The organism is Stenotrophomonas sp. S41, from assembly GCF_016624625.1.
Classification (GTDB): domain Bacteria; phylum Pseudomonadota; class Gammaproteobacteria; order Xanthomonadales; family Xanthomonadaceae; genus Stenotrophomonas.
This window is the reverse complement of record NZ_JACVTV010000001.1, coordinates 1-57,671: the sequence shown is the minus strand read 5'-3', so window position 1 is coordinate 57,671 and position 57,671 is coordinate 1. Positions and strand designations below refer to the sequence as shown.

Here is a 57,671-nt window from a genome sequence, read left to right as displayed (position 1 = left end):
GCATCGTTCCCGCATGGGTGTTTGCGGTGCGCACCCAGCCGTTCGCAGCGCATTGCTGGTTGCAGCACGGCGACCTAGTTCTGACCGACATTCCCTTCAACCTGCGCCGGATGACGCCAATCCTGGTGCTGTAGCCGGCCTGATCCATGTACCGATATATCGCTGTGCTCTGGAACGATCATTCCGAATCTGCCCATGCGCAGGCCCTGCAGACTATGGAAAGAATTGAAGCGGGGCGCCCCGGGATTTCCTGCGTAATGAAGGGCAGCGGCGGTGCCATCTATGCCCAGACTGACAACCCTGGCTACTTCGAGTACAGCCGGTCTGGCCCGCTGGTGGTACTCGGCAAGCTGTTCCACAAGGTTTTCGGCGCCGATACCGTTCCAGCACAGACAGTTCCCGATGCTGCCGCGGCGCTGACCGCTTGCAGTACGCAGGGCAGGAGCCTGGTGGAGCAGTGCTGGGGGCGCTACGTTGCCTTGGGGTACCAGCCGGATACCGCGAGCTGGTTCGTGCTGCGCGACCCGACGGCGGAGATTCCGTGCTACATGACCACAGTCGATCAGCTGACGGTGGTCTTTTCGAACATGGAAGACTGCCTGCTGCTGGGATTGCGTGACTTCAACGTTGACTGGTCGTTCTTGTCCTATTCGCTGCTGTTCCCGTTCCGTGACGGCCTTCAGACAGGATTTGAGGAGATCGTCGCCCTGGAGGCGGGCGAGGCGGTGACGATCCGCGATGGCCAGCCGGTCGGCCGGCACTATCAATGGGACGTGGTGCGGCAGGCCAGCGAAGCGCCCATCGAAGATCTGGAGGAAGCCGTGCAGCTCGCACGTGCAACGTTGCTGGGCTGCATCGGCGCGCTGGCGAGCCAGCATCGCTGCATCCAGCTTCAGCTGTCCGGCGGGTTGGACTCCTCCATTGTCCTCGCAGGCCTGCTGCATGCGCCGTCTACACCGGAGGTGAAGTGCGTCCATCACTACGATGCCGGTATTGGCGCCGATGAGCGCATGTTCGCGCGCATGGCAGTTGCCGGTGCCCGTGAATCCTCAGGAAGAAGCTGCGAGTTCGTCGAGTATCAGCGGCAGCCGCACTGCTCGTTGGAAGAGATCATGGACTTCCCACGAACCGCCCGTCCTGCACATTGTTCGGGCTATCTGCTGCATCGGCGCGACGTGAATTTCGACGCAGATACGGTGCAGTTCACGGGCGGGGGCGGCGATGCGGTCTTCCTGCGCTTCAAGGGCAATGCCGCCGCCATCGATTATGCGTGGCGCCGTGGGATCGACCGTGACTTCTTCCGTGTTGCGTTCGAAACTGCGCAGTCGGGCGATTCGCTGTACGGGGTGTTCAAGGAGGCCTTCGTCCATGGCGTGCTGAAGAGGCCAAGCAGCATCAATGGCCGCTGGGGCAACCCGTGCGAATGGGTGAAGGTGGATGCTTCTGAACAGGATGGCATGCCGCCTGCCTGGTTGCGGCATGCACGTGCGCACGGGCACAGGCTCTCCCCGCACAAGCTGGCTCACATCGGACGCATGATCTTCCCGACCAGCGTGCTTGATCCCTTCGAGGGCGCAGGGCGCTGGCACGGGGTGTCACCGCTCAGCGCGCAGCCTGTAGTAGAACTCTTTGCCCGTCTGCCGCTGCACTTGCTGATGGCCGGCGCAGAGGATAGGACGATCGCGCGTCGTGCACTGCACGGCCTGCTACCGCAGGCCCTCCTCTCGCGCAAGGTGAAGTGCTACCTGGACGATCACTCGGTGGCCGTCACCCAGCGGCATCAGCAGTTCATCAGGGACCTGCTGGTGGACGGCCTGCTGGCGCGGCGCGGTTACATCGACAGCGCATCGGCCGAGGCGGGCATCCGCAGGGTCAGCCCGGATCACTCATCCCAGGTGCTGGGCATCTTCGGTCCCCAGGTCAACATCGAAGCCTGGCTAAGGCGTTGGATGGGCCGAACCGGCGTGCCTTTGGTCGGCATGGCCTAGCTGCTCCGGCTCATTTCCTCAAGGTAGAGGCTCTCAAGATCATTGGCGGTGATCGTGCTGGCATCCAGCGTCCTGCGCAGCCTGCCTGCCTGCATCAGTCCGATGGTCGTCGCCACTTCGCGGGCACGGAACAGATCATGGGTGGCCATCAGGATCGCGATGCCGCGGTCGCGCTGGCGCACGATCAACTCGTGGAACTCGGCGGACGCAGTCGGGTCCAGGCCGGACGTCGGCTCATCAAGGAGCAACGCCCCGGCCTCCTTGACGATGGCCAGCGCGATGCCCACCTTCTGACGCATACCCTTGGAGTAAAGGCCGACGCGTCGCCCGAATGCTTCGGGTGCCAATCCCGCGGACCTCAGCGCGTCCTTCAGTCGTGCGGGCGAGCGCTGTTTCACCGCAGCCAAACGCGCGAAGTAGTCTAGGTTTTCATAGCCGGTCAGTTCGTCATACAGGGCGACGTTCTCCGGGATGTACAACAGACGCCGCCGCACCTCCTGTGGCCGCTGCCACGGACTGAGTCCGTCAACCTCGGCGGATCCAGCGGTAGGCTCGAGGAAGCCCAGAAACAGCTTGATCGTGGTCGACTTGCCAGCCCCGTTGGCACCCAGCAGACAGAAGATCTCGCCGGGGCGCACTGTGAAGCTCACATCATCCAGCGCCCTATGGGTACCGTGTTCCTTTACAAGATGAGTTGCAGTCAGCATGTGTGATGTACCTCAGGGAGTGGCCAGCCGACGCCGCATCGACCAAGCCGCGATCAGCAGAAGCAGGGTGGCGGCGGCCAACGCGGCCAGATCGATCAGCACGCCGCGTTGCGGGAGCCCGTCCGTATCCTGGAATTCAAAACGGGGCAGGGCGTTGTACTCGGCCAGAGTCTGCGGCTCGTCACGGTCCAGATAGTCCTTCTGCAGCTGCCGACGCGCCTGCCAGTACTCGAGGACCTGCTGCTGGAACGCCAGGGCTCGGTCGGCGTCGGATCCGGCGAGGCGGTCCAGTGCATCCTGCACCGCCACCGACGGCAGCAGCAGGCGCGCTCGGTCGAGCACCTGGCGCCGTGCGTCTTCAGCCTCCGCGTACGCCGCGAGCAAGGGTGTGATGGCCTGATCGGCCTGAACAAGATCGGCATAAGCCACCCGTACGGCATCCGCAATGCGCGGTGCTGGCGAACGCATAGCGGGGGGTTCTGCCGCGTGGCGCAGCTTCTGCTGGCGGGCAGTGTCGGCTAGCTGTGCCTTCAGTGCGGTTGCCAGCTCCATCTGTGAGGGCGATGGAACCATCAGATCTACCGCTGCCAGGACCAGCGACGGGGCCATGACAACGATCAGGAGCCACAGTGCGCCTGCGGCGATGGCGGCCTCGGTGGTGCGCCGGGCGAAGCAACCGATAAGCACCGCCACCGCTATCCAGAAGCTGCCGTAGGCGAATACGATAAGGGCAAGCACGGCCAGACCGGTAGGGCTCGTTGCTCCCGAGCACGCTGCAACGCCGATGATGATGGCCAGTGCGGGCAGAAGCACGATCGCGGCGCGAGCCGATGCCTTAACCGCGATCAGCCGTCCTGCCTCGATTGGCTGTGACAGCAGCAATGCTGTGATGCCGCGCTCGCGTTCACGCGACCAGAGGTCGAAGGTCGCCGCCAGAATTACCAAGGGCAGCAGGAACACAATGACGAAGGCCAGATCAAATCGGCCGGCGGCCTGCACGGCGGGATTCCCGACGTCGGACCACACTCGCCTGAGCAGCTGGCTACGGTCCCCGAGTGCGACCACGTCGGCGGTGTAGGGGTAGGCTTCCGCCTGTCCTACCGACAGCGCCGCCATCGGGCCGGGAGGGAGCACCGGCTGGACGCGGGGCAGTACCGAGGGCGCCTTGCCAACGAACCCTCGGCTGCGGTCCTTGGTATCCTGTTCTTCCGCTTTAAGCAGGCCGATGGCCGCCTCGCGCTGTCCGACCCACGCGCTGCCATTCCATGCAGCGTAGGCTGCCAGCGCCACCATAAGGCCAAGCAGCACCAGTAACGCCCGATCACGCAGCAGGCGACGGATCTCATGCCCTGCGATTGACCGGCTGCTCATGGAGCACTCCCGAGATGCCGCGCCGAGGTGAACACCAGCCCTAGGGCCAGCAGCATCCAGACCAGAAGAATGGCGAAATTCACTGACTGGGCCGCGACGATGTGGCCTAGCGGCGGCTGCTGTGGGCTGTACGCTACGGAGCGGGTAAGGGTGGCGATATCAGCCAAATGCTTGCTGCCGCTCGCGGTCTTGTGCTGTTTCACTTCTAGGTTGAGTGTTTGAATCAGCCGGTACCGATAGTCTTCAACTCCGCGCAGAAAGGCCAGATGTGCCGGGAAATCGGTACGCGCCAAGGCCCTTGACGCGGCTTGCAGCGCGAGAGTTGGAGACAGCGCCGCGAAGGCGCGTTGCGTAACCGCCTGCCGCTGGTAAGTGGTATAGATGCGTTCGAAATGGCGGTTGTAGGTATCGGTGGAATTCGCCTCGCCGAACTCCAGCGCGACACCGCGGAAACTGACCGGAAGATCGTCCACGTCCTTTACGTGGTAGCGTGACAGCATCTCCGCTCTCAATGCATCCAGCCGCTTGTCCGCCGGGTCGTGTCCATTGGCACCGTTCTTTGCGTCCTCGATGACCGCCGTCCGGAACGCGGGTGCAGTAGGCGTGGGATCCAACGATTCGGCCAGCGCGGGGGCGACCCGGGGCGCAAGCAGGGTCGCCATCGCCCAGAAGCCGAGCAGCACCACCAGCGACGTACGGGCCGTGCTAAAGCGCGCCGAGACGCCGATGGTGATGGCGCAGAACACTAGCAGGTAGAGCGCATACACCGCGACAATCGCAACAAGCGCCATGATGTCGGCCGTGCCGAGGTCGTGTTCGGTCATGGCTGGAAGGCTGACCGCCAGCAGGGCGATGAGCAGTAGCAGCGACGCCGTGACCAGTGCGATCAGCCGGCCGCCAATCAGCACGTGGGCCGATGCACCACTGCCGAGCTCCTGGCGGAGCGTCTCGCGGGCGACATCGCCGGAAAGGCTGGCAAATCCTGCAAGGATAATGAGAAGGGGGGCCACAACCTGCAGCGCCCATGCTGCGGAGAAGCTGTTGAAACGGCTGAGCGCGGTGCCGGCATCGATGGGGCGATGCCGCGCCGGGTTCTGCGCATGGCCTTCAATGAACACCGACGTGCCGACGAAATCCGTGATGCCTGGATCGAGCGCCGCCAGCGGCCGCACCGGCGCGGGGACGGCGCGGCCGACGTGCGCGGCGGCATGCGGATCGATGGTGCCCTGACTGTCCCATAGCCGCGCCTCCTGCTCCGCCACGATCTGGCGCTCCTGGGTCTGCTGGGCCAGCCGTGCTGCGCCCGTGGTAACCGACGCTCCGGCAAGCAGTAGCAGGGTCAGCGCGAGCCACAACAGGCGCCGCTCGCGCCACATCAGCTTTAGCTGCGTCGCTGCAACCGTCAACGTCTGGTTCAGGGCCGATGCGGATTTGGCGAGGTTGGGGTGTGCATCACTCATGGCGGGGCCCTACCAGCGATGGGTCAACGTCATGGACAGGAAGCGGCCAAGCGCCATTGCATTGGTCGGATCGAAACCGGTGTTGATGCTGTTGACGATGAAGGGCGGGTTCCTGTCGAGCAGGTTCTGCACGTTTAAGGCCAACGAGGTGCCCTGTCCGGTGCCGGCAGAGTCGCTGAAGTCATACTTGAGATTGAGGTCGACCGTTGTCCACGAGCTGACGTGGGGATCGGCCCGGTTGGCGGGATCGCGATAGCTGTCCACGTAGTTCACGAACAGCCCGCCGGCGACCTGCCGGTGGCTCATGGCGAGGCCACCGCGCACCTTCAGGTCGACCGGGAAGTACACCGTATTCACCGCGTCGACCTCGGGCGAGGTGGCGGTCACGCGGCGCTTGGAATCGATGATGTACTGGCCGGCAAGGTTCAACGCAAAGCGCGTCTGGCCGGCGTCGAAGTCGTAGGAGGCATTGAAATCTACGCCGCGTTGGGAAGTGAACGCGTTGTTGCGGAAGCGATTGTCGAGGATGACCTCGCTGCTGGTTTCATCGGTACCTGGTGCTAGGGCATAGGGGCCTACCCGCGATACGAACAGGCCCAAGCCGGAGGCGCCGAGCTGGCGCGCCTGCTGAATCTGCCGCGGCGTCGGGTTGACGGTCAGCAGGTCCGCATACGGCGCAGTGGACTGCAGGAATAGCGACGGGAAGCTGCCACCGAAGCCGCTGCCGATCCGGTCGGCATACTCGATGTGATAGTAGTTCGCGTCAACCTTGAAGCCTGGCAGCGACGGGGGCGCGAATGAGAAGCCTCCGGTCCAGGTCTTGGCACGTTCAGGCCCCAGATCCGGGTTGCCGTTGGAGAGCATCATCAGTACCGTGCTTCCGCTGGCCGCGCTCGGGTTGGGCACCTTGGCCACCACCACGGTGTTGTTCGGCTGCATGTCCTGGTAGACCGGCGCACGATAGGAGCGGCCGTAGCTGGTGCGGAATGAAAGTCCTTCCGTCGCTTCCCACAGCAGGCCCAGCTTGGGATTGAGGGTGGAGCCGAAATCGCTGTAGTCGTCGTAGCGTGCGGCCGCAGTCAGTGACAGGCGACGAACGCCAGGCGTGTCTGCGAGCAGCGGAACATTGAGCTCAGCAAAGGCGGAGCGGATCGTGCGCTGCAGATCCAGCGGCTTCTCAAGGCCGCGGTGGTCGAGCAGCTCGTACCCATCGCGGTGGTAGGCCGCCCCGAGCGCCGCGCGTACGCCGCCGGCCGGAAGATTGAAGAGCTCGCCATCGGCGATCACTTCCAGATAGCGTGATTCGGAATTCGTATCAGTCGACGGCGCGGTGCTGACCGAGCTGCCAGAAATGGTGGTTCTCTGATAAGAGACGTCGCTCCTGCCGAATCCGGAATTGAGGCGGGCCTGCCATTGTCGCGGAAGCTCGAGGGTAAGGCCGGCGAACACATCGAACTGGCGCGTATGTGGGAACAGGCGGGTCTCGTCCCCGGTCCCGGAAATCGTGGTGTCCATTTCGCGCTTGGCAAAGGAGCCCGTCAAGTTGAGTGTCAGCACATCGCTGAGTTCCTGCACTCCGTCCAGATACAAGCTGTGCCGCTTCGAACCGGGATAGATGTCGTATGGTTTGACTGTAACGTTCCGGGAAAAGTCCTTGTCGACAGCAGCGAGGTTGGCCTGCTTTAGAAACTCGTAACTGGCCATCAGGTGGCCGCCCTGCCAGGACCACCCGGCCGACTGTGACGCTTGGTATTCATCCATGTTGCCGCGGGTGACGCTTCCATAGCGCAGCGAGGTCTCGTAGCCGGCGAAATCTCGGCGCAGGACGATATTGACCACTCCGCCGACGGCGTCGGTGCCGTAGATAGCAGAGGCGCCATCAGTGAGGATTTCCACGCGCTCGATGGCACTCAGGGGAATTAGCGAGATGTCGACGTACTGATACCGGTTCGATGAGGTCACGCGGTGGCCGTTGATCAGCGTAAGCGTGGTTCCCGTTCCAAGGCCCCGCAGATTGATGGCAGTGCCCTGGCCAAAGTTGTTGCCGGTATCGCGGTCGACGCCGAGGTTGCCGACATTGGCGCCGTTGGCACCGCCACCGAAGTTCTGTGGAAGTTTCTCGAAGAGCTGCTGCAACGAGGCAACCCCGGTTTGATCGATGGCCTCCCGGTCAATCACGATGACCGGGGAGGCGCCGCCGCCGAAGGTATCTCGGATGTTGCTGCCAATGACCATCACCTTGTCCAGCGTGGCGGTATCGGATCGCCGATCGCCCTGAGCGGGGCTGCTGGAAGCATTGGCATCCTGCGCCATTGCAGGAACGTTGAGCTGCAGTGCGGCAGCCAGGCTGGCGACAATCAGTGCTGCCGGCCTAGCGGTGGATGCGTTGTTCAAGCCCTGCTCCATGGATTTCATCGGATGTTGGTCAGCGGCACGAACCATCGCGCCTTCAATTGGCGTGTTATATCATAACATTCAGGTTGCGCGACGACCTCTTGCTGTGCCGGAGGTAAGGGTCGCCGCACCCTCTCGTAGAAGCCGCAGCACCGATGCCGGACCAAAACTTATGAGAACGTTCGCACTACCTGCGCCGCTCGCCGAGATCCTCGCCGCTTACTGGAAGGCGGATCGTAGGCTGCTGCTGTTGATCGCCGCCATCGTCTTGCTTTCCAGCCTGGGCACAGTGGCGGCGCCGTATTTGTTCTCGCGCCTGATTGACCGCATCAGCGCGGAGGGCCTCCTTGAACTGGTGGCATGGTTCTTGCTCTACGCGGTGATACTCGGTGTCTCCAGCATCTTGCAGAACACCGTTCAGTACCTGTCGTTCCTGAGCGGTGAGAACCTAGGTTTCATCACCAGCACCCGCTACTTCACGCGCTTGCTGAAGAAGACCCATGGCTTCTTCCTGGATTACAACGCAGCCGAACTGCAGCTGGCTGGTGAGAAGGGGCGCAACGCACTGAAGATAGTCGTGCAGCTCGGACTAGTGGTGTTCATTCCCAGCGCACTGCAGATCCTGCTGACCCTGCTGACGCTGGGCGCACTGATCAACTTGCAAATAGTGGCCATCGTCTTGGGCTACGGTTCTATCGCCATCACGCTATCGGCCATCGCCACCCGCCGTGCGCGAACCCATCGTGATGCGGCGGTCGAGGCGGGCCAGCAGAATGCGCGATTCGTCGGCAACGCGATGAATGCGATGGAGACGTTGCGGCAGTTCGGCGGCAGCGCGTGGATGATTCAGCGCTTTGAACTTAAGGCCCAAGAGGTGCGCGACAGTTGGCGTGCCTACGTGCTGCAGCGGATCGGCTTCATCGCGCTGCTAGGCGTTGGCTTGGCGGTCGAGTTCCTCGTCACCTTCGCACTGTTGCTCCCGCGCTACCAGAGTGGTGACCTAAGTGTTGGCGATATCGTCCTCTTTAACCTGCTCCTATTGCAGCTCAACATGCCGTTTGAAATGATCGCGCGCTCGATCGATGACGTCGCCCGATCGTGGGCCCTGCTGACGCCGCTGTCGGCGCTTTGGGCGGCTCCCGAAGAGCAGCAAGTACCCAATGCCAGCCGATTCCACGGAGAATGCGGCCGGATTGAGTTCCAGCATGTCAGCCATCGCTACTCCAATGGCCGCGGGGTCAGCAATGCGTCTTTCCACGCCGAGCGCGGCGGCGTCAACTTCCTGATGGGGGAGACCGGGGCAGGGAAGTCGACGCTGTTCAAGCTAGCACTGAAGTCGATCGAACCACAGCATGGTTGCATTTTAATAGATGGCACCGACCTGGCCCAGATCGACCGTGCCGCATGGCACTCCGCCGTGGCCGTCGTTCCCCAGGATGTCATCCTGCTCAATGAGAGCCTTGCCGACAACATCTTGCTCGGGCGCCAACGCGACGAAACCCGACTGAGCGACGCTACTCGAAAAGCTTCCCTGACTGCATTCATCGACTCTCTACCCCAGGGATTGGATACCACGGTAGGTGAGCGCGGCTTGAAACTCTCCGGTGGTGAAAGGCAGCGAATCGCAATTGCACGGGCCCTCTATGGACAACCCTCGATTCTCTTCTTAGATGAAGCAAGTTCGGCGCTGGATGAGGCTACAGAACGCGAGATCATTGCGCATATCCGCGAACTAGCAAGGGAGGTCACGGTGCTTGCCATCACACATAGGCGGGGAGTAGTAACAGCGGGCGATCAGGTTATAGATCTAACGGACGATCGACATCACTCTTCCGCTAACGGGAAGCACTGTGCCAACCAGCGTTGAGACCAGGATCAACGCGATGCAACTGAGTCCAGGAACGCCGGTGCCACCACATGACCGGGTTCAGGCCGTACAGAGGTTAGCGGAAAACGTATGCCCTAACCTTCGATAAGTCCTGTCGATGGGAAGCATTCGACCCACCATCGGGAGAGGGCCGGGCAGCGAGCAAAGACGAACAAGTGCAGGCAGGATCGCGTGAACAACTTGAGTGAGGCCGCTCTGCACATTTTCAACGCGGCCCACATCGACTTTCAGCGACTGTACCCCTCGGAGTGCGCTGCGCTGTTGAAGGAGAATGGTCGGCGATGGAGCAGCTGATCCGTAAACGCTAGATTTTCTACGTGGCGAGCAAATACCCAGCTCGTAGGAACTTCCGCGAATATGCCTCGTCCTACTTACGTGGATCGGTGCGCTGAACATTCTGCATCGTAGGAAGCCGAAGGCCGTGCACATATCGATGAACGCTTACTTCCCGTGAGGAGCGGCGGGGATCGCAGTCATTGATACCGATGCTTTGCGGTAGCAGAAGATGGACTTCGGTGTCGCGTAGGACCTCTAAGTCGACGAACCCCCAGCACCACACCTGACACAGACACGCACAACCCAAGTAGGGAGAGTATCCATATAGCGGCGTACCAAGGAGCTGTGTTGATCAGAGAAGGAAAAAAGTCGAGGCTGTGGAGGCCATGGAAGAGCCAACGCCGAAGGCGGCTCTTAGACGTGCTGATATCAAGCACCTGTCCAGAAACCGCGTCCACGTGAAGCCAGGTGCGTGCTGAGTCGGACAGCTTGATCCGCCATACAGGAAGAACAGGTGGGACATGGCGACCGTACCAATAGCGATCCGGGGCTGACAGCAGGCCAAGCCCGTCCAGAGCCACGCCGGGAGAGCTGTCATGTGCAGCGCGCTGCACCGACTCAGTCGTTATCCTGATAGGCATTGCGCTCACCGCATCGAAGGTTTGGCGCCTCCCTCGTGCGTCGACTATCGTATACGTGGGACGACGGTCGAACCAGGCCGCTTCGACGGCCTTGATACTGCCGTCCTCTGGTAGCGGCAAACGGTGCAGGCTATCAACGCTGTGGGTGAAGATCGGACCTGCCCCTGCAAAGTGCTCCTTGAGGCGCTCAGTGCCGGGTCGTGATAGCCACTGGTTGGGCGACATCGAAAACCAGCCGCTGAAAACCCAAGTCAGAATGAAGATACCTCCCAACAGACCTGCAAGATGATGCCAGGCCATCCAGCCGCGATATGGGGTGATGCTCGTTCCCCTATAACGCCTGCGTAGTCGTACCCGGAGGGTACCGATGATGATGCCGGTCGCGGCCGAGAACATCGCCAACCCGGAAGTCCACAGAACCAACTGACGCCAAAATCCGGCGTGCTGGCGAATGGGTGCATAGGTGTAATAGTGCAGCAATGTGCCGAACGTCGTCCAAAGCCTTTCATGAGCTGTCGTATCACGCATGACTTCCCCCGTCTTCGCGGACACGTACAGTTCGGTTCCAGCTGCATCATCCAAGGCCAATCGATGCAACGGACGTGCTTGCTCGAATGCACTTGCATTAGGCATGGTCCACTGATCTCGTTCGCGCGTTTCCACGAATCGGGCTTCGGTCCCACCAAACGCGGCGGCAATGGCCGTGGCTTGGACGGGGGACACAGCGCTCTGCGCCGGCTTAGCACCGGAAGCAGATACTGCGTGGTGATCACCTTGCTGATCGACGATGCGCCAGACCATCCCGTCCGCCCCTTGGCGCTCCAGCACTACAGTGCGCGGATGGGACAGTCCGAGCAGTCGAAGTGCATCCGCGGGGGCGACCGTGATTTCCTCAAGGCTGAGGGTCTTTAGGCCCTGCAGCCTCTCCTGGGGCGTGAGCGAGGGGAATCGCACATGCAGCATTACCAGCCCCGAGATGAACCACATCACAAACAGGACGCACCCCGCTATCCCTAACCAGCGATGCAGCAGATAGAGCGCACGCCGCACAGGAGGCCAGAAACTCTGCCAGATGTTCTTCGTTGAGACCGGGCTCAGAACCATATGAGCGCCGATACTTCGATCGAACGGGGACGCCCGAGGATCCACTGGTTGTTGGAGTTGTAAAGAGTCTGGGCGTAGACCCGGTCAGTCAGGTTGTAGGCATGAAGCGACAAAGTCGTTCCCGCTCGTACGGCCCAGCGCAAGCTCGCGTCTGCCACGGTGAACGATCCAACGCGGCTGGCATTCGCATTGTCGACCTGACGTGGTCCGACATAACGGACACCCAAACCCGCTTCCCACCGCGGCCAGAATGACCATGTGACCCAAGCATTGGCCATCCTTTCCGGAACACCAGGGGGTGTCAACCCTGCCCGAGACACTACCTGACCTGCCGCCACTTCCCTGAACTCATCAAAGTGGGCGTCAAGCACTGCGCCATTGATGTCCACGCGCAAAGCGGATGTCGGTGTATAGCTGAATGATGCCTCGATGCCGCGCGAAGACTGTGCTCCGACCTGCTGATACAAGTCGGGATTGAGCGCGTCGCGGGAGAGTAGCTTCTTCTTGCGAATCCAATAGGCGGCCAAGGTGAACTCGCCTTTTCCCTGGTCGAAAAGTTGCTTCCAGCCCATCTCGGCCTGTTGCCCCGTCGATAGGTCGAGTTGGCTCTGTTGCGCCGTGGTATTGACGATCCCGGCGAGTGGATCAACAGCGGTTGAATACTGGGCGTACAGGGACGCTGCAGGTGACAATGCATACACGGCACCCAAACGGCCAGATGTATGGGTGAAAACCTTCTCTACGTCGGCAGCCACGCCCTTTGAGTCCTGCTTGATATAGGACATCCGATCCCATCTGAGACCACCAATGAGCGAAAGTTTTGGCGATATCTTGAATTGATCCTCAGCAAAGATCGATTGTGTATCGGTTCGAGTAGTGAACAATTCGCCGACGGTCACGGTCGTCGGAAAATTTCCAGGAAGAAAGTCATAGGGATTCAGTGCCTGGGCAGTGGCACTGTCGCCCCGCGTCTTGTCATATTTGAGCCGGTTGACATCGAAGCCTGCAGTAAGCGTGTTGTCGAACACGCCGATTGGTTGTCTCAACGTCGCGTCGAAGCGGTTGCCGACATGGTCGAGGGTGTAGTCGATACCGATGAAGCTGGATCGCGTGACCATTCCAGTCGCTGGCACAAAAGCGTAGCCCTCGGCATTCTGCCAATGGCGATCCGAGGCGATGCATCTGACTTGCCGATGACCGAGACCCCGGGGTAGCCGAGGCTGCCTACCACCACCAAGTCTTTGCTCGGTGCGACTGCTGCCTTCGCAGCTGCTGCCAGTTGTGTCCTAGTTGATGAGCTGTCCATCAACCAGAAGGACGTAGGCTCATACCACCAGCCGGTGCCTCGATGGATGGTAAGCGCATCAATTAGCGCCTTGTACCGAGTGGCGTAATCGCGTCCATAAACTACCTCGTCAGCGAGGCGGAACGTAATCCACAAGGTCGCCATGTCACTCCAGCTCCATATGGGTGAGTGATGACTATCTTCCATTCGCTTCCATCGGGAAAGCGCCACGACGCGGAATTTCACCCGACGGGATTGATTGGCGGCGAACTGCTTGCAGCAGTGTCGGGGCGCCAAACCTTAGAGCGTCCTAGGTGCGGAGTTCATTAGCGAAATTAGCTGTAATGTAGTGCGATTAGCTGTAATTCACATTTGGCCCGTTCAATCTCATCGATCACACAGTGGAGCTGTGCGCGGATATCGATCGACGCCGCAACCTGCCGATCAGCTGCCAGATCGTCTGCCGCACGGTCCATCGCCTTGCGATCAAAGCCACGTATCACGACGCCATCGGCTTCTTGCATGTACTCAACCTGCTTGAGGGCGCGCTCCGCGTCCCGTAGCAGTGAGTTGAACCTGGCGGTGCGGGTAACGACGAGACCAGAGTAGTACCCCGACAGCACGCCGGTAATCAGTCCCGTCAACAGGCCGACGACTATGTTCTCCAGCATTCACTCCCCCAATGAACTTCTTGATGAAAGGCTGAAAACTACCGTCTGAGGACACTAGCAAACATGGATAATTGTCGCCAACCAAGGAGTTGGCATGACAATTGAAGCTGTTGCGAATAGCCCTGACCTGCAAATCAAACTCTTTACGGCAGTCGGGCAGATCTTGGTCGCTGCGGCCGTAGGCGTCATTGCCCTGCGACAATGGCTTACCGCTCGAAACAAGCTGAAGGCGGACCTCTTCGACAGACGATTCGCTCTTGTGAAGGAGCTGAGACGCAGGGTAAATACAGTCAGGGCAGGTCAGGTCAAAGCAGAGGACTTCTTGACGCTCCCCGATCTGGCCAGGGAAGCGGGCTTTCTATTCAACAAGAATGTTAGGCGGACTTCAGAGCTGCTGGTGGAGAACCTCACTGACTATCATCGCCAACAGGTCCTGCTGAATGAAGCACACGCCACGCTGGTTCAGGAGCGTCAGTCTTTGCTCAATCTCATGAATAATTCGCAGGAGGAGCGCATCGCTGCCCACGAGCAGATGGAAAAGCGCATTGCGAACACGATCGCGCTGATCGGAGAGCTAGGGATTGCGACGAAAGACCGACGCAGTAGGGTTTCCGGACTTCTCAACGATCTGGAGAGCATGACTTCGAACTTCTTGACTCTCAAGCACTAGCGTGTGTTTAGTCTGCGCGGAGAAGGCTCGGAGGCCGAACTCTGGACTATGTGCTGACCCGTTGGACTGCACCAAGCCTGCAAGACCCCGCCCATAGCTGGTTCTTCTCGCGACCTAAGGCTCCCGGGATGCACCAGGGGCACAAATCAGCTTTCAACGCATGCCGCGGCTTAGTCGTGCGATCGGTATAACGGGGAACCTGGCTTACGCCCCACAGGGCTGCTCAGCGACAGCGTGCAGCCCGGGTGAGGCGGCAGAGGATCTAAGAGCAATCTCCCGGGGCTCGATGCTCAAGGCTGTTCATGCTGCTTCCTTCCGTACGGAGGGCATCCCAGGATCTGTCGTACGGCGTGTCTTCCTGTCGCGAGCCGTCGTTGTGACGCGACTGATCACGCCAGAAGCGATGGAGAACGCAATGACAGTGTATCCGAGCAGCTCAGTAGTCTCCTCAATCGCATTCTTAACCGATCTAACGTATCCATCCTGCAGAAGATCAATCCAGATGTCCTGCATTCCCATAAGACGGGAGTAGATCAGTAGGACGGCAAGCCCGGGCAGCACAAGTGCACCGCCATCTGTCCGCAGGAAGCGAAGGCCGCCGAACGCAGTGCTTCGCGGGTCACTGGCAGCGTAGGCTAAGGCTGAGATGGAGAGCACAGCGACGATGTACTGCCACAGATGCGGAACCAGCTCATTGAGAAAGAAATCGCATTCGCGTACGAACATGCAAGCAAAGAATGCCGCCGCTAGCAGAGCAAATTTCTTGTCCTGCTGGTTCACCTTCGCAAGCACAGTTAGGGACGCAATGCTGATGCCAAGAAGGAGGAGCTGAGCGTTCTCCACTGCTCCCCCTTCGCCTACACCATTCGCAAAGATCTGTACGTCCAATCTCAACATCAGGATAGGGAGTGTCATGCAGACACCCAACAAGAACAGAAGTACAACCTTGCGAAGCACTGCTCCCCACGGAGATTCAGACTCACTGAACGTATTCATCTTGCCCAACACTTGCTCACCTATTTCACTTCTTGGATCAGACAGATCCGGGTTTATCTTGCTGAGATTACTGGTGCGTCATGGAGCGGGAGAGTGGTCCGGCGGGCCTTCTTCACTGCTTGGGTGCGTGCGGCTTTGACACCCGGCGAGCTCGGCAGCCTCCAAGTCGCTCCACGTGACGCCGGCGACCTCCCCTCGATAGACCTCGTACTCGAACTCAGACTCAACGGGCTTTCTACTGAGACCACGGCATCGAAAGCACATGAAAGGCACCTCCCTTATTGGTCTTATGGATACGTATGAATTTCACGCATATGGATCTGGAACCCGACATAGCGAGTACAGCTGAAATCGAAGACTCTGCTTGAGGCAATCAAGAACATGAGCTCCGGTCTGTCCCCGGATACCTCACGTAGGAAGGTCTCAATTCCCTCAACCATCTTGAGGTCGATCAACGACCGGCGATTCGCCGGGCACTCCGTCTTGAGCTGCTCGCTGCGGCGCCAAAGATCGCCGCCATACTCAAGGAACGGCCTCCGGCTAGACGTAAGCAAGTCACCGACGAGCTTGGACATGAAATGAGGCGAGTACGCTTCGACGGGGCTGGCCACGTACCAGTCAAATCTCTGCTCATCCTTCGCCACCCCGAGAAGCAAGTGCCCGCTTGATAGAATGATTTTTCGCTCAAAGGGCGCCAAGCCTGCACCCAGTTCGTGTTCGGTTACTACTCTGACGTAGCGCACATCATCATAGAATTGCCAGTAGCGGCGCTCGGGAGCGAAGAAGCTTGGTCGGATGGAGAGTTGATCTCCTTCCTTGAAGCTCAGCTCCAGCGCACGATCTTCGTAGGATTCAGAGCGCTTCAACACATTCAGTTTCATGGCGATCACGGATACAAAAGATGGTCCCACTGGCCTTCCCGAACCGAGTGGGCAGCTAGAAAGAACGCGGTGGTCGAATCGATGTGCTTCTTTAGTTCTGAGTCGATCCATGGGGCCAACTCCTTCTTTCCTGGCCGTCTGCTCAGTCCTCCGCGGACCAGGCACATGAACTGGGACGCCGCCAGCTCCGGACAATCCACACGCATGTACCCCCTCTTCTTTGCGTCTGCAATGGCTACTACAACAGCCGCCCGGTAGGGATCAAAGATCTCGCGCCATATAGGGAATGGATCAACCTCAGCTTGCTGCATTGGCAGCGCCAACAGTCTGTTGATCGCCTGGAAATCACGACCAAGCTCAAGACGGGCTAACCGCCAGGCGATAGCACAGAACCGGATATCAACTCGCCATGAAGAGCCGGCAATGACGCTTGCTGGAGAAGGAAGCTTGGCGGCCAAGGTACCGACCACGCTGTGGAACAATCCGAGCTTGTCCCCGAAGATTGCATACAGCGTCGCCTTGGTACATCCCGCGTGTGCAGCGATCTGGCGAACGGGGCTGCCGTCGTAGCCTTGCCTTTCAAACAACTGGCGCGCGCTCTTCAGAACTGCCCTTCCTTTTGGAGAAAGGCTTTTCACATCGAGCTTGCTCAGCAAGCCAACGCCATCTCCACCAATGCCGCAATATGGCCCGCGCTGTGTATTCATCTGGCGAACTCCACGGTGCGACGTTAGGACTAATGTGAGAGGAACAGGGGAAGCGGAACGGTCTCAAGGAATGAACGCGTCGTACCCCCGAAGAGGATCTCCGACATCCTCGAGCGGCTGTATGCCCCAAGAACAATCAGATCGAAGTTGCCAGTCACCGCGCGATTCATGATTACGTCGACAACGGCCGAGCGACCAGCACTAACGCGATTCACCTCGACGATCGCTCCGTGTCTAGCCAGATAGGTGGCGACGTCGGAGCCAGGCTCTTCTTCCAAAGCGAAGTTCGCCGAATCCGGATCAACAATGAGCAGCTCCACCTGGTCGGCATGGGCAAGGATCGGCATAGCATCAGCAATAGATCGCCGAGCCGCTCGACTACCATTCCACGCAACAAGTACGCGACTTCCAATACTGCTGTTCTCTGCCTGATTAGGAAGAAGGAGCAGTGGGGTCGAGTTGAGTGAGACGACACGATCCGAGTTCCAGGTCATCGGCGCGCCAAATGCCTTGGGGTGACCAACCACAACGAGGTCCGTGTACAGCGTATGCAGCGTCGTCTCCTCTCGAGACTCGCTGTATGGAATGAACCTAAGTTCCGACGTCACGGTGTGCGCCTCAGACTCCTTAGCTATCGCCCTTCCAGCGTGTGCGGCGTGGGTTGCTTCAAAGGCTCTGCGAGCAAGGATCACGTCGGCCATCGCTGCACCTTTGCTGTAGCCGTCAGCAGCGTGGGCTTGGCTTTTCGGTGCACTGGTCACACCGATAAGGTGTGCATCGTGCTTACCTGCCAGTTTGGCGGCCTGTGCCAGCACGCTCAGCCCCTTCTCGCTAAGGTCGAAGAAGACCGCGAGATCCCTGAAAGTCGGTACGATCATTGCATCACCTCTTGGTTAGTTCGGTACGGCCTTCCGTTGGCGACATCGGGTTGTCCCGGCCGCCGCCCAGTACGCGGTACAAGTCAACCGCATTGAGTCGCTGCTGCAGGCTGATCGTGATTAGGGCGCTCTCCGCGGCAAATAGAGTTCGCTGCGCGTCGAGGAGCTCAATCTGAGTGGCTACTCCCGACGTATACAGATCACCCATCGCATCAAGGGATGCATTTGCCGCCTTCACTTGGCGCTTGCGAGAGGCGACACGGTCACCGAGGACACTTCGGTCAACCAGCACATCCGATACCTCTCGGAACGCTGTCTGCACCGTGCCCTCGTAGTGAGCCAAAGCTATGTCGCGGCTCGCCGTGGTCGCTCGAAGTGACGCCCTCAGCCGGCCCCCGGAGAAGATAGGCAGCGTCACCTGAGGTATGAAGCTCCAGGACTTGCTGCCAGACTCAAATAGCGAGCTCAGTTCCCCACTCTGACTCCCATAGGCCCCGGTCAGACTGATGGAGGGGAAGAATGCCGCGCGTGCTGCACCAATGTCGGCATTGGAAGCCAAGAGCTCATGTTCGCTGGCTTTCACGTCGGGCCGAGAGGCAAGCACTGCTGAACTCAAGTGACCGATCGGCAGATCGTCCGCAAGAATCTGATCGATTGGCTCCGCGGTAAGATTGGCATCCAGATTCGTCCCCACCAGAAGTTGCAGCCCATTCCTGGTCTGCTGTGCTGCGGCTTTCCACCGAAGGAGGTTGTCGCCGATCTCCTCCAGCTCCGCAGCAGCCCGATTGATCTCCAAGGACGAGCTTATGCCTGCTGCTGCGAGCTCTTTCTGAAGTTCATACGCGGCGACGCGGCTTGTATAGGTCTGGTCCGCTAGTGCAAGTTGCTGCTGATCTGACGCGAGCTGCAGATAGCTACTGGCGATCTGCGAGATCAGTGCCAGTTCAACAGAGCGACGGGTCGCGTCGCTCGCGAGGTAGCGTTCGAGTGCAGCGTCCTTCAGACTCCGAATGCGGCCAAATAGGTCGAGCTCCCATGAGGCTATCGAGACACCCGCGCCATAGGTCCGGGTCAAGCTGTTTGCTTCTGTCCCAAAGCTCGGTGCACGCGCAGAGCTGCCTTGAGCGAAGAGGTCCAGTTGCGGGTACAGCTCAGCACCTTGGATCCTGTACATCTCGCGTACTTTGACCATGTTGAGGCTGGCAGCACGCAGGTCGCGATTGTTTACCACCCCTGCACGAATCAGGCGACGCAGCTGATCACTGCGAACCAGGGTGTCAATCGAAAGTGCACCCTCGCGGCTCTCACCGTTACCTGCAAAGTTGATGAGCGCCGACGCCTCCGGTACCTCAATGCCAGGGACCGGCGGTGCCAAGCTGGTGCATGAGGCAGTAAGGGCTGCCAGGATGGCTAGAGCAAGATGCTTGGGCAATGTGTTCAACGTCTCTGACTCTGTTGTAGTCGTGGTTTCCCACGTAGCCCTGTTGCGATGCAGTAGCAGGGCACTGTTCAAATTGGAAATGGCTGGGGATGGTTCCGGTCATCCCCAGCACCGGTCCTACTGATGCGGGACCTGTCGCCTATTGCAGACGACTGTCGCGCGGTAGGGGCCGCCGCGACGTTTGCCGGCCGGGCTCGGGGGCCGGCACCGAAACAGAACTAGTGGATAGCCTCTACGTCCTCGCCTTCTGATTGAGCCGCCGCCTGGCGTTGCTTCTTCTTGGTAAAGAAACTAGTAACGCTGACGTAGAACAGCGGAATGAAGAAGATGGCCACCAACGTCGATGTCACCATGCCGCCGATCACACCGGTACCAATTGCATGCTTGCTTCCCGAGCTTGCACCCGAGGAGATGGCCAGCGGGATTACACCCATAGTGAAGGCCAGCGACGTCATGATGATTGGACGCAAACGAAGCCTGGACGCTTCAACTGCAGCTTGGATCAACGTCTTCCCGCTGCGCTCGTGCAGATCCTTCGCAAACTCAACGATAAGGATCGCGTTCTTCGCGCAAAGGCCGACTGTCGTAAGCAGGCCAATCTGGAAGAATGCGTCGTTGTCCAAGCCCCGCATCAGTGTGGCGATTACCGTACCAATAACGCCGATGGGAATTACCAGGATCACCGAGAACGGGACCGTCCAGCTTTCATACAGCGCTGCCAGGCACAGGAAGACGGCGAGGATGGATAGCGCATAGAGAGCGGGGGCTTGGGAGCCAGAAGCGCGCTCCTCGTAGGAGAGCGCCGTCCACGAGATCCCATATCCCTGCGGAAGCTTGCTGGCAATTTCCTCCACGGCTTTCATTGCATCGCCGGAGCTGTAACCAGGCGCCGGCTCACCGAGAATTTCCACCGCTGGAACGCCGTTGTATCGCTCAAGCTTGGGGGAACCCATGATCCAACGACCAGTGGCGAACGTGGCGAAGGACACCATTTCACCGTCGCGATTGCGGACAAACCACTTCGCAAAGTCATCCGGCGTAATTCGCGAGTTGGCCATGCCTTGGATGTAGACGCGTTTGACGCGGCCTCTGTCGATGAAGTCATTGATGTAGGACGAACCCCATGCTGCCGTCATCGTGGCGTTGATGTCAGAAAGTGAAACACCCATAACGCGTGCTTTCTCATCATCAATGTCGACTTGGTACTGGGGCTCGTCCACCTTGCCGTTTGCCCGGACCATGGTCAGCGCTGGCGACTCGGACGCAGCTTTCAGCAACTGATCACGTGCGTCCATCAGGCCAGCATGGCCGGCACCGCTGATGTCCTGGAGGAAGAAGTCAAAGCCCGTAGCGTTGCCAAGCTCAACGATTGCGGGTGGTGCAAATGCAATGACCTGAGCACCAGTGATCGTGGCAAACCGCTCGTTTGCACGCTGCTGAAGCTCAAATACCGTTCCCTTTCGCTCCTTCCACGGGCGTAGCTTCACAAACAGAAGGCCGGAGTTCTGGCCACGTCCGCTGTAGCTAAAGCCGCTCGCACCAAAGACGGAGTCGACCACCTCTTTCTCGTCCACCAGGAGGTAATCGGTAACCTCCTTGAGCACAGCTTCTGTGCGCTCCGAGGAGCTGTTTGCCGGGAGCTCCAGCTGGACGGTCAGTGATCCCTGATCTTCGTCCGGCAAGAACGAGCTGGGCATCAGCGGGAAGAGCGCCACCAGCCCAAGTACGATCGCCAAGAACACAACACCGTAACGGCGGCGGCGCGTTGTCACATGCATCACGCCGCGCTCGTACCTACCGGCATTACGCTCAAAGGTCCGATTGAACCAGCCAAAGAAGCCCTTCTTTTCATGGTGGCCATGAATCGGCTTGAGCAGTGTCGCGCAAAGGGCGGGAGTAAAGATCAGCGCCACAATCACTGACAGCACCATGGCCGTAACGATCGTCAAGGAGAACTGTCGGTAGATGACACCGATGGAGCCGCCGAAGAAGGCCATCGGAACGAATACAGCGGAGAGCACCATGCCGATGCCAACCAGCGCGCCAGAAATCTGATCCATAGATTTCTTGGTGGCTTCTACTGGGTCCAAGCCCTCATCAACCATGATGCGCTCGACGTTCTCCACAACGACGATGGCGTCGTCCACGAGTAGGCCGATTGCCAAGACAAGGCCGAACAGCGTAAGCGTGTTGATGGTGAAACCCAGCGCCGACATCACGCCAAAGGTACCCAGCAACACAACCGGCACTGCAAGGGTGGGGATCAGCGTTGCGCGGAAGTTCTGCAGGAACAGGTACATGATCAGGAAGACTAGGACGATCGCCTCCAGCAGCGTATGCACCACGCCGCCGATGGACTCCGTGACCACAGGGGCCGCGTCGTACGGATAGACGATCTCAACACCTGCCGGAAGGGTAGGCTTAAGGTCATCCAGCGTCTTTCGCACAGCCCGAACTGCGTCGATGGTGTTGCCGCCGCTGACAAGGCGCAGGGCGATACCCGCGCTGGGCTTGCCATTGTGCTGGCCGCTGATTGCGTAGCTTTCAGAGCCAAGCTCGACTTGGCCAACATCGCGCACTCGCACCTGCGAGCCGTCATCGTTAACCTTCAGCAGGATGTTCTCGAACTGGCTGGGGTCTTGGAAGAGCGACTTTCCCAGGACAGTTGCATTCAGGTCCACGCCATTGCCTGTAGGCCGGCCGCCCAGCTGGCCTGATGACACCTGAACGTTCTGTTCGCGAACCGCTTGCATGACGTCGCTGGGCATCAGCTTGAAGTTGTTAAGCTTCGCCGGGTCCAGCCAAATGCGCATCGAATTCTGCGCAGCCATGACAAAGAAGTCGCCCACGCCAGGCGTACGGCTGAGCGGATCCTGCAGCTGAGAGACGACGATGTCGCCCAGCGCGTTCGTGTCCAGACTCCCGTCCTCGGAAACAAGCGCAGCAACGGCCATGAAGTTGACCTGGTACTTGACCACGCGCAGTCCCAATTGCTGGACGACCTGGGGAAGCATCGGAGTTGCCAGAGACAGCTTGTTCTGCACCTGCACCTGGGCAATGTCGGGATTGATGCCCTGATCGAAGGTCACCAGGATGGTGACCGTGCCGTCAGTATTGCTTTCAGATTTCAGGTATCGCAGGCCGTCCAGGCCAGACATCTGCTGCTCGATGACCTGCGTCACCGTGTCCTGAACGGTCTGTGCTGACGCGCCTGGGTAAGCGGCAATGATGCCGATGGTAGGTGGCGCGATAGATGGATACTGGTTTACCGGCAGGCTGACGACGGACAGCGCTCCCACCACCATGACAACAATTGCCAACACCCACGCGAAGATGGGGCGGTCGATAAAGTACCTGGACATGTGTTCTCTTAGTGGGTTGCCGCGGGAGAGCCGGACGATTCAGCGGCCTTCTTATCGCCCTTTGCGACGACCTGTTGACCGATGGCGACCTTCTGAATCCCTTCTTCGATCAGACGATCACCGGGCTGGATGCCGGTGCTGATCAGCCAGCGATTGCCGACTGCGCGATCCACTACGACAGAGTGCTGTCGAACGACCTGTTTATCGTCCACGGCCAGTACGTATGGACGCCCTTGGTTATCGCGGCTCACCGTCCGTTGTGGCACCAGCATTGCGCGTTCGTTGGTGCCTGCAGGCACCTTCGCCCGAACAAACATGCCCGGGAGCAAGGTCCCGTCTTTGTTGGGAAACACTGCGCGCAAGGTGACGGAGCCGGTACCTTGATCAACGCTTACTTCAGAGAACTTGAGGGTGCCCTTGTACGGGTACTCTGCGCCATTTTCCAGAGTGAGGGACACTTCCGCACCGTTTCCCTCTTTGACCTGGAGCACGCCGGCAGCCGCATCGGCTTTCAGCTTCAGCACGGCAGTGGACGACTGGACGATGTCTACGTAGATCGGGTCCAACTGCTGGATCGTGGCCAGCTCAGTCGTCTGATTGGCCGATACCAGCGCACCTTGGGTAACCGAGGACCGACCAATGCGACCCGAGATCGGAGCAAGTATCCGGGTATAGCCCATGTCAATTCGGGCGCTAAGCGCCGCAGCCTTTGCCTCCTGGAATTGCGAGGTGGCGTCGTCGCGTGACTGACGGCTAATGGCTTGGTTCTCCACAAGCATGTCGTACCGCTCCGAGCGCAGGCGAGCCGCGGACAGGGTCGCCTCAGCGCGGCTCAGGACAGCTTGATAGGGTGCGGCATCCACCTGATAGAGCGGCTGACCCTGTTCAACGTAGGAGCCTTCTTCGAAGAACCGCTTCTGAAGGATGCCGCCAATCTGAGGCCTGACTTCTGCCACCAAGTAGGGGGCGGTTCGGCCCGGAAGCTCGTCGGAGAGGGCGAGCGATTCAGTTCGAACGGTGTACAAACCTACTTCGGGTGCCTGGCTTGCCTGCTCGCCAGCGTCATTGGAACTGCAGCCGACTAACGCGCAGGAAAGGACAGTCATCGCGGCGGCGGCAGTGGCCACGCGTGCTCTTGAAAGGGTCATTTTGCTGTCTGAACGGAGGGGGGGAGATGGCGTAGCGAATTAGGTAGGTTGACCGACCTAACTTTGACCGGGAGAGTCTATCTCACGGAAAGATAAACAACAGCTGAACGGAAGGATGGGCGCGCCGCGGCGCTCGGTCATACTTTCGGGCTGCCCTGAGACAGACACCTAATAAGGTGACGTAATGTCAGAGAACTCAGAAACTCCCACCGCCAAGCGTCGCAAAGCCCAGGTGGTCAGCGCTGCTGCCGAGTGCTTCCGCCGAGATGGCTTCCATCGCTCGAGCATGTCTCGCATCTCCGCTGCGGCAGGGATGAGCTCTGGGCATATCTATCACTACTTCGCTCGCAAAGAAGACATCGTCGAGGCGTTGGTTGCTCAAGAAGAAAGCGAGCTTGCCCTGCTGGTCCACGACGTGGAGCGGGCCGCGGAGCACTCTGACGTAGTCAGCGCAATCTCGGACTTAGCCGAGCGCACTGCGGAGCGATATATGGATCGCGAGCATGCCGGATTGGCGATGGAGATTCTTGCCGAGTCGGTTCGCAACCCCGAAATATCGAAGCTCATCGCTGAAAGCGACACAGACGTGCGCCGTTCCTTTGAAACCCTGCTCGGCGAGCGCACGCCAGAATCGGTGTCCCGCTGCGCTTTGGTTGCATCATTACTGGATGGGCTGTCTGTACGATCGATACGTCACCCAGGTGTGGCCGCGGACATTGACCGAGTCATGCTCGCCAAGGTCGTGCGATTCATGCTCACGGCATAAGCAAGCCCGTATCCAAGATCCAAGTTGCTTGAAAGGCAGGCACTCCTAAGCGCACTTCTGAAGAGTACGCGTGAGCTTGTCATCTGGCAGAGAATGTGAAAAGCAGCCGCAACGCCCCTACTACCGACCGGTCTGCGCCGGCATATCTACGACGGTGAGCGAGCAATGATCTTTGTCGACGAAAGCATCCACTCTGAACTCGATCTCATCTGCGTGAGCTTTGTCTACTCGCCTGATGACCCAGGATCCGAAATTGATCGAGTGCTTAAGCACGCAGGGCTGGAGCCCGGGCTTGATGAGTACAAGAGTGGAGTGCAGATGTCCGGCAAGCCGCATCTGCATGCGTTGCGCGAGAGCATCGGGGACATCGCACTAGGGTGCCAATTTGCTGTTTACGTTGCACCGTTGTCAGAACTTAGCAGTTTGCAGACTTCGGTGGTGAAAATTGCCCTCGAAATCATCCAAGCCAATGCGCTGCCGACGCCTCAACATCTGTTCATTGACGAAGGGATGGTTGGTGGGTACAGCGCTGACGCAACGCGGCTGATCGTCCATCACGGGTGCGACTCAAAGCAAGTCCTTGGCGTGCAGCTTGCGGATTACATTGCGTACCACTGTGCGCTTCTTCTCAAGACGCATCTCACTGGAAATGTAAAAACAATCAAATTGGATGGCACGCCTCACCCGCTCGCAGGCGAAGAGGTGGCACTGGACTGGATGGTTCGAACTGACATGCGACGAAGCTTCTTCCACGAGCCGCGAGATTTTGAGTCAATTGAAGGAGATGACTTCTTCTTCAAAGTCTCAGGCTACGGCTTCTTCTCGTCCTCCAACTTGAACCCGGCAGTCCAAGATGCAGCCCAGCATACGTTCCAAGAGGTGTACCTGGGTTGCGTCTGGTGATGTAGCAAGGAAGCTACAGCTAGGTGCCAGGAGGCGAAAGCCAAGCGGTCTAAGCATCAAGGGCGGCGACGTTCAATAGAATGGCCGAACCTCTGGGCATTTCATCACCGGCAGGAATGACGATGTCTCGGCCTACGGCATCCGGGGCATCGATCAGCGAAGGAGATTGGGCCCAAGATCCACTCCGGTACGTCAGCGTCGCACCGGACGGTCAAACTGGGCGTCCAAGCTCTTGCAGCCGCGTGAAACGCGACGGGCGGGATGAATCGGCTTGAGGAGACCCCTGCAGAGGTCTCCCCAAGCTCGATTGGTTCAGGATTTCGAGAATCGACCTGCAATCAGGCCAAGAATTGCCGTGAATGCAGGCCAAGCGAGCTTCGTGACTTCTGGTTCGCGATCAAACAAGATCACGTACAGAGATGCGGCCAAACCCATGACACAGGCTGCAGTAAAGATCACGAAGATGATCAAATCCTTGCGTCGACGATGGCTCGCATCCTCAAGGCATTCAACCTTTTCCACACTCAGCGACATCCGCTCAGGGATGCGATTCAAATCCAGATTGTTTTCTGACACGTTGGGGACTCCAAGGGGTTAGAGTCCGACAACCTCCCCATCTACGCGGCGGGTCTTAACATCGAAGAAGCCGAGCTTGCGCTCGCCACTCCTCGTGTTGTCACGAGCAGCTAGATAAAGGTGAAGAGCTTTTCTCAACGTCTCACTGGCAGACTGTTCAGTCTCCGCAGTGACCTGGTCAAGCGCCCTTTTCAAGTCATCGGACAGAACTATGTTCATACGAACGGACATGAGAGAACTCCGAGAATATTGAGATTATGATATGAGTGATTCAATCGGCTTAGCGAATTAGTATATTAGATTTAATTAGATATGATCGAGAAATATATGAGATGCCGAGAAGATCAATTAGTCTGAGATGTTTGATATGAGTTGGAGGTGGTCGATGTCCAGTCGGCCACGGCGCAAGTATACGCACCAACGACGCACTTTGCACACACTTTCGACACACTCATGCAAGTCTTTGATTCCATTGTTATTTCGGGAGCAACTTCACTGTCGGATTAGGGCTCAACGGCCACTGAAGCCATCGGCATAGCCCCAAGGCCTTCCGGTTCTCGGGCAAGATTGAGCCCCTGAGGCGACCAGAAAGCGGCCCGAGGGCTGACGGATCGCATCGCGGTGATGTGGTCTTACCGTAGACCCGCTGCCAGCTCAGCAGTGGCATGACCTCCTTGGTCCAGTCTTCCAGGCCAAGAGAGCTCCGACACGACGCTTCGTTTTAGCTGACGGGTGACGCGCCCTCCACGCGACAACCTGCAATCAAATAGAGCGGCATCGCATGAACAAAAGCGACGGATGCTCTAGGTCAAGTATGACCACGCACTCGTCTTCGAGAGCGCTCACTCTACGGTTGAAGTAGGTGGCCAGCCTATGAACTGCCGCTTGTGAACTCGCTTTGGGCGGCACTCAGCACGCTAGCCGGATCTTCAGCCAGCGCCGCAGCAGGAGAAGCACCTTCGAGCAACGCATGCGGCGATAGAAACCACTCGATCTCGCCCCAGCCGGTGGTGCGATGCAAACCCTGTGACTCTCGCTCGAATGGACCAAACTCGCGCAACAACGTCAGGATTTCAGCGAGATGGTCAACGGGTTGACCATCCGGCCGGAACTGCCAGGACGGATAGCGATAGGTCGGCAGAGGGAGTGCTACATACACCCCCAGCAACTTTCCTTGGCGCCGCAACTGGCTTGCGCTGTGCACATCCCCGACTCTCCTTGAGCCCAATCGAGTGGTGACCTGATCGGAGCTAAGCCATTGCTCGGCTAGCGCGCGGCGTTCGTAAGCTGCGTCTAGAAGGATCTTCTGGGCGGGGGAGAGAGTGTCCATATTTGCCTTGGTGGCGTCCTCGGCAGCAAGAGGCTTCAGGTCGCTGCTTCGCATGGGACCGCAGCGATGTCGCAGTGGAGTTTAGTCTCGCGCAACGCCGATCACGATGACGCTCATTGCACGCTGTGGTCGTTGGTGCTGGAATGCTATGGGCCTTGATCAGCACATAGTCGCTACTGGGGCTTGCCTGCTGTGACCGTGCTGCAAGGCAAACGGTCAGTGACAATCTCAAAAGGTCCTGCAGATCACGCTGGGCCGAAGACCCACGATGAGGCGAAGTGTGCCTTCAGCCGCAACGTTGCACCGCAGCGCGTGCCGCGTCAAGCTGAACGGGGAGGAGCGCCATAAAACGCCCGAATACTGGCGTGCCTTGATTCACCTTTTCGACCGATGGATCAATCTGATTCAGCTTTCGCGAGCGTTGGCTAATCATCTATCCTGACGACGTCCCGAAAGCATCAATGCGGGGGCGAAATCTTAAGCCGTTGACTAGTAGTGATAGCTATGTCGGAGGTGTATCTTTCCAGTAGCTCAACTGAGGTAATGGGCCGTGCACGAGTCAGAGCGTAATCAGCCGGACGATCTGGAAGAAGGCGGAATTCGGATATTTCAGCGAATTGCTGAGGCTTGGTCTCTAGGCAAAGACGAACAGCGCCAGATGCTTGCGCTGCCAGAGCTTCCGCAGACAGCTGATGATGCGCAATGGTTGATCGACGACTTAGTGCTAATGCGTATTGGATACATCATTTCCATTTATCGGATGCTGCACACGATCTTTCGTAGCCCTCAACAAGCAAATTCGTGGATTCGCCGCAAAAATGCTGCAGCTATGTTTGGCGGCGAACCGGCGATCAAGTTGATGTGCACCGGCGACATTGAAATCCTAGAGGCTGTGCGCAATCACCTCGATGCTCAGATGCGCTGATGTGAATGTGTATTGGTATCAGCGGAAGGAATCGGGCATGCAAGACCACACCGTCTTGGATTTCACGAACGAGGACGAGTACCCGACAATGCCTGCCTAGCTACATGATGGATATACCCGAAAAGATGCCGCCGGCGTCAATTGCCGGCGGCCTTTCGCTCACGACTAGATCCGGGTATCAAGCCTTCATCGTCTGCCGATCATTGATCTCAATCAGGATGCCTGCGTCGCCAGTGTTGTTCCAGACAGGCGTCCCCAAGCCCCAATAAATGACATAGGTGGTGGTTCCAGCTCTGTTCTTGTGTGATGTATCTACTCCCTTGCCGGTTCGAAGGAAAACGTAGTCTCCCTTTGCCAGGTTCTTTGGTGTAAACCAGTGGACGTGCCTGAGCTTGTTCGAAACGGTGGTTGGAGACAGGTACGTAGTGTCAGACAAGATGTAGTTGCTCAGCGTGCAGGCTTCCTTTGCCTTCAGCTCCACGTACTCGGCATCCTGCTTTCCCTTCTCGTGAATCTTCACAATCTCAAGCTTCATTCCCTTGCTCCTTGTGGTTACGTGGGTTGATCGATGCAGCGTCTACGAAAGAAACGTCCTCGAATAGGCCGCTAACTTTCCCCGGCCTCTCAAATCGCGGCTACCGGTGTAGCCGGCCGAAGCCATTAAAGCTCTTTGTACCTCACGACTACTCAAGCCGGACTTGCTTCACTACGCCAGCGGAGCCAACACCGGCCCATATCGTCTGAATGCCTACTACAAGGAAGATCATCTGTCTCGCACTGGCTCCAGCGAGTATCTTCTTCCACTCAAAAAGGTCAGTGCCCGACGGCGAAGGATGAACTTGGGGATGTGTGTGCCACTCGCCTAAGTAGTCACCTGTGCCAGCGGAGGATGACCAATGTTGCAGTGCTGCGGCTTGATGCCCTTTGGAGGAGCGCTCAAATGAAGTTCGGGAGCAGCGATCATGGACGGTTGGTGTTGTTGCTCTGGTCACATGTAGATGAACCCCCCGTCGGAACCCAAGCAACACTCCTCCCGACTCTGGTGCTTCAGCGTTGTGTTGGCAGAATCCCCGAATGAGCTCAATCACCTCCGCCTGGATCAAGACATGGCCCCCTAGGCCAAGCGCGTCAGACGCAGTCAGATCGTGCGACATGCAGGACACTCCTTAAGGGGCTCGACGTCCTGATTCTTGAGTCTGCGGGCACTGCTCCCTTCTACAATCCGCGTGCGGAATCTCGGAGATGGTGTTCCACGAAGCCACGAGCTGATCTGATCAATGGCCAACGCGCTGGCCATCATCGGAGCAGAAACGGCATAGGGGGTGAATGTCTGACATCCATGCATAACTTCTGTGGCTGGCGGAAGACCAAGGTCGAACCGCGGCGTCCGCTTGCCGTCGTTCAGGACCATGCATCTGTAACAAGCATGACGAGTGTCGTCAGTCCAGAGAGCTTGAGCGCACTCCCCCTTCCCTGTCACCCATATGTGCTGAGTGGCAGGCCTCGTGCTCTCAGGGAGCTCGAGCCGGTGATAGTTGATAGCCTCACTCAGAGATTCCTCCCCGGTCGCGTCAATCACGAGGTTGGCTCGATAGAAGTCATTGGGAAACTTAGCGCGCCGAATGCTTGACACGATCTTGGCGTGGGGGAACTGACTCATAAGCAGCTCAGCAAGGGCGGCTGACTTTGCTTGGTAGAGGGACTCGATACCCAAGACGTGTCGTCCCAGGTTGCCGGGGGACAGGTGATCGTGGTCAATGAGCTGCAACTCACCATCGCCGGATCCTGCGCCAAGACGAACCAAAGCCTGTGCCAAGTAGCTTCCGATTGAGCCGCAGCCGATGAGGACAACGCGACGGCCTGCAAGGCTAGGGAAGGTCAAGTTGCGACTGTGGATGTATTCCGGTGATATCTCGTTGACCGACACCCTCCTGATTGCGGTGTCTTGGCGTCCAGTGTGAAGCCTTTGACGAAGCTGGCCGGGCTTGCGGCGAAATGCCACTGCGAGTGTTCTATCTATCTCCATGGAGAAGCCGAACCAGCCCGCTGCTGAGTGGATCAAAAAGGTGATCTCGCCATAGCGCAGATAGTCAGGTGAGGAAAAGACCTTGCACACCTTTCGATAGAGCGACACGTCCCAAGTCCTTAGCCACCTGAACATTTCCCCTATCGTCGCAGGGAGACCATCAGGCATAAGCTTAGGCATCTCGTTGGACCGAAGAATCCAAGCTGAAGAGTTACCGCGCAGAGGTGCATCCCAGCCACATGCGCGCGCAATCGTGTCCGGTTCTGCCGTTGCGGATGAAATTAGATTTGCCGCAAGTCCCTTGAAGGGGAGGAGGTAGGAGGCCGACTCGGAGTCGCCTGGGCTTACCGTACCCAGTAGGAACTGACGAGGCAGTGGCTCCTGGCCGATCGACCAGTTCGCGCCAAACTCACTTTGGAACTCACCTTGTCTGTAGCTGGGATTGGCAAGGAGGCGGTCTAGCTCCTTCTTGGCAAGGACAAGACATTGCTGGACCGCGACATCTGGGTTGTAGCGATCAAGCACGACTGATCCAGCTGCTAGGTAGCAGAAACCGCCCCATGCGCTGATATGAGGTATGAGTTCCGGTGAGCCGCCAGGTAGTTCGTGCACTTGAATGACGGGATAGCTGACAAAGTCCCAATCGACTACCGTCAACGTAACAGTTGCCTCGCCACCTGTGCAGGGCAGCGAGCCGCTGAAGCTATACCGCCCATCTCGAGTTGGGAGCTGCTTGAAGCCCTGCGAGGTCATGAACCTAAGCAGGGCGGAAAGCGCCGTCTTACGCGGCTGGCCCATTGATCAGCCTGCCTTGGTTGCGCCTACAGCGGGCGCAGCGACACGAACAGGGTCAACCGAACGAACCTCGGCAGCAGTGTCTACCGACACCAAAGAAGGCTCGTTTGCTATGCGTTCTCCGAACTGTCCCTTCATGTTCTGGATTGCTGATGCGATCAATCCTTGTCCATAGTGGCGGCTAGAGTGGATAGCCTTATAGAGCTCGCGTGCTTTTTCAGCGGCTTGAGTCCTTCTGGCTGCATCAAGGCGATTGAAGTCCTCTTCGCCCAAATCGATTCCAACTTCTCGAACTTCTCCCGACAACTTCTGAGCAAGAACTTGGGCGGCGCTTTCGAGAGCGAGATCGTCTCTTCCTCGAATGGGCTTGAACGACTGCGAAGCGATGATCATTAAAAGGACGGAAGAGGGGCCGCCGGTTTCCCAGTTGTGATCGCGCCATGCCTTCAGGTACCGGCATACACGGCGCAACTGGTCAGTATGCTCAGTGACGCGATCATCAAACCAATTCGCGACCTGCTCAGGGTCGGACTTTTGCCAAGTGCCGTCGCGCTTCGCCACGTGGATCTCATCCATCAACACCCAGAAGTCGTTGGGCATCTCGCCACTCTCAGAGTAATCCTCCAGTCCAGCGCTCTCGCGCAGGTAGTTGGCGCTAGCTTTTGCAGAGTCCATGACAGCTCGTTCGGACACGTGCTGGAACTTCTCTTCAGGTGCTGCGTACAGCGGAAGGTCAATATGCCCCCAACTGGCTATCTTGACGCGTGCACAACGATTGTTGGTGCGATCCAGAAGCCAAGGGCGCGTACGGCATAGCTCGGCCAGTGAATGCTCGACGAACTCGAAGTAGAGCTTTGCCATCTTTCGCGGAGGCGAAGTGTCCTCCCAGGCGGTCACCGGCAAGTACACTCCAAAGTCCCAGTCCATCTCCTGTGGCGGAAGATGCGCCCCTTGGATGCAGGTTCGGTAGGCCCATGAACCTTGCGTACGGAATCGCGGGGACACCATATGGGACATTCCCAGGATCGTAACCGTCGCATCCCGAATGCTCTTACGCAGGTGATCGCGAATAATGTTCTTCGCCTCCTGCAGCTGACGCTTCTGATCGTCAGTAGGCGTGATGACCTTATCCAAGCTAATGGGATTGTCGTCGTTTAGAAAGAGCTTGTGCAGGTTAAGCATTGATGACTCCTTCTTCGACTGCCTGGGGGCCGTAATAGAACTTAGGACTCTGAGCCGCACTTTTAAGAAGCTCACGAAGGACCGGGTTGCCAAGCGCGACTTTCGATGACTGGCGAGCGGCGCCGATCAGTGCTTCCTGCGCTGCGTAATCAGTCTTGTCGAGGGCAACTGATCTCGCCTTTTCATCGGTCAAAGGTTCGTCGACGTGGTGATACTGACCGGCTTTGACCCTGTGCGAGAGCATTGAGTGAACTAGCGACTCCTGCGACGAAATCGCGATTCCGAACAGGCGTTGTGGCGTATTCACTGGGTTGAATCCACCCCAGTCCAACGTTCCTCCCGCACGCCCAGAACTTGGATCAACGGTGAACCGGGATGACATCGTGCCTACCGACAGAACGTGGATCTCATCCCTTTTCGCACCGAGGTAGTGTTGCGCTTCATGTACAGCCAAGAGTCCAGGAGCATTGGCAAACAGGCCCCCGTCGATGAATTGGCGATTGTCAAAGCAATGCCGCGGGAAGTAACCAGGCGCTGCGCTGGTTGCAAGCGCGACATCGGTCGCCGCATACGCGTGATCCCTGGTTAGATCGGGGTGGTGGGGCGTCTTGAACAGCACGGGTACCCCGTTGCTGTAGTCGATGGCTGGCACGATGACTCTTCGGCTGCAGTGCCCCAGCGTTTTCTGCCCGAAGAGATTCTCTCCTCGAAGAAGGTCCAGCAGCGCGAGCTGTGTGTACTTGGAGCGCCAGATGCCCCCGAGGGAACTTCGTGCTTTGAAGATCTCATGCCCATGGGCCGTGAAAAGCTCAACCATCCGAGCAGCAGGAACTTCAAGCGATAGAGCCAGCGCCAGAATCCCTCCAATGGAGGTGCCTGCGATTAGGTCGAATCGGGAGGCGATAGGCGCTTGGATATGGGCTTCAAGGTCAGCTAGCACTTGAGCTGTGTAAAGCCCCCTGTACCCCCCGCCAGATAGAGCCAGAATCTTGAAAGGGTTCGTGGCGGTGTCAACGATCGGGTCCGAGGGGGGCGAGACGTCCCCCAATCCCGCGCCAGTAGATGAGTACTGCTGAGTCACGTCCTGTTTCCCCCTGAGAAGGTCACTTTCCAGCAACTATCAGGTCCAGGAGTCTCAAACGTTGCGACGAGACTTCCTTGACCGCCTTCTCATTGCATTGGTGACGCCCGTCACGTCTTTCAAGGGGTCAGGAATCAAATTTTGACGTTCAGTTGGCGATGCTCCTGATCAACACCTTAAGCACGCTAGGTGATTCAGCCGCCAGGGAAGGCCCGACGCATGCCCGGAATTCGATATGCCAATGATTGACGCTTTGAACGACCCGCTTCCGCAGGGAGCGACAATCAAACACGCAATTACACGAAAGATTGGCGTAAGCGACAATCTTTACGCCGCTGCATAAAGCCCATCACCCCCCCCTACCGTTCGTCGGCCCATGACTTCCGGGGGGTTGACTACAGCTGTCGTCACGCAGACATTGACGACACGTGTAGTCAAGGGAGTGGTGTCATGCGTGGCAAGACCATCGGGGACCAGGAACTGGCCCTGCTGCAGTACATCGATGAACATGCGCCAGCCAGTGTCGGCGAGGTCGCCAGTGGCTACGGCGAGGCCCGCGGGCTGGCCCGTTCCACCGTGCTGACGATGATGGAGCGGCTGCGCGCCAAGGGGTATCTTCAGCGCGAGCAGCAGGAGGGCGTCTACCGCTACCAGGCCACCCGTGGCCCGGAGAGCGTGCTGCAGGGCGCCGTGGCCCAGTTCGTCGACAACACCCTGCAGGGCTCGGTGTCGCCGTTCGTGGCCTACCTGTCGCAGCGCCAGGAAGTCAGTGACAACGAGCTGGCCGAACTGGAAGCACTGGTCGCCCAACTCCAATCGCGTCGCCACGAGGGCTGAGCCATGGACACCACGATGCTGATTTCCCTGTTGGAACGCCTGGGCTGGACCAGCCTGCAGACCGTGCTGCTGGTGGCCCTGGTCTACGGCCTCTGCCGCGCCTTGCCTTCGCTGTCGGCCAGCACCCGCTGCCGCCTGTGGTGGCTGGTGTCGCTGCAGGCCGTGCTGGGCCTGTTCTGGAGCCAGCCGCTGCAGCTGGCCTGGCTGCCGGCGCCGCAGGAAGTGGCAATGAGCGCCACCGATCTGGCCGCCGATGCGATCCATCCGATGGCGCCGGAACTCTCGGCGAACCTGCTGGCCACCGCGCCGATCAATCAGGCCCCTGACATCGCCGCGTCGATCGGCAGCGGCGTATCGCCGATGGCCTGGTGGGCGCTGGCGCTGGCGGCGCTGTGGCTGTCCGGCGTGCTGGTGATGGCGTGGCGCACCTTCGGTGAGTGGCGCCAGTGCCGTGCGCTGCTGGCCGCCTCGCACCCCTGCGAAGACGCGGCCCTGGTACAGGCCCTGCAGCTGGCGGCCGATGCCCACGGCCTGCGCCGCGCACCGCGCCTGTGGATGAGCGAACAGGTGGACGCGCCGCAGCTGGTCGGCCCGCTGCGCCCGGTGCTGTTGCTGCCGGCCGGTGCCAATGCCCTGCAGGGCGATGCGTTGGATCTGGCACTGACCCACGAGCTGCAGCACATGCAGCGGCGTGACCTGCAGTGGGGCCTGCTCCCCGCACTGGCCCAGCATCTGTTCTTCTTCCATCCGCTGCTGCGCCTGGCCGTGCGCGAATACGCCCAGGCCCGCGAGGAAGCGGTGGATGCGGCGGTGGTGGGCCAGCATGGTGCCAGCCGCCACGCCTACGGCCGCCTGCTGCTGCAGCTGGGTGTGGCGCCGCAGCCGCACCTGGGCGTGGCGAGTGCCGCGCCGAGCACCACCAGCCTCAAGCGCCGCCTGTTGAGCCTGCAGCCGCGTCGCGCCTGTCCGCGCATCCTCGCCATCGGCCTGACCGCCCTGGTGGTTGCGGTGGGCGTGGCGCCGATGCGCCTGGTGGCCGCCCCGGCACCGCCGGCGCCGCCTGCACCGCCGAAGGTCGTCCCTGCACCGCCCGCACCACCGGCCGCGCCCGCCGTGCCGGCCAAGGGAGTGCACCTGGTGATGCCCAAGCCGCCGGCACCGCCCGCCGCGCCGTCCGTCCCCGCGGCTCCGCCTGCGCCGCCCGCGCCTCCGGCACCGCCGGTCGAGGATGACGACAGCTACACCACGGTGGGCGAGCTGCACCTGGGCAACGACCTGGAACGTGGCCACGTGCTGATCGACCATGGCCGCAGCTATGCCAGCGCCACGATCGACGACATCCAGCAGGCCCGCCGCGATGTCGGCCGCGATGGCCCGGTGCTGTGGTTCCGCGAAGGCAACAAGCGCTATGCCGTGCGTGATCCGGCCCTGATCCAGCCGCTGCAGCGCGTCTATGCGCAGTCGGCCGAACTGGGCCGCCAGCAGGGTGAGCTCGGCCGCGAGCAGGGCGTGCTGGGGCGCCAACAGGGTGAACTGGGCCGCAAGCAGGCCGTGCACGCCCGCGAAATCAGCCGTGTGGCGACGCAGGCGGCAAGCCGGGCGGTGCGCGAGAGCGACATCAACCGCCAGGGCGCAGCGGAAGCCGCGAGAGCGGCGCGTGGTGCGGTGGATGACGCCGCGATTGCCCGCCAGGCCGCAGCCGAGGCCCGTCTTGCGATGCGTGAAGTGCAGGCGGTGCAGGACGCGCACAGCCACGACATCAGCGAACTGGCCAACCAGCAGGCCCAGCTGGGCCTGCGCCAGGCTGCGCTGGGCAGTCAGCAGGCGGAACTGGGTGAACGCCAGGCCGCATTGCAGGCACAGGCCTCGGCACAGGCGAAGCAGGTGATCGCCCGCGCCATGGCCAGCGGCAAGGCCCAGCAGCTCTGACAGCGCGGTAGCGCCGGGCCATGCCCGGCGAGCGCAGCGGCGCGTATGCGGATGGAAAACGCCGGGCATGGCCCGGCGCTACCGGATCAACCGCAGCTGGCGCGTTCGATCCGGTTCTGCTCGTCCACGTGCACGGTCACGCGGTCCTGGCGGAAATCCATGGTCACGGCCATGCCCGGCTTCACCACGCGTGCGTTGCGCGCGCCGCTGTCGGCCACCAGCTTCTTGATGGTGGCCTCGTCGGCGGGCTTGCCGGTGAAGGCTTCCAGCGCCTCGGGGCGGCACTCATGCGTGCCCTCGGCGCCCTTGGGCGGCAGGGGGGCTGTGTCGGCGGTGCTGCTGGTGCCGGCATGGCTGCAGGCCGCGAGCGGCAGGATGCTGGCCAGCAGCAACAAGGTCGTAGGGCGCATGGGCACGGCTCCGGTGAAGGGACAGCGGGCAGTGTCGCCGCTGCGCGTGTCAGTGGTGTCAACGCCGCCTGAACCCGCGCGCGCTCAGGGCTGCACCAGCGCCAGCGTTTCGCGCTCGCGCTGTTCCTCGCGGATCAGCCGCTGCAGCAGCAGGGCCAGGGTCACCACGTCCTGGTGGTTGTGGTCGGCCACGCGGCGCAGGTTCACGGCATCGCCGCCGCGCAGGTAACGCAGCCATGCCGCAGGCGCTTCCGAACCGGGCAGATCATCCTCGCGCACCACGCGCAGCAGCTGGCGTTCGATGGTGGAGAGCTTGCAGTTCTCCCAGCTGCCGCGATAACGCCGGCGGGTGGGGTAGAGCAGGTCCACATGGTCCAGCGTGGTGATCGGGTCGCGTTGCCGGGCCAGCCGGTAGCGGGCCTTCAGCAGCGGCGCATCGTAGCTGCGGCCGTTGTAGCTGCAGAACACGGTGGACGGCTGCAGCCAGCTGGCGAAGGTAGCCAGCATCGCGTCCTCGGCGGCCATGGTGGACATCAGCAGCTGGCGGATGCGCAGGCCTTCGCCGCGCTGCGGACAGGCATGCCAGTCGGCGGCACCGATCATGAAGGCGCGGGTACCGGTGCCACCGGCCAGGCCGGTGGTTTCGGTATCGAAGAACAGCAGGTCGCGCGCGGCCACGTGCTCGCCATCGCGGCGGGCGAAATCCAGCGACAGCGGCTGCGCGGGAATCGCCTGCGGCTGCAGTGATTCGATCAGGAACAGGCCCGGTGCGATCTCCTCGCCGGGCAGCTGCCGGTCCTGCGCGCTGGCCCGCACCGGGGCGGCGGTACCGCGCGTGCGCAGCCCGAGCAGGCGATGCAGGCCGCCTACCTCCGGCCGCCGCAGTGCGGGCGGCGCCGTGGCAGGTGCTGCGGCGCCGGTCGGCTTGTGGCGGATCTCCTGTTCGACCCAGGCAAACACCGAGCGCTCGGCCGCAGGCTGCCGCGCATCGTTGGCGGCCACCGGCGCCGGTGCTGCCGGCGGCGGCTCGGGCGCGGCCGGCGTGCTCGCCTTCGGGTCGCCGGCCTGCTTCCGCAGCAGGCGCAGCTTGTCCAGGCTCAGGCTCACGGTGCCAGCAGCTCCATCGGGTCGCGCGTGGTCACCACCACGTCGTGCACGTGCTGGCAGGCTTCGGCATCGAACAGGTCGAGCACGCGCAGCGCCAGTGCGCGCGGCGAGGTGTCATCCTCTTCCTGTGCGGCCAGCACCGGGCCCACGCAGGCGGGGCAGCCTGCCTTGCAGTCGCAGCGCTGCACCAGTTCGCGCGCGCGCTGCACCAGTTCGGCCTGGCGCTGCCACAGCGGCTCGCTGAGGCCGACGCCGCCGGGGAAGTTGTCGTACAGATAGACGGTGGGCACGAACTCCTGCAGCAGCTCGACGATGCCCGGATCACCCTCGCCGCCGCGCAGCTGGCCACGGCCGGTCTGGTCGGCGATCGCGAACCACGAACCATCGCCGTTGCCGACCGACTTCTGCAGGTCGCGCGCATCGGCCATCACCGCCACGGTGGCGACGATGTGCAGCGCGTAGGCCGCGCCAAGGAAGCCATCCAGCGCATCCTGCTTGCTGGCGAACGCGCGCAGCAGCAGTGCCTGCGGCAGCTGCCACCACACCGCAGTGGTATGCAGTTCCTGGTCGGGCAGGTTCACCGGGCCGTAGCCGATGTTCTCGTGCGTGTAATAGCGGATCTTCTTGTAGCCCGCCACGCGGCGCACCACGTGCACTTCGCCATGGTGCGAATCACCACGCCCGGCCACGCCGCCATCGAAGCGGTCCAGCACCTTGAGCTTGGTGAAGTCGATGCTGTCGGTGTAGTAATCCACGTGGGTGCGCGTGACGTAGGCCTTGCGGCCTTCCCAGTCCAGCGTTTCCACCTGGTAGGGCGTGGACTGCACCATGTGGATCGCGCCTTCGTACAACGTGAGCGCGGCCGCGGAATAGTCGACCTCGGCGATGATCTGCTGGCGGCCATCGCTGCGGTCGACCACCACGAAGTTGCCATCGGCCACCGCACGCAGGCTGACCGCGTTGGCCGGGTAGCTGTCGGCGATCCATTCCCAGCGCTCGCCCTCGCGGTGGATGACCTCGGTTTCCGCCAGCGCTTCCAGGAACACTTCCGGATCGATTGGGCCGAAGCCATCGCCAACGCGGAACGGCAGCTCGAAGGCCGCGCAGCGGATGTGGTCGAACAGGATCAGTGGCTGGTCCGGGGCGATGCGCGCGTGTTCGGGCGAGGCCTCGGCGAAGAAATCCGGATGCCGCACCACGTACTGGTCCAGCGGCTGCGAACTGGCCACCATCACGCCCAGCGCGGGCTGCTGGCGGCGACCGGCGCGGCCGAAGCGCTGCCAGGTGGCGGCCACGCTGCCGGGGTAGCCGTTGAGGATGACCACGTCGAGGCTGCCGATATCCACGCCCAGCTCCAGCGCCGAGGTGCTGACGATGCCGTCGATGTTGCCCGCGCGCATCGCACGCTCGGTCTCGCGGCGTTCGGTGGGCAGGTAGCCACCGCGGTAGGCGCGGATGCGGGGCGGCTTGCGCGGGTCGTGGTCGAAGATGTCCTTCAGGTATTTGGTCAGCACTTCCACCATCAGGCGCGTCTGCGCGAACACCAGGGTCTTCAGCCCGGATTTGATCGCGATGCGGGCGATGCGGTTGCTCTGCGAACGTGCCGAGGCGCGCAGGCCCAGGTCTGGATTGATCACCGGCGGGTTCCACAGCAGCACCTGCTTGGGCCCGCTGGGCGCGCCGGATTCGGTGATGGCGGTAACCGGTGCCTCGATCAGCGCTTCGGCATGCGCCTGCGGGTTGCCGATGGTGGCCGAGCACAGGATGAACTGCGGTTGCACGCCGTAGAACGCGCAGATGCGCTTGAGCCGGCGCAGCACGTTGGTGACGTGGCTGCCGAACACGCCGCGGTAGGTATGCACCTCGTCGATGACGATGTAGCGCAGGTTCTCGAAGAACTGCGCCCACTTGGTGTGGTGGGGCAGGATGGCCTGGTGCAGCATGTCCGGGTTGGACACCACGATGTCGCCGTGCAGGCGGATGGCCTGGCGCGCATCGCCGGGCGTGTCGCCATCGAAGGTGAAGGCCTTCACGCCGAGGTCGCCGGCGCGGTTGAGTTCCAGCAGCTCGGCCACCTGGTCCTGAGCCAGCGCCTTGGTCGGGAACAGATACAGCGCCTTGGCCTTGTCCTGCATGGCCGCGCTGACCACCGGCAGGGTGTAGCACAGCGACTTGCCGCTGGCGGTGGGGGTGACGATGGCCACGTGCTCGCCGCGCTGGCTGGCCTCCCAGGCTTCGGCCTGGTGGCTGTAGAGCTGCTCGATACCGCGTGCCTTCAGGGCGGCGGCCAGGGCCGGCGGCACCGAGTCGGGAACAGGCGCGTAGCGGCCCTCGCGGCCGGGAATGGCGAAGCTGCCGGTGATGCGGTCGTGGTAACGGCGCTGCAGGCGCGCACTGAGCAGGGCGCCATCGCGCGCGGGCAGGCCGTCGCGGGTGGCGAGCTTCTGCTCGGCGTCGGCCGTGCGCTTGGCGAGTTCGTAGGCCATGGAGGAGGGAGCCGGGACGGTTTGCGAGGGGTCACATGGCACCACAGATGGGTCTCAGGGTGTGAGACGGTGTGCCGGGATGCAGTGAACCATTCAGTGCCCGGGGTTGGCGCGCTGCGCAATGTCGGCGGTGCGTGCAGCGTTGCGGCGGAGGAATTGGCGGATGGCCAGGATGCATCGCAGCGCATGCCACGCTGCCAGCACGGCCGCGACCGGCAGCCATCGCAGATCGCCCAGCCAGCCGGCAAGCAACAGCAACAGCAGCAGGCCCAGCCAGGCTAGCTGCCAGAGCCCGCCACCGGGCGGAAAGCGTTGCCGATCGCGGGCCAGGCACCAGCCCGGCCCTGCGCCCAGCACCGCGCCATCATCGGCGCGGACCTCCAGCCGCATCGACCGCTGCTGGGCAAACGCGCGGGCATCAGCCCATTCCCACGGGAGCTGCACGCGCCGGTCGGCGCCCAGCAGCCACACCGGCCCGACATCGGAACGCTTCCGATACGCCTGCAGCTGCCCCTGCAGCTGCAGCACGCGCTGGGTGGTTGCGGGCCCGCGGCGTCGTGGCCACGCCAGCCACGCGGTGCCTGCGGCAATCAGCACCATGAACAGTGCCGCGACGCCGGACAGGTCCACGGCTGCCCACAGCGCCAGGGCGGTGATCGGCAGTGCCGCGGGCCGCAACCCGGGACCGCGGCGCATCGCGACTTCGGCCGGTGTCTCCCGCCGCTCACCGTGGATGCGCGCGGCGGCGGGACGACGGAGGGATGCCACCTCGAAACCATTGAGGCGCACGACGACGGCCCAGTGCCTGGCCATCACCACCTCGGCATCATTATGGTCGGCGAGGTGTGACCACGCCTGGCGGGGCATCAGCACGGGAATGCCGGCCAGTTGGCCGTCGCAGACCGGGTAGTTGGCGCGGCGCGACCCTCCGGTGAATGCGCCGGTCAGCACGCGTACCTGGTCGTCGTGGATGCAGCCGGTCAAGACGCGCAGCGTCGCCAATGCGGCGCGTTCCCGATCATCCAGCATGCGTAATGGGCTGCTTCGCCGCAGGGCGTTCATTCTGCAGCGGACGCGCGACGTCCACTCAAGCAGGGCCGCCGTGACCATCGCCACCAGCAAGGCCAGCCCGACCAGCAATGCCACGCGTGACATCAGCTGCAGCGCATCTGCAGCGGAAGGAGTGTCGGAACGTGGGCCATGGTGCTCGCGTGCGTGGGTAACCCGGCAGCGTGGCGGCCTGATGCACCGATGGGAATGACGATTGTTGCAAATCGCAGGTTGCGTGCCGCACGAAGCAAGATCGGATGCACCCTGAACGTTCACGCCGCGCCCAACGAAATCTGAAGCCGTGATGCGTATCCTCGGGGATTGGACGCACCAGACAGGGCGATGGCTGTGGCACGACGGGAACTGCAGGGAGCACTTCTGGCCGGCATGATGCTGGCCGCCACTGCGCACGCGCAGCAGGTTGACCCCGTGATCGAACCGCCTGCAGCGAGCGGGGTGCCGGCCGCCGATGCTGCCGATGCCGCCGCGCCGCCGCAGGGCGATGTCACCACGTTGGGTGAAGTACGTGCGATCAAGCCCGAGGACGAGGCGCTGGACCTGTACCGTTTCAAGAACCCGGTGAAGTTCGGTGACAACCGTTTCAGTCGCGACTGGAGCGAGCCGCCATCGCCCGAGCAGGTGAGCATGGGTGGTGGCTACATCATGATGGGCGTGGTGAAGGGCGTACTGGCGGCGGGTCGCGGTCTGAACAAGCTCACCGGTGGCCCCGACCAGATCCAGGCCGCCATCGCACGGCCGCCGCCGGAGCTGACTCCCGAACAGCGACGCCGGGCACAACAGTTCTGCGAGCAGCAGGACGGCTGCGATCCCTCGGCCGGGAAGTAGGCGCGGCACCGCGCATCATGTCGGCCAGGAGGCACGCGGTGCAGGGCGCTGCTTGAGTTCATCGGCGAAGGCGGCGGACCGCGAGAGTGCCCGGGGCACGGCGCGGACCAGCAGGATGCCCTGGACCAGGGCCAGCAATGACGCGCCGATCAGCCATATGCAGTAGGCCATCCCCGCGATGGCGCCATGGGCGGGGCGTGTGCGGTCCACCTCCAGCCACAGCGTCCGACCATCCGTGCTGCGGGACTGCACGGTACCGGACCAGGCGATCCGCTTCGCGTGCGTGGCTGCGTCGCGCAGGGTCTTCCACGCGGCGCCGGCATCGCCAAACGCGAACGCTGCGGTGTCCGATTTCCGATTCGCCTCGGCATCGACCAGTACGACGCCACCGTTCTGTGCGGCCAGAAGCGCGGGCGTGGATGCAGCCCACGCAGCGAGAACAGGTGCATGCGCGGCTTCTTCCAGGGCGTCCTTGAGGTTCATGATCGTCCAACGGGGAAGTACTGCGCTGTCGTCCGGGGAGAGCGCCGCAAGCTGTGCGCGGAGATCGTCGCAGCCGCGTAGACCATCGGTGCAGGCAGCCTCCAGTTCGCGGCGCAGCGCGTCCAGCCCCGACACCCGCTGGTAAGCAGGGAAGATGCCGTCGGCCGGTTTCCAATGCACGCGCAGGGTATTCCCGGCACCCAGGCGCAGGATGGAGTCGGCAACCGCCAGAGGGGGCACCTGCAGCGGAGCGCCACCCCAGCGAAGCCGGCTGCAGTCGGGCACCGCCAGCACCTGTCCGGCATGCCGCCGGGCGACCAGTTCGCAGGTGGCATCGACCGTGATGTGCACGCCATCACCGGGTGCGGGAGGATGCCCCAGCAGCGTTCCGGGCTGCGTGTCCGTCCGCAGCTTGGCAGGGCCGAGCAGCTCTGCCGCACGCGCTGCCTCGATCCGCGGACCGTCACCCGACCAGAGCATCAGCAGCAGTGACAGCACCGCCACCAGGAACATCAGCAGGTGCCGGGCGACCGGCACCGGTGGAAACCGCCTCTCGTCGGCACTCAGTGACCAGTCCGGGCCCAACGACAACAGGCGCCGGTCGTGCGGGCGGACCTCGGCCTCCAGCCAGCGCCCCGGGGCGATGGCGCCGGACGCCCTCCAGGTCGGGTCGATGACCAGCCGCTGGTCGTTGCCCAGCAGCATCACCGTGTGGCTGAAGGTGCTCTCGTGCGGATCTGCGAACTGCAGCGCGCTGAGCCGACCCCGCACGCGCACCACGGGCTGCAGTGCCTTCGCTCCCACGTGCCTGCGCAGATACAGCACGAACGCAATAGACGCCAGTACCAGCCCCGCTGCCACGGCCATCCAGCTCCATTGGCCCAGGCCCAGCTGTGGCAGTGCTCCGCAGATGCCGGCCGCCAGCGCCAGCGCGGTGGGCCACCATGGAATGGCCGGCCGCCGGCGCTGTGTCCGCTCATCCGCGGTCTCACGGCGTTCGCTGATCTGTGTCGCGGTCGTGCGCAGGGTACGCGTGCCGGCCGTCGCGATATCGAACCCCTCCATGCGGACGATGACCACAAAGCGGCGACCGAGCACCACTTCGGCACGGTTGTGGGTACCGAGGTGTTCCAGCGCGTTGAAGGGCAGCAGCACCTTGACCCCGGCGAGGCTGCGCCAGGCTGAGTTGGCGCCTCCCCGCATCCATCGGCGGTGCTCGACGCAGGGCCCCTCAAGAATGCGAACGCCGCAATCGCGGCCCAGCTCCAGTACGCTGCGGAATGGTTCCAGCGCGGCGTCCTCGTCCTCGCTGAGCAGACGCACCGGCGCTTGTTCTGCGAGTGACTTGAACGCGCGGCGTGCTTCCCAGCGGGTCAGGTAATCAAGCAGTACGGGAAGTGCGGCGAGCAGGGCGAGAAGCACACCAACAAGTTTCATGTTCGCAGGTGGTGATCGGGTGCTGGAAGGCGACTGGATAGTCTGCGCGGCAACGACAAGCAGCGAAATGCAATTTGTTGCAGAGAGTGGTGCCGATGACAGGCAGGAGCGTACGATCCTGTCGTCCTCCCTCCTGGTTGCTGCTGTGGTACCGAAAATTCTCCTGCTTGCCCTGCTCCTGCCCGTGTCCGCGTTGGCCAGCGGCCTGGCCGACGACGGCTCGTGCCGCAACGGCGCGTTTCCTTCCGCGCAATCGGATTTCGCCGTGGCCAAGGTGGTGGGTACGCAGCGCCTGTACCTGCTCGGTGACATGGACGGCTGCCCGGCCAAGGGCGAACCCGCCTGCCGCCAGCGCAGCTACGTGGTGAGCGGTGACACGGTGGTGACCGGCCGCGATCTGGGCCCGTACCGCTGCGCGTTCTTCCCCAACAAGGTGGGCGGCAGTGCCGGCTGGGTCGACCGCAGCAAGCTGCAGCCGGTGGCACGGGTGACGCCGACGCTGCAGGGCTGGGCCGGTGACTGGAAGGATGGCGACAACGGGCTGAGTATCTCGGTGCGTGGCAGCCAGCTTCACGTCGAAGGTGATGCTTACTGGCCGTCGGCCAACCCCACGCCGGAACAGCGCCCGTATGGGCCGAACCTGGGCCAGGTGGAAGCGCAGGCCACGCCGCGTGGCAGCCAGGTGGATTTCGTCGAGGACAGCTGCACGGTGCACGCGCAGTTGCTGGGCGACGTGCTGGTGGTGTCGGACAACAGCGAGTGCGGCGGCATGAACGTGCGCTTCGACGGGGTGTACCGGCGTACCGGGGCGCGGTGAGGGATGGGGTCAGAGCCCTTTCGCATGCGAAAGGGATCCGACCCCGTGTGTTCGACGGGGGTACCGGCGTACCGGGGCGCGTTGAGGGATGGGCGCTGAACCCGCTGATCCGCGCGGGGCAGTAGATCCACGCCATGCGTGGATGCTGTCTGCGATGCGTGCGAAAGGGATCCGACCCCGTGGCTCAGCGCCGCCGTTCCAGCCACCACAGCAGCGATGCGCACAGCACGAAGGCCAGCCACCACGGCCAGCGTGAGCCGGGCGCCGGCTGCGTCGCTGCGGCACTCGCAGGCGCTCCCATCGCCAACGCCTGCGTCGTCGCATCGATCATCGCCTGGCGGTGCAGCGCCGCCGCCTCCTTCGCGTCGAACACATAGCGCCAGACGGCCGTGTCGCCATGCTGCAGCCGCTGCCAGCCTGCTGCCTGCGGCCACCATCCGGCACAGCGCATCGACGAGGTAGTGGCATCGACGACCAGCGGCACAGGCGCGCCCTTCGCATCGAATGCCTGCAGGGGCGCCTGCACGCCACACAGCGCGACGCGCTCGCCCAGCCAGGCCTGCGCCTGCGGTGACCACAGCGCGTCCGTGCCGGGCTGTGCGCGTGCCAGCGTAGCCACCACACCGCTCCACAGTTCGCCGTGGCGATCGTCGCGGCCGGCCAGAACCCAACGCCAGCTGTCGGTGATCGGCAGCTGGCCGATGCGGCCCTTGCCGACGCTGCGCCAGCCACCGAGGGGCTGGTTGGCGGTGTCGTGCAGCAGGGCGCTGCCGTCGTTGACCTGCAGCGCCAGCGCCTCCAGCGAGGGCAGGGAGGCGCTGTGCGAGCTGCGGTCCGCCGCTTCGCCATCGGCGGTGGGCAGGGTGGCCGAATCCAGCGGGCCGCGCCGTGCGGCGAGCATCGCGCTTTCGCCATCGCCAGGCAGTTCGACGGCGTGGCTGCTGCCATCGCCCTGCACCGGCAGGCCGAGATCATGCAGGCGTTGCCGCGCGCTGGCCGATGGCACGCCCGCACTGCGGACCAGCACGCCGAGGCCATCGCGCAGTGCCTGGCGCACCGCCGCCAGTTGCCCCGCGCTCAACGCCGCCAGGCTGCGCTCGTCCAGCAGCAGCAGGTCGCTGCGCGCCAGTGCGGCCGCATCCAGCGCCACCGCGCCATCGCCCACGCTGAGCCCGGCGCCGGTGTCGGCCTGCATCTGCACGCGCAGGCCGGCATCGGTGGCCCAGCGTCGCAGGTACTTCAGTTCCGGGCCGGGCGCGCTGGCACGCACCAGCAGGCGCAGCGGTGCGGCCGCCAGCGTCTGCTGCGGCACCGGCACGCTGTCCAGCACATGGGCCTGCGCATCGAGCAGGCGCAGATGGAAGACGCTGCGGCCGGGCGCGCGGGCGATGCCGCTGAGCTGCACGCGGCCATCGGCGGCCACGTCCACGCGATCAACCACGGTGTCGGCCGGGTCCAGCAGTTCGGCGCGGCCAGCGGTGGCACCGTGTGCCTGCGCGTGCACCTCGAAGCGCGCACCGGGTGCGGCATCGGCCGGCGGCTGCAGTGCGATCCAGCCACGCGGCGCAGGCGAGGCCTGCCAGCGCAGGTTCGCCGGCAGCACGGCGTCGCGGTCACGCGCGGCCAGGCCGGCGCCGACCAGGGTCAACGTGGAGGCCGGGTGCTGGCGCAGCGCCGTGGCCAGATCAGGTACGCGCTGGCCGCCCGGCACATCCGCCGCCTCCGGCAACAGCAGCAACGGGCCATCGCTGGCCGGCAACGCGCCGGCAGCCGCCGCATCTGCAGTGAGCACGACCAGGCCGCCCGCAGGCAGCTGCTGGCTGGGCGGCAGCAGGCAGAAATACAGCAGCACGGCGGCGATGGCCTGCAGGCCCAGCCGTGCCGCGCGCCGGCCGCGATGGGCGGTGGGCGCACGCAGCTGCACGACGCTGGCGAGGATGACGATGACCGCCAGGGCCACGGCCAGCCACAGGTTCAATGCAGTGGCATTCATGGCTGCACCTCCAGCGCATCGAGATAACGCTGGCCCATCGCATCGGTCGCGGTGCGCCGCATCACCTGCGGCAACGGACGCTGCAGGGCGCGCCACAGCTGTGCGCGCAGGCGCTGGCGGCAGTCGCTGCAGTCCGGTTCGATGCGCAGCTGTTCAATGGCGGCGGCAAGGTCGAGGGCGTCGGGCAGGAAGGCGGCGTTGCGCTGCTGCCAGGTGGCCAACGCGTCCAGGTCAGGCGTGCCATCGCCATCGCCCAGCCGCTGCCACGCTTCGACGATGGCCGGGTCCGGCGGCGTGCGTGCGGCCAGCGGCAGTTCGCGGCTGGCCAGTCCGGCGCGGTCGCCGCCCAGCCGTCGGCCCTCGTCGATCGGCGGAAGTTCCGGGCCGACGCGGGCCAGGTAGATGCGCTCGGCCTGCTGCACCTGCTTGATGAAGGCCAGCGCCTTGTAGGCAAACGGCAGCGCCTGCTCCGGGCGGCCCTGGCGCAGCTCACCTTCGGACGACCACATCTGGTCCAGCGCAGCTTTCAGCGTGGCGCGGGTCTGCGGGTCGAGCAGGGTGGCGGCCTCGGCGTGGTCGTGGGTGTGGCCATACTCGGACAGCACGTCGGTGGCGCTGCCGAACACCGCTGGCGTGTCGCCGTTGCCGGCGGCACCGCCGTGGTCATGATCGTGGTCATCATGCGCGGCGGCCTGCGCATGTCCGTGGTCATCGTCGTGATCGTGCGCGTCCGCCGTGGGGGCATCGCTGGTGGGCAGGTCGCTGGTCGGCGGAGGTTTCGCTCCGCCTTCGCTTTCCTCGCCGAGGAACTGGCCGTAGCGCAGGCGCAGGATGCGCTGGTCGACGCCGATCGCATCGCTGCGCTTGATGAAGTCATCGGCGGCCAGGCTGCGGCGTTGGCGGATCAGCGCTTCGGCGTCGATGATGATCTGCCGCTGGCTGCGGAAATAGGCTGGCAGGGTCTTCTTGATGCGGCCTTCCAGTTCGGCACCGAGCGCGACTTCGGTGGTCGGCAGGCGCAGGATCACGCTGCTGCTGCGTCCGGTCTGCGCGCTGGGGGCATGGTTGTCGCGGACTTCCAGCTGGGCGATCACATCGTTGCCGGGCTGCGCGCCGAGTGCCGCAAGGTCGAGGGTGTGGGCGAAGCGCCGCGCGGTGGGTTCGCCGCTGCCGGTGAGGGTGACGCTGCGCTGGACGAAGGTGATGTTCTCGCCGCTGCCCTGGGTGGTGGTGATCGACAGCTTCGCCTGCGCGGCCACGCTGTAGTCATCGCTGGCTTCGAAGCGCAGCGCCCACTGCCGCTGTCCCGGCGTGCCCAGGACCAGGCTGGCAGCCGGTTCCAGCACGCGCACGCTGGGTGCGCGGTCGGCCACCACATCCAGCCGGTACAGGCGGGTGCTGGCCAGGGCGGGCTCGCTGACCACGCGGTACAGCACCGGCGCGCGGGCTACGTCCTGCGCCTGCCATTGGCCACTGTGTTCGCGCAGCGGCAGCCGTCGCCCGTCGTGGAACTGCAGCCATGCCTTGCTGGGCATACGGTCGAAACGCAGCGACCACGACAGCCGGCTGTCGGCGGCCACCTTGGCGTCCAGTGCGTTCTGGGTGAGCGTGGCCTGGCCGGTGTACGCCGGTGCATCGATCTGCAGGCGGGTCGACTGCAGCTGCAGCGGACCGGCCGCTGACGTGGGCGCCGTTGCCGTGGCACCGATGCCTGCGGCGACGCCTGCGCTGCGTGGCCAGCCCAGCGCGAGCAGGGCGATGGCCAGGCCGCCGATCCAGCACAGTGCCAGTGCGGCGCCCGGCCATCGCGGGCGCAGGTCCGGCATCGTGCGTTCCAGCGTGGCCAGCACATGCGCGCGCTGGCGCTGCTGCAACGGGTTGAGGCGGGCGGCCTCGGCGAACAGCAGATCGGCGCTGTCCTCGCTGCGGCCGCTGCCATCGAGCTGGCGCTGCAGCCAGCGCCGGTCCAACTGCCTTGCCCGCGCGACGGCCACGCCGGCGCAGGCAAGCAGGGCCAGCGTGCCGACCACGCAGGCGGCATCGAAGCCGGCCAGGCGCAGGGTCAGCGCGGTGGCGGCCAGCGTCCACGGCAGGCCAAGCAGCACAGTGATGCTGGCGCGGCGGCGACGTGCGCGCTGCCAGTTACGCTGCAACGCGTTCATGCCGGCCTCCGCGCTGCGCGACTGGCCATCCCGCGTTCCAGCGCGAACAGCAGAACGATGGCCAGCAGCAGCCACGGGGTCAGCTCGCGTGGTGCGGCGGCGGTTGCAGGCAGTACTGCCTGCTGCGGCGCGTGATCGCGCGCATCGCCCACGCGCGGTGGCGATGGTGGCTGCAGGGCCAGCAGCAGGGCCTGCAGCAAGCGGGCATCACGCAGCGCGCCGTTGTGGGCGGCATCCCATTGCCCGGGCAGCGACAGCAGGCGGCCCTGGCCGACGCGCTGCTGCCACAGCAGCGGTGCGCCTTCCGCACTTCGCAGGACCACCGTGGCGGCAGCATCAGGCTTTGCCGCGGTCATCACGCTGCCGCCGTCGCGCAGCCAGGCCTGCCATGCGGCCGGCAGTGCATCGGTACGTCCCCACACCGCGATCTCGCCGCGTGCGGGGAGCGTGTCGGCAGGCAGCTCGGCGGCGGCGGGCTGGGGGCTCCACGCACGCTGCAGGGCGCCGATCCAGTGTCGCGCGCTGGCCGGTGCCTCGGCATGCACGCGCAGGCGTGGCGGGGCCATTGTGGTCTGTGCGCTGGCGAGTGTCATCGCATGTGCCTGCCACTGCACGGGACGCGACAGCTGCAGGCGCGCGCCATCAAGGCCGGGCAGCGGGTCGGGCACATGCACGGTCAGCGCGGTGCCGGCGGGCAGCTGCGCGTCGAGTTCGCGCAGCAGGCTCGCAAGCGGTGCAGGTGTCGCGGGTGCCGGTTGCTCGACGGACGGGAAGCCGGGCGCCAGCCAATGCCAGTTGCCCTCTTCGCCGGTGCCGCGCAGTGCGCGGGCATCCAGCGCCGGTGCGACCACGGACCAGGCGCTGGGCGGTGCTGCGCTGCCGGTCAGCGCCGGGCGTGCCAGCAGCAGCGCCAGTGCGGCCAGCAGCAGCAGGCGCACCAGCAGCAGCGGCCAATCATCGAAGCGGATGCGCTGGCGTGGACGGATCTGTGCGCGCAGCCAGCGCAGTGCGGCGAAATCCAGCGGCGTGTATGGATGGCGCCGGGCGAGGTGGATCAGCAGGGGCAGCAGCCACGCGGCCAGTGCGGCCAGGCCCAGCGGGAACAGCAGGTTCATGCGCCGCCCCCGCGGCCGAACAACGCCTGCAGCGGCTGGTCCAGCGGCTGGTCGAGCCAACCGGTGGCGCTGGCGATGCCGCTGGCCTGCAGGCGTGCCTGCAGAGCGCTGTGTGCGGCAGCGAAGCGCTGCAGGTAGTCGGCGCGGATCGCGGCGCCATCGCCAAGCAGCTCCTCGCCGGTTTCCGGATCGCGGAAGCGATGGCCGGCATCGAAGGGAAAGTCGCGCTCGTCGGCGGTCAGCACCTGCAGCAGCATCACCTCGCGGCGCGCGCTGGCCAGGTGTTCCAGCAGCACGATGCTGGTTTCATCGAAGCCATCGCCGATGGCCAGCAGCAGGTCGCCCGGGCGCACGCGCTCCCACAGCGGGCGCAGGCGGTCGGCGGTTGGCGAGCCGCCGCGCGCCTGCAGCGCATGCAGCTGCAGGTGCACGCGGTCGCGCTGGCGCGCGCCGTTGCCGGCCGGTACCAGCTGCATGCCATCGCCGTTGATCGCCAGCAGGCCGAAACGATCGCCCTGCTGCAGGGCCAGCTCGACCAGGCAGGCGGCCAGCCCGCGCATGTGGTCCAGGCGCGTGCGCTGTGGCGCGGCGCGGTCGGCCTGGCTGGCCGAGGCGGTGGCATCGAGCAGCAGCCAGATGGTGATCGGGCTTTCGCGTTCGGATTCGCGCACGAAGAAGCGGTCCGAGCGCGCGTACAACTTCCAGTCGATCTGGCGCAGTTCGTCGCCGGGCTCGTAGGCGCGGTACTGGGCGAACTCCAGGCCGGCACCGCGGCTGCGGCTGGCGTGCTGGCCAATGCCGCTGGCGCCGCTGGCCAGGCGCGGCCGCAGGCGCAACGTGCGCAGGCGCGCACGCAGTTCCGGTGGCAGGGTCAGCGGTGTACCGGTGCTCACGCGTGCTTCAACCCGGGAAGGGCACGGCCTGCAGCAGCGCCGCGACCACGTCGTCGGCGCGCTTCTGTTCGGCTTCGGCGGCGAAGGACAGCAGCAGGCGATGGCGCATCACCGGTGCGGCCAGCGCCTGCACGTCCTCGCGGGTGGCGGCGAAGCGGCCCTGCAGCAGTGCACGCGCCTTGGCGGCCAGCACCAGCGACTGCCCGGCACGCGGGCCGGCGCCCCATTTCACCCACTGGTTGATCGCGGCCGGTGCGCGGTCGCCGGGTCGGCTGGCGCGCACCAGGCGGGTGATCCAGGCCAGCACATCGGGGCTGACATGCACCTGGCGCACGGCGGCCTGCAGGGCGATCACGGCCTCGGCGTCCATCACCTTCGGCACCGCTTCGGTGGCACCGCCGGTGGTCTGTTCGATGATGCGGCGCTCTTCGTCTTCGCTGGGATAGTCCACCAGCACGTGCAGCAGGAAGCGGTCCAGCTGTGCTTCCGGCAGCGGGTAGGTGCCGGCCTGCTCGATCGGGTTCTGCGTGGCCAGCACGAAGAACGGCGCGGGCAGCTCCCGCGTGGTGCCCGCATGGCTGACCGTGCGCTCCTGCATCGCTTCCAGCAGCGCCGCCTGGGTCTTGGGCGGGGTGCGGTTGAGCTCGTCGGCCAGCAGCAGGTTCGTGAAGATCGGGCCCTGCTGGAAGCGGAAATGACGATGGCCGGTGCCGTGGTCTTCTTCCAGCAGCTCGGTGCCGAGGATGTCGCTGGGCATCAGGTCGGGGGTGAACTGCACGCGCCGGAACTGCAGCTCCAGTGCCTGCCCCAGCGAGCGCACCAGCAGGGTCTTGCCCAGGCCGGGCGCGCCTTCCAGCAGGCAGTGGCCACCGGCCAGCAGGCCGATCAGCAGCTGCTCGACCACCGTGTGCTGGCCGACCACGGCGCGGGCCAGGGCGCTGCGCAGCCCATCCAGGCGCGGCAGCAGGGAGTCGAGATCGAGGGAGGTCATGGCGGTGGTCCGTTCAATTGTTCAACGCGTACATCACGATGTTGACGCCGAAGCGGGTGTTGTCTTCGGCCAGGAAGCGCTTGTTGCGCCAGTCGTAGTCCCACTCGCAGCCGTAATCCTTGTTGCTGTAGAGCAGGCCCAGGCGGCCATCGACCTCGATGCCCTTCAGGTAGTCGTGCACGAGGTCATCGCCCCAGCCGTTGAGCTCGAAGCCGGTGGCGGGCGGGCCGTCGGGGAAGCGGAAGAAGCTGCGGTACAGCGCATGGCTGTTGGGCAGCTTCTGCAGGGCCCTGGGCCCGAACAGCCGACCCATCTGCGCCTCGAACGAGGTGGCGAACAGGCCGTCGATGTCATGGTTGCAGTCGTCGACGAAGACGAAGCCGCCGTTGCGCACGTAGCGCACGAAGTTCTGTCGCTCGGCGGCGTTGAACTCCACCAGCGTGTGCCCGGCCAGGTAGCAGAACGGCGCTTCCAGCATGCGCGGATCGGCCAGGGCCACCACATGTTCCTGCGGGTCGACGCGCAGCGAGGTGTAGTCGATCAGCGAGGTGATCAGGTTGGACGGCATGCGCGCGTCCACGTCCCAATCGCCGGAGTCGTACTGCAGGCGGGTGAACCAGAAGTCGTAGCGCGAACTGCGCGGGCCTGCCTGCGCGAAGGCCGGCAGCGCCGCCGCCGAAGCGGCAGCGGCCAACCAGCGCAGGCAGGCCCGCCGATCCATCAGACCGCGTCGGACAGCGAGGTGAAGGTGAAGTCGCGCAGCTTCATCGGCGGGATCATCATCACGTAGCTGGATTCATCACCGGCCACGCGCACCGGCTTGCCCAGCTCTTCGATGTTGTTGAGCATGATCACCGGCGATTCGTTGAAGCGGAAGTTCTTCACCGGGTGCTTGATCTGGCCGTTCTCGATGTAGAAGGTGCCATCGCGGGTCAGGCCGGTCAGCAGCACGGTCTGCGGGTCGACCATGCGGATGTACCAGGTGCGGGTGACCAGGATGCCCTTCTGGGTGCCGCGCACCAGATCGGCGGTGCTCTTGTCGCCACCGCTCATCAGCAGGTTGCCCGGCGTGGCCTTGGCGGTCTTGCCCTGCTTCTGTGCCCAGAAGCGCGAGTAGTCCAGGTTGGCGACCTTGCCGTTCTCGATGATGGCCATGCGCTCGCGCGGCATGCCCTCGCCATCCCACGGCAGCACCGGTGCATCGGCATGCCACGGATCGGCGTACATGCTCACGCGCGGGTCGTAGACCTGCTCGCCCAGCTTGTTGCCGCCGCCCTTCTTCGACAGGAAGCTGCGGCCTTCATCGGCCGAGCGCGCGCTGAAGAAATTCATCATGAAGCTGATCAGGCCGGCGGCCGCAGCCGGTTCCAGGATGACCGTGTACTTGCCCGGTTCCAGCGCCTTGGCTTCCGAGGATTCGGTGGCCTTGCGCATGGCGATGCGGATGTCCTGGTCGGCCTTGAAGTCCGCCGCGTCCTTCAGGTTGCGGCCGACCCAGCCCGAGCCGCGGCCGTCTTCGGTGCGCACGGTGCAGGTGTAGTCGAAGCTGGTGCTGCGCTGGTAGCCGAAGTTGCCGTTGCTGTTGGCGGTGGCATAGAAGCCCTGGCCATCTTCCAGGAAGCCGGCGGCGATCAGGCCGTTGCCACGGCACGGTGCGATGGAATCGGCGGCGACCTTGGCGCGGAACGCCGGATCGATGGCAGCGGTGGATTCGCTGAAGGTGGGGCTGGCGCGGTAGGTCTGCTTGCCGATGGCCGGCATGAACTCCGGATTCTCCGGGGCCAGGCGGGCCAGGTCCTCGGCGCGGCGGACCACGCGTTCCAGCGCGGCATCGTCGAACTCGTTGATCGATGCGGTGCCCACGCGCTTGCCGAAGGCCACGGTGACGGCCAGTTCGGTGTTGTCCACGATGCCACTGGTGGACACGTTGTTCAGGGCGAAACGGATGTTGCCGTTGATCGAACCAGCCAGCACGGCGGTGCACTCATCGGCCTTGGACAGGGCGATGACCTTGTCGAGGATGGCCTTGGCCTGGGCTTCGGTGAAGATACTCATGGTGTAAGGGCTCCTGACCGGTCAGCCGAGGCTGCGTGCGGTGTTGATGACGTTGATGCCGTTGAAGCGCGCGGTGGACGAACCGTGCGAGACCGCCGAGACCTGGCCCGGCTGGCCCTTGCCGTCGAAGAACGAACCGCCCAGGCGGTAGTCGCGCTCGTCGGCCACGGCGGTGCAGGCGTTCCAGAACTCCGGCGTGCGGATCTGGTAGGCCACGTCTTCCAGCATGCGGGTGATCTTGCCGTTCTTGATCTCGTAGAACAGCTGGCCACCGAACTGCGCGTTGTAGCGCTGCTGGTCGATGGAGAACGAGCCGTCGCCGATGATGTAGATGCCGTTCTCGACGTCCTTGATCATGTCCGGAACGCTGAGCGGGGCCTTGCCCGGCGCCATCGACACGTTGGCCATGCGCTGGAACTGCACGCTGGACCAGGAATCGGCGTAGCAGCAGCCATCGGACTCGGTCTTGCCAAGGATGTGGGCCTGGTCGCGGATGGTCTGGTAGTCGACCAGCTTGCCGTTGCTGATCAGGTCCCAGCGCTTGCACTTCACGCCTTCATCGTCGTACGCCACGGCGCCGAGGCTGCCCGGCTGGGTCTTGTCGGCAAAGATGTTGACGTGCTCGCTGCCGTACTGGAAATGCTGCTCGCGCTTGTCCAGGGTGGCGAAGCTGGTGCCAGCGTAGTTGGCTTCGTAGCCGAGCACGCGGTCGAGTTCGAGCGGGTGGCCGATCGACTCGTGGATGGTCAGCCAGGTATGCGACGGATCGAGGATCAGGTCGTACTTGCCGGGCTTCACCGACGGTGCCTTCAGCTTCTCCTGCGCCTGCTTGGCCGCAGCGATGGCGTCCTCCTTCATGTCGTAGGAGGAGCCGTAGTTCACCACGCCATTGGGGGTGAGCACCTTGCCGGCGGCGGCGCCATCCAGGTACTCGTAGCCCAGGCCCATCGGTGCGGACAGGCCTTCGCGGGTGCGGAACTTGCCGCTGGCCTTGTCGATGGCGGTGATCGTCATCGGTGCCCAGATGCGGTGCACGTCCTGGTCGATGTAGGAACCATCGGTGGACGCGAAGTACTTCTGCTCGTTGACCAGGAACAGCATCGAATTGACGAAGCTGGCACCGGCGCCCATCGCGGCCGCGTTGACGTCCAGCAGCAGGTCGACCTTTTCCTTGATCGGCACGTCCATGGCGTTCTTGCGGATCGGCGTGCGCCAGCTCACTTCACCCACGCCCGGCGCCTTGGCCAGCTGCACCGGTGCGGTCTGCACGCCGGCGTTGGCCTTGGCGATGGCGGCGGCCTGCTGCGCGGCACGGGCCACGTCGGCGGTGCCCAGCGCATTGGTGGCGGCGAAGCCCCAGGCGCCGTTGACGATCACGCGGATGCCGACGCCGGTCGACTCCGTGTTCACCACGTTCTGCACCTTGTCCTCGCGGGTGATCACGAACTGCCGCAGGTAGCGGCCGATGCGCACATCGCAGTAGGTGGCGCCGGCGCTGCGGGCGGCCTGCAGCGCGGCATCGGCCAGGCGCTTCTTCAGCCCCAGGTCGAGGCTGGACTGCAGCTGCTCGGCGGCGATCGCCTTGCCGAAGAACGACGGCACGATCAGGCCGCCCGCGGTAAGCCCGGTCAGGGCGAGGAAGTCACGTCTCTGCAAGGCAGCTCTCCACGTCGAAGGATGGGACGACTCAGGCGCCGAGACTGCGCGCGGTGTTGATGATGTTGATGCCGTTGAAGCGGGTGGTGGACGACCCGTGCGAGACCGCCGATACCTGCGCGGGCTGGCCCTTGCCGTCGAAGAAGGAACCGCCGAGGCGGAAGTCGCGCTGGTCGCAGATCGCGGTGCAGGCGTTCCAGAACTCCGGCGTGCGGATCTGGTAGGCCGCGTCCTCGACCATGCCGGCGATCCTGCCGTCCTTGATCTGGTAGTACAGCTGGCCGCCGAACTGCGCGTTGTAGCGCTGCTGGTCGATGGAATAGGAGCCGCGGCCGTGGATCCAGATGCCGTTCTCCACGTCCTTGATCATGTCGTCCACGCTCAGCGGCGCCTTTCCCGGTGCCAGAGAGACATTGGCCATGCGCTGGAACTGCACGCTGGACCAGGAATCGGCGTAGCTGCAGCCGTGCGAGGCCTCGCGGCCCAGAATGTGGGCTTCATCGCGGGTGGCCTGGTAATCGACCAGCACGCCATCGCGCACCAGGTCCCAGCGCAGGGTCTTCACCCCTTCATCGTCGTAGCCGACCGCACCGAGGCTGCCGGGCTGGGTCTTGTCGGCGAAGAAGGTGACGAGGTCGCTGCCCCAGCGGAAACCGGCATCGCGCTTGTCCAGGGTGGCGAAGCTGGTACCCGCGTAGTTGGCCTCGTAGCCCAGCACTCGGTCCAGTTCCAGCGGGTGGCCGACGTTCTCGTGGATGGTCAGGAACAGGTTGGACGGGTCCAGCACCAGGTCGTACTTGCCGGGCTTCACCGAGGGCGCCTTCAGCTTCTCGCGCGCATGGCGGGCGGCGGCGATGGCGTCCTCGACCGGGTCGTAGGAATCGCGGTAGGCGGTGATGCCGCCGGGCAGCTGCACCTTGCCGCGCGCATCGCCATCGAGGAATTCATAGCCCATGCCCATCGGCGAGGACAGCCCGGCACGGGTGCGGAACTTGCCGCTGGCCTTGTCGATGGCGGTAGCGGTGAACGGCAGCCAGATGCGGTGGATGTCCTGGTCGATGAAGGAGCCATCGCTGGAGGCGAAGTACTTCTGTTCGTTGACCAGGAACAAGGTGGAATTGATGAAGTCGGCGCCGGCATCGAGCGCGGCGCCGTTGAGCGCCAGCAGCAGTTCGATCTTGTCCTGGATCGGCACTTCCATGGCGTTCTTCCGCACGGGGGTCTGCCAGCGCACCTCACCCACTGCGGGTGTGGGTGCCAGCTGCACCGGACGGGTCTGGATGCTGGCGTTGGCACGGGCGATGGCCGTGGCCTGCTCGACCGCGCCGCGCACGGCGGCCTCGGTCTGCTGGTGGGTGGCAGCGAAGCCCCAGGCACCGTTGACCAGGACGCGCACGCCCACGCCGGACGACTCGCGGTTGGTCACGTTGCCGACCTGGTGTTCGCGGGTGATGACCGACTGGTTGAGGTAGCGGCCGATGCGCACGTCGCAGTAGCTGGCCTTGGCCGCACGCGCGGCGGCGAGGGCGACCTCGGCCAGGCGCCGGCGCTGGGCGGTATCCACCGGCGCGAGCAGCTGCTCGGCCGCGATCAGCCGCGAATGCGGCAGCACCAGGCCGGCAAGGCCCAGACCGGAATACGCCAGGAACTCACGTCGTTGCACAGCGTCTCTCTCTCTTTCACACCTGTGCGGAGGGCAAAGGACCACTCCGATCACTTGAACTGTCCGACTTTCGCCAGCGCGGGGCGATCGGGCAAGTGACTGCAGTCATGGTAGGGGAGGGTTTCGGCAGGGCTTGCAGCCCTGCACCTGCAGAGGCAACGTCAAATTCAAAAGCGGGCATTCCGTGGATGGCGGGGGGGGGGGGGGGGGGGGGGGGGGGGGGGGGGGGGGGGGGCCCCGCGCGGGGGGGGGGGGGGGGGGGGGGGGGGGGGGGGGGGGGGGGGGGGGG

General features: G+C 63.1%; 46 protein-coding genes (1 of these 46 running past the window's edge). 11 read left to right on the top strand and 35 right to left on the bottom strand.

Annotated elements, in window-relative coordinates:
• Both IAE56_RS21030 and IAE56_RS00230 read left to right on the top strand, forming a co-directional pair.
• Window positions 1-134, top strand: partial view of a lasso peptide biosynthesis B2 protein gene (locus tag IAE56_RS21030; RefSeq protein ID WP_234455790.1) — the 3' end only. Its footprint begins 193 nt before the window's first position; only the last 134 of its 327 coding nucleotides appear in the window; the start codon falls outside the window, past its left edge; it ends in the stop codon at window positions 132-134.
• 12 nt (window positions 135-146) lie between these two features.
• The gene (locus tag IAE56_RS00230) at window positions 147-1,988 is read left to right on the top strand and encodes an asparagine synthase-related protein (RefSeq protein ID WP_200750981.1); all 1,842 of its coding nucleotides are present in this window, start codon (window positions 147-149) and stop codon (window positions 1,986-1,988) included.
• Here IAE56_RS00230 and IAE56_RS00225 read toward each other — a convergent pair.
• From IAE56_RS00225 to IAE56_RS00210, 4 genes are read right to left on the bottom strand one after another with little or no spacing between them, the layout of a single operon-like run.
• Window positions 1,985-2,695: an ATP-binding cassette domain-containing protein gene (locus IAE56_RS00225; protein ID WP_200750980.1), complete on the bottom strand. Its 711-nt coding sequence runs from the start codon at window positions 2,693-2,695 to the stop codon at window positions 1,985-1,987. The genes IAE56_RS00230 and IAE56_RS00225 overlap by 4 nt on opposite strands.
• Window positions 2,696-2,707: 12 nt before the next feature.
• Window positions 2,708-4,066: an ABC transporter permease subunit gene (locus IAE56_RS00220; RefSeq protein WP_200750979.1), complete on the bottom strand. Its 1,359-nt coding sequence runs from the start codon at window positions 4,064-4,066 to the stop codon at window positions 2,708-2,710.
• Window positions 4,063-5,526, bottom strand: a complete 1,464-nt coding sequence (locus IAE56_RS00215) for a DUF3526 domain-containing protein (protein ID WP_200750978.1) — start codon at window positions 5,524-5,526, stop codon at window positions 4,063-4,065. Before IAE56_RS00215 ends, IAE56_RS00220 begins: the two co-directional genes overlap by 4 nt.
• Before the next feature lie 9 nt (window positions 5,527-5,535).
• Window positions 5,536-7,920, bottom strand: a complete 2,385-nt coding sequence (locus IAE56_RS00210) for a TonB-dependent receptor (RefSeq protein ID WP_234455789.1) — start codon at window positions 7,918-7,920, stop codon at window positions 5,536-5,538.
• Window positions 7,921-8,092: 172 nt separating this feature from the next.
• Here IAE56_RS00210 and IAE56_RS00205 point away from each other — a divergent pair, with 172 nt between their 5' ends.
• Window positions 8,093-9,787: an ABC transporter ATP-binding protein gene (locus IAE56_RS00205; RefSeq protein WP_200750977.1), complete on the top strand. Its 1,695-nt coding sequence runs from the start codon at window positions 8,093-8,095 to the stop codon at window positions 9,785-9,787.
• A 494-nt stretch (window positions 9,788-10,281) separates the two neighbouring features.
• Here IAE56_RS00205 and IAE56_RS00200 read toward each other — a convergent pair whose 3' ends face one another.
• The 3 genes from IAE56_RS00200 to IAE56_RS00190 form a co-directional block, all read right to left on the bottom strand.
• Entirely contained in the window at window positions 10,282-11,829 is a 1,548-nt protein-coding gene (locus tag IAE56_RS00200; RefSeq protein ID WP_200750976.1) for a PepSY-associated TM helix domain-containing protein, read from the bottom strand.
• On the bottom strand, window positions 11,820-12,962 hold the full coding sequence (locus tag IAE56_RS00195; RefSeq protein WP_325167141.1) for a TonB-dependent receptor: 1,143 nt from the start codon (window positions 12,960-12,962) through the stop codon (window positions 11,820-11,822). The genes IAE56_RS00200 and IAE56_RS00195 overlap by 10 nt, the downstream gene beginning before the upstream one ends.
• A 487-nt stretch (window positions 12,963-13,449) precedes the next feature.
• Window positions 13,450-13,785, bottom strand: coding sequence for a hypothetical protein (locus IAE56_RS00190; protein ID WP_200750974.1), 336 nt, complete (start codon window positions 13,783-13,785; stop codon window positions 13,450-13,452).
• A 94-nt stretch (window positions 13,786-13,879) separates the two neighbouring features.
• Between IAE56_RS00190 and IAE56_RS00185 the strand changes: the two genes are divergently transcribed.
• Window positions 13,880-14,455: a hypothetical protein gene (locus IAE56_RS00185; protein ID WP_200750973.1), complete on the top strand. Its 576-nt coding sequence runs from the start codon at window positions 13,880-13,882 to the stop codon at window positions 14,453-14,455.
• A 300-nt stretch (window positions 14,456-14,755) separates the two neighbouring features.
• On the opposite strand, the gene IAE56_RS00180 is transcribed toward IAE56_RS00185, so the two are convergent.
• The 7 genes from IAE56_RS00180 to IAE56_RS00150 all read right to left on the bottom strand — a co-directional run bounded on the left by IAE56_RS00180 (window position 14,756) and on the right by IAE56_RS00150 (window position 23,847).
• Window positions 14,756-15,451: a hypothetical protein gene (locus IAE56_RS00180; RefSeq protein ID WP_200750972.1), complete on the bottom strand. Its 696-nt coding sequence runs from the start codon at window positions 15,449-15,451 to the stop codon at window positions 14,756-14,758.
• A gap of 287 nt (window positions 15,452-15,738) precedes the next feature.
• Entirely contained in the window at window positions 15,739-16,332 is a 594-nt protein-coding gene (locus IAE56_RS00175; RefSeq protein WP_200750971.1) for a hypothetical protein, read from the bottom strand.
• 5 nt (window positions 16,333-16,337) lie between these two features.
• Window positions 16,338-17,039, bottom strand: a complete 702-nt coding sequence (locus IAE56_RS00170; RefSeq protein ID WP_200750970.1) for a TetR/AcrR family transcriptional regulator — start codon at window positions 17,037-17,039, stop codon at window positions 16,338-16,340.
• 29 nt (window positions 17,040-17,068) lie between these two features.
• Complete coding sequence (locus tag IAE56_RS00165) at window positions 17,069-17,917, bottom strand: universal stress protein (RefSeq protein ID WP_200750969.1); 849 nt, start codon at window positions 17,915-17,917, stop codon at window positions 17,069-17,071.
• Between the two features lie 4 nt (window positions 17,918-17,921).
• Window positions 17,922-19,358, bottom strand: a complete 1,437-nt coding sequence (locus IAE56_RS00160) for an efflux transporter outer membrane subunit (RefSeq protein WP_200750968.1) — start codon at window positions 19,356-19,358, stop codon at window positions 17,922-17,924.
• A 218-nt stretch (window positions 19,359-19,576) separates the two neighbouring features.
• Entirely contained in the window at window positions 19,577-22,720 is a 3,144-nt protein-coding gene (locus tag IAE56_RS00155) for an efflux RND transporter permease subunit (RefSeq protein ID WP_200750967.1), read from the bottom strand.
• 8 nt (window positions 22,721-22,728) lie between these two features.
• Window positions 22,729-23,847, bottom strand: coding sequence for an efflux RND transporter periplasmic adaptor subunit (locus IAE56_RS00150; RefSeq protein WP_325167140.1), 1,119 nt, complete (start codon window positions 23,845-23,847; stop codon window positions 22,729-22,731).
• Window positions 23,848-24,052: 205 nt separating this feature from the next.
• On the opposite strand from IAE56_RS00150, the gene IAE56_RS00145 reads away from it, so the two are divergent.
• Both IAE56_RS00145 and IAE56_RS00140 read left to right on the top strand, forming a co-directional pair.
• Window positions 24,053-24,634, top strand: a complete 582-nt coding sequence (locus tag IAE56_RS00145) for a TetR/AcrR family transcriptional regulator (protein ID WP_200750966.1) — start codon at window positions 24,053-24,055, stop codon at window positions 24,632-24,634.
• Between the two features lie 165 nt (window positions 24,635-24,799).
• Entirely contained in the window at window positions 24,800-25,537 is a 738-nt protein-coding gene (locus IAE56_RS00140; RefSeq protein ID WP_200750965.1) for a hypothetical protein, read from the top strand.
• 312 nt (window positions 25,538-25,849) lie between these two features.
• Here the strand turns inward: IAE56_RS00140 and IAE56_RS00135 are convergent, their stop codons facing one another.
• The 3 genes from IAE56_RS00135 to IAE56_RS00125 all read right to left on the bottom strand — a co-directional run bounded on the left by IAE56_RS00135 (window position 25,850) and on the right by IAE56_RS00125 (window position 27,497).
• Window positions 25,850-26,113, bottom strand: a complete 264-nt coding sequence (locus tag IAE56_RS00135; protein WP_200750964.1) for a hypothetical protein — start codon at window positions 26,111-26,113, stop codon at window positions 25,850-25,852.
• A gap of 18 nt (window positions 26,114-26,131) precedes the next feature.
• A complete protein-coding gene (locus IAE56_RS00130; RefSeq protein ID WP_200750963.1) occupies window positions 26,132-26,344 on the bottom strand; it encodes a ribbon-helix-helix protein, CopG family in 213 nt (70 codons plus the stop codon).
• A 640-nt stretch (window positions 26,345-26,984) separates the two neighbouring features.
• The gene (locus IAE56_RS00125) at window positions 26,985-27,497 is read right to left on the bottom strand and encodes a hypothetical protein (protein WP_234455788.1); all 513 of its coding nucleotides are present in this window, start codon (window positions 27,495-27,497) and stop codon (window positions 26,985-26,987) included.
• A 496-nt stretch (window positions 27,498-27,993) separates the two neighbouring features.
• On the opposite strand from IAE56_RS00125, the gene IAE56_RS21255 reads away from it, so the two are divergent.
• Entirely contained in the window at window positions 27,994-28,368 is a 375-nt protein-coding gene (locus tag IAE56_RS21255; RefSeq protein ID WP_200750962.1) for an antitoxin Xre/MbcA/ParS toxin-binding domain-containing protein, read from the top strand.
• Between the two features lie 178 nt (window positions 28,369-28,546).
• Here the strand turns inward: IAE56_RS21255 and IAE56_RS00115 are convergent, their stop codons facing one another.
• The 4 genes from IAE56_RS00115 to IAE56_RS00095 all read right to left on the bottom strand — a co-directional run bounded on the left by IAE56_RS00115 (window position 28,547) and on the right by IAE56_RS00095 (window position 33,452).
• On the bottom strand, window positions 28,547-28,903 hold the full coding sequence (locus IAE56_RS00115; RefSeq protein ID WP_200750961.1) for a hypothetical protein: 357 nt from the start codon (window positions 28,901-28,903) through the stop codon (window positions 28,547-28,549).
• Between the two features lie 603 nt (window positions 28,904-29,506).
• Complete coding sequence (locus IAE56_RS00105; protein WP_200750959.1) at window positions 29,507-31,147, bottom strand: ThiF family adenylyltransferase; 1,641 nt, start codon at window positions 31,145-31,147, stop codon at window positions 29,507-29,509.
• A 48-nt stretch (window positions 31,148-31,195) separates the two neighbouring features.
• Window positions 31,196-32,371 carry a cyclic GMP-AMP synthase DncV-like nucleotidyltransferase gene (locus IAE56_RS00100; RefSeq protein WP_200750958.1) on the bottom strand — a complete coding sequence of 392 codons (1,176 nt, stop codon included), beginning with the start codon at window positions 32,369-32,371 and terminating at the stop codon, window positions 31,196-31,198.
• Entirely contained in the window at window positions 32,364-33,452 is a 1,089-nt protein-coding gene (locus tag IAE56_RS00095) for a CBASS cGAMP-activated phospholipase (protein WP_325167138.1), read from the bottom strand. Before IAE56_RS00095 ends, IAE56_RS00100 begins: the two co-directional genes overlap by 8 nt.
• 450 nt (window positions 33,453-33,902) lie before the next feature.
• Here IAE56_RS00095 and IAE56_RS00090 point away from each other — a divergent pair, with 450 nt between their 5' ends.
• On the top strand, window positions 33,903-34,289 hold the full coding sequence (locus IAE56_RS00090) for a BlaI/MecI/CopY family transcriptional regulator (RefSeq protein ID WP_164073873.1): 387 nt from the start codon (window positions 33,903-33,905) through the stop codon (window positions 34,287-34,289).
• Window positions 34,290-34,292: 3 nt separating this feature from the next.
• The gene (locus tag IAE56_RS00085) at window positions 34,293-36,218 is read left to right on the top strand and encodes a M56 family metallopeptidase (RefSeq protein WP_200750957.1); all 1,926 of its coding nucleotides are present in this window, start codon (window positions 34,293-34,295) and stop codon (window positions 36,216-36,218) included.
• An 86-nt stretch (window positions 36,219-36,304) separates the two neighbouring features.
• Here the strand turns inward: IAE56_RS00085 and IAE56_RS00080 are convergent, their stop codons facing one another.
• From IAE56_RS00080 to IAE56_RS00065, 4 genes are all read right to left on the bottom strand, one after another.
• On the bottom strand, window positions 36,305-36,628 hold the full coding sequence (locus tag IAE56_RS00080; protein ID WP_200750956.1) for an I78 family peptidase inhibitor: 324 nt from the start codon (window positions 36,626-36,628) through the stop codon (window positions 36,305-36,307).
• 84 nt (window positions 36,629-36,712) lie between these two features.
• A complete protein-coding gene (locus IAE56_RS00075; RefSeq protein WP_200750955.1) occupies window positions 36,713-37,735 on the bottom strand; it encodes a ribonuclease H-like domain-containing protein in 1,023 nt (340 codons plus the stop codon).
• A complete protein-coding gene (locus IAE56_RS00070; protein ID WP_200750954.1) occupies window positions 37,732-40,221 on the bottom strand; it encodes a DEAD/DEAH box helicase in 2,490 nt (829 codons plus the stop codon). Before IAE56_RS00070 ends, IAE56_RS00075 begins: the two co-directional genes overlap by 4 nt.
• Before the next feature lie 93 nt (window positions 40,222-40,314).
• Window positions 40,315-41,376 (bottom strand): hypothetical protein, encoded by a 1,062-nt coding sequence (locus tag IAE56_RS00065; protein ID WP_200750953.1) that lies wholly within the window; start codon window positions 41,374-41,376, stop codon window positions 40,315-40,317.
• A gap of 237 nt (window positions 41,377-41,613) precedes the next feature.
• On the opposite strand from IAE56_RS00065, the gene IAE56_RS00060 reads away from it, so the two are divergent.
• Complete coding sequence (locus tag IAE56_RS00060) at window positions 41,614-42,117, top strand: hypothetical protein (protein WP_200750952.1); 504 nt, start codon at window positions 41,614-41,616, stop codon at window positions 42,115-42,117.
• Window positions 42,118-42,132: 15 nt separating this feature from the next.
• Here the strand turns inward: IAE56_RS00060 and IAE56_RS00055 are convergent, their stop codons facing one another.
• Entirely contained in the window at window positions 42,133-44,037 is a 1,905-nt protein-coding gene (locus IAE56_RS00055) for a hypothetical protein (protein ID WP_200750951.1), read from the bottom strand.
• 145 nt (window positions 44,038-44,182) lie between these two features.
• Here IAE56_RS00055 and IAE56_RS00050 point away from each other — a divergent pair, with 145 nt between their 5' ends.
• A complete protein-coding gene (locus IAE56_RS00050; RefSeq protein ID WP_200751028.1) occupies window positions 44,183-44,854 on the top strand; it encodes a hypothetical protein in 672 nt (223 codons plus the stop codon).
• A 184-nt stretch (window positions 44,855-45,038) separates the two neighbouring features.
• Here IAE56_RS00050 and IAE56_RS00045 read toward each other — a convergent pair whose 3' ends face one another.
• From IAE56_RS00045 to IAE56_RS00005, 9 genes are read right to left on the bottom strand one after another with little or no spacing between them, the layout of a single operon-like run.
• Window positions 45,039-46,847 carry a hypothetical protein gene (locus tag IAE56_RS00045; RefSeq protein ID WP_200750950.1) on the bottom strand — a complete coding sequence of 603 codons (1,809 nt, stop codon included), beginning with the start codon at window positions 46,845-46,847 and terminating at the stop codon, window positions 45,039-45,041.
• Entirely contained in the window at window positions 46,844-49,009 is a 2,166-nt protein-coding gene (locus IAE56_RS00040; protein WP_200750949.1) for a hypothetical protein, read from the bottom strand. The genes IAE56_RS00045 and IAE56_RS00040 overlap by 4 nt, the downstream gene beginning before the upstream one ends.
• Window positions 49,006-50,124 (bottom strand): BatA domain-containing protein, encoded by a 1,119-nt coding sequence (locus tag IAE56_RS00035; RefSeq protein WP_200750948.1) that lies wholly within the window; start codon window positions 50,122-50,124, stop codon window positions 49,006-49,008. The genes IAE56_RS00040 and IAE56_RS00035 overlap by 4 nt, the downstream gene beginning before the upstream one ends.
• A complete protein-coding gene (locus IAE56_RS00030) occupies window positions 50,121-51,017 on the bottom strand; it encodes a DUF58 domain-containing protein (protein WP_200750947.1) in 897 nt (298 codons plus the stop codon). The genes IAE56_RS00035 and IAE56_RS00030 overlap by 4 nt, the downstream gene beginning before the upstream one ends.
• 7 nt (window positions 51,018-51,024) lie before the next feature.
• A complete protein-coding gene (locus IAE56_RS00025; RefSeq protein ID WP_200750946.1) occupies window positions 51,025-52,008 on the bottom strand; it encodes a MoxR family ATPase in 984 nt (327 codons plus the stop codon).
• 13 nt (window positions 52,009-52,021) lie between these two features.
• Window positions 52,022-52,729, bottom strand: a complete 708-nt coding sequence (locus IAE56_RS00020; RefSeq protein ID WP_200750945.1) for a DUF4159 domain-containing protein — start codon at window positions 52,727-52,729, stop codon at window positions 52,022-52,024.
• Window positions 52,729-54,063, bottom strand: a complete 1,335-nt coding sequence (locus IAE56_RS00015) for a TldD/PmbA family protein (protein ID WP_108767250.1) — start codon at window positions 54,061-54,063, stop codon at window positions 52,729-52,731. The genes IAE56_RS00020 and IAE56_RS00015 overlap by 1 nt, the downstream gene beginning before the upstream one ends.
• Before the next feature lie 21 nt (window positions 54,064-54,084).
• Window positions 54,085-55,719 carry a TldD/PmbA family protein gene (locus IAE56_RS00010; RefSeq protein ID WP_200750944.1) on the bottom strand — a complete coding sequence of 545 codons (1,635 nt, stop codon included), beginning with the start codon at window positions 55,717-55,719 and terminating at the stop codon, window positions 54,085-54,087.
• A 31-nt stretch (window positions 55,720-55,750) separates the two neighbouring features.
• Window positions 55,751-57,382 carry a TldD/PmbA family protein gene (locus IAE56_RS00005; protein WP_200750943.1) on the bottom strand — a complete coding sequence of 544 codons (1,632 nt, stop codon included), beginning with the start codon at window positions 57,380-57,382 and terminating at the stop codon, window positions 55,751-55,753.
• Between the last annotated feature and the right edge of the window lie 289 nt (window positions 57,383-57,671).

Coding starts and splice junctions, on each gene's coding strand:
- IAE56_RS00225 (WP_200750980.1), bottom strand. CDS start 2,695: ATGCTGACTGCAACTCATCTTGTAAAGGAACACGGTACCCATAGGGCG.
- IAE56_RS00020 (WP_200750945.1), bottom strand. CDS start 52,729: ATGGATCGGCGGGCCTGCCTGCGCTGGTTGGCCGCTGCCGCTTCGGCG.
- IAE56_RS00230 (WP_200750981.1), top strand. CDS start 147: ATGTACCGATATATCGCTGTGCTCTGGAACGATCATTCCGAATCTGCC.
- IAE56_RS00170 (WP_200750970.1), bottom strand. CDS start 17,039: ATGAATACACAGCGCGGGCCATATTGCGGCATTGGTGGAGATGGCGTT.
- IAE56_RS00115 (WP_200750961.1), bottom strand. CDS start 28,903: ATGAAGCTTGAGATTGTGAAGATTCACGAGAAGGGAAAGCAGGATGCC.
- IAE56_RS00200 (WP_200750976.1), bottom strand. CDS start 11,829: ATGGTTCTGAGCCCGGTCTCAACGAAGAACATCTGGCAGAGTTTCTGG.
- IAE56_RS00100 (WP_200750958.1), bottom strand. CDS start 32,371: ATGCTTAACCTGCACAAGCTCTTTCTAAACGACGACAATCCCATTAGC.
- IAE56_RS00175 (WP_200750971.1), bottom strand. CDS start 16,332: ATGAAACTGAATGTGTTGAAGCGCTCTGAATCCTACGAAGATCGTGCG.
- IAE56_RS00130 (WP_200750963.1), bottom strand. CDS start 26,344: ATGTCCGTTCGTATGAACATAGTTCTGTCCGATGACTTGAAAAGGGCG.
- IAE56_RS00190 (WP_200750974.1), bottom strand. CDS start 13,785: ATGCTGGAGAACATAGTCGTCGGCCTGTTGACGGGACTGATTACCGGC.
- IAE56_RS00215 (WP_200750978.1), bottom strand. CDS start 5,526: ATGAGTGATGCACACCCCAACCTCGCCAAATCCGCATCGGCCCTGAAC.
- IAE56_RS00140 (WP_200750965.1), top strand. CDS start 24,800: ATGATCTTTGTCGACGAAAGCATCCACTCTGAACTCGATCTCATCTGC.
- IAE56_RS00155 (WP_200750967.1), bottom strand. CDS start 22,720: ATGTCCAGGTACTTTATCGACCGCCCCATCTTCGCGTGGGTGTTGGCA.
- IAE56_RS00220 (WP_200750979.1), bottom strand. CDS start 4,066: ATGAGCAGCCGGTCAATCGCAGGGCATGAGATCCGTCGCCTGCTGCGT.
- IAE56_RS00045 (WP_200750950.1), bottom strand. CDS start 46,847: ATGAATGCCACTGCATTGAACCTGTGGCTGGCCGTGGCCCTGGCGGTC.
- IAE56_RS00065 (WP_200750953.1), bottom strand. CDS start 41,376: ATGTCACGCGTGGCATTGCTGGTCGGGCTGGCCTTGCTGGTGGCGATG.
- IAE56_RS00125 (WP_234455788.1), bottom strand. CDS start 27,497: ATGCGAAGCAGCGACCTGAAGCCTCTTGCTGCCGAGGACGCCACCAAG.
- IAE56_RS00205 (WP_200750977.1), top strand. CDS start 8,093: ATGAGAACGTTCGCACTACCTGCGCCGCTCGCCGAGATCCTCGCCGCT.
- IAE56_RS00035 (WP_200750948.1), bottom strand. CDS start 50,124: ATGAACCTGCTGTTCCCGCTGGGCCTGGCCGCACTGGCCGCGTGGCTG.
- IAE56_RS00070 (WP_200750954.1), bottom strand. CDS start 40,221: ATGGCCTACGAACTCGCCAAGCGCACGGCCGACGCCGAGCAGAAGCTC.
- IAE56_RS00025 (WP_200750946.1), bottom strand. CDS start 52,008: ATGACCTCCCTCGATCTCGACTCCCTGCTGCCGCGCCTGGATGGGCTG.
- IAE56_RS00180 (WP_200750972.1), bottom strand. CDS start 15,451: ATGAATACGTTCAGTGAGTCTGAATCTCCGTGGGGAGCAGTGCTTCGC.
- IAE56_RS00055 (WP_200750951.1), bottom strand. CDS start 44,037: ATGAAACTTGTTGGTGTGCTTCTCGCCCTGCTCGCCGCACTTCCCGTA.
- IAE56_RS00145 (WP_200750966.1), top strand. CDS start 24,053: ATGTCAGAGAACTCAGAAACTCCCACCGCCAAGCGTCGCAAAGCCCAG.
- IAE56_RS00060 (WP_200750952.1), top strand. CDS start 41,614: ATGGCTGTGGCACGACGGGAACTGCAGGGAGCACTTCTGGCCGGCATG.
- IAE56_RS00015 (WP_108767250.1), bottom strand. CDS start 54,063: ATGAGTATCTTCACCGAAGCCCAGGCCAAGGCCATCCTCGACAAGGTC.
- IAE56_RS00080 (WP_200750956.1), bottom strand. CDS start 36,628: ATGCGCCCTACGACCTTGTTGCTGCTGGCCAGCATCCTGCCGCTCGCG.
- IAE56_RS00185 (WP_200750973.1), top strand. CDS start 13,880: ATGACAATTGAAGCTGTTGCGAATAGCCCTGACCTGCAAATCAAACTC.
- IAE56_RS00165 (WP_200750969.1), bottom strand. CDS start 17,917: ATGATCGTACCGACTTTCAGGGATCTCGCGGTCTTCTTCGACCTTAGC.
- IAE56_RS00090 (WP_164073873.1), top strand. CDS start 33,903: ATGCGTGGCAAGACCATCGGGGACCAGGAACTGGCCCTGCTGCAGTAC.
- IAE56_RS00085 (WP_200750957.1), top strand. CDS start 34,293: ATGGACACCACGATGCTGATTTCCCTGTTGGAACGCCTGGGCTGGACC.
- IAE56_RS00105 (WP_200750959.1), bottom strand. CDS start 31,147: ATGACCTCGCAGGGCTTCAAGCAGCTCCCAACTCGAGATGGGCGGTAT.
- IAE56_RS00040 (WP_200750949.1), bottom strand. CDS start 49,009: ATGAACGCGTTGCAGCGTAACTGGCAGCGCGCACGTCGCCGCCGCGCC.